Raw genomic sequence first — 57,671 nt, 5'->3', positions numbered from 1 at the left:
TAAGATATCTTGCTCATATCGTGATGTTTTAATGCAAAAGAACATCGAAGAAAATCAAAAAAATTTCCCCAATGGTCTCTTTCTCTACAAATACAAAAAATCCTCTACGATTCCCATGACCTGCATGGTTTTTGCGAGGATTTAACGCAAATATAGGTAATTTTTGTTCAACTTTGTGGAAGCAGTCCATTGAAAATAGCACTATGAGATACTTCTGGGGCCTTTGCCTTATTTTAACCCTATTCGCCTGTAGTTCAGATAGTACCAATCGAAATCCCTATTTGCAAGAAGTGCGTTTTCGGTTCGACCTGAACCTAAACCTGCCCTTGTACAGCAACCTCAACACCATTGGCAATCCGGTGTATGTGGGAAACAGTGGTGTGGGCACCCGTGGTGCCTTTGTGATCAAATCCAGTTTGGACACCTATTATGCCTTTGAGGCCAGCTGCCCCAACCATACCCCCAACGATTGCTCCACCATGACCATTGACGGACAGAATGTGGTGTGTAGCTGCGAAGGGTACACGTACAGTCTATTTACGGGCCAGCAATTGGACAGACCCAACGATGGGAACAGATATCACGACCTGCTGTACTATAGGGCTACACAAAGTGGGAATGTGGTGGTGATCTCCAACTGATCAGCCATTGCCCAAAATCCGGTCCATGACCCAGCTGGTATGCAATCCTGTTTTTCCGGTAGATGGATGGGTTGCCTTACCAAGCAGGTGTTCCCTGATGTTTTCCACGTGAAATTGTTGCACATGGTCGGGGTGTAAAATTTCGATGGATTGTTGGCCCGATCCATTTTCAAATATCAAAGGAGCCTCGTCCAAAACAGCAAAGCTGATTTTTCCTGCAGAACCCAAAATGTCCACCTTATCTACCCTCAAAAAAGAGCCAAAGTTCCAAAGGCCCGTTCCGGTGATACCGCCTTCGTGCAACCAAGTCCCGGAAACCGTATCGTGTGCAGCATATAGCCCTTGTTGGTTCAAGGCAATCCCGTGGGCGGTTTGGACGTCCCCTAAAAGAAAGGTGAACAAATCCAGTCCGTGGCTCGCCAGATCATCAAAATAGCCTCCGGGCGCCACTTTTCCGTCCGTTCGCCAATTGTACTCCCCGCTCAGATCTATGTCACTTGGCGGTTTTGTCTTTTGCCAATGGATGTGCCGTACGTCCCCGATCAGTCCTTCATCCAGCCATTGCTTCACCTTAAGAAATCTGGGCAGGGAACGGCGGTAGTAGGCCACAAAAAGAGGAATACCCTTTGTGTGGAACGCTTCATAAATGGCAAGACTGTCCGCATAATTGGGAGCCATGGGCTTTTCGATACAGCAGGGTTTCCCGGCAGCGGCCACTTTTAGGGCATATAATTTATGGGAGTCGGGTGGTGTGGCAATATATATGGCATCTATTTCCGGATGGTCTATCACCTCATCCGCATTGGTGGTCCATTGGGCTATTTTGTGCCTTTCGGCATAGTCCCTCGCCTTCTCCGCATCGCGGCGCATGACCATTCGCACTTCAAAACCGGGAGTGTTCACATAGGCCGGAACGCTCTTTTTTTCGGCCACACTGCCACAACCAATGATGCCCCAACGAAGGGGTCTGTTTTCAGGAAAAAGAAAATGGGATTCTGCCATGTCATAAAAGTACAGAATCCCATTCATTACCGTTTAAAAAACAATGGTGGCCCCCAACAAAAAGTTGATTCCTGCCTGGGGATAATACCTTGCTTCCTCGATGGTGGTGATGGTTCCTGGGTTGGAAAAATCATCATCGTAGGTGTAAAAATATCCGTTGGAAACAATATCGGCATCGAAAATGTTGTTCACCAGACCGGACAGGACTATGCTCTTAAAAAAGGAGTTGGCCTTGATGACATATTGCACATTGAAATCGGTCTGGGTATAACTGTCCAAAGTGGAATTTTCCGAATCAATATTGCCCATATATTGCTTGCCCACAAATTTGGACAACAAGGACAATTGCAGGTTTTGATTAGGCTGAAAAGCCAAAATATTACCTGCCACGATCTTGGGGGAATAGGCGATGTTGGTATTTCCCAAGTCCTGTAGTTCCCCGTCCCGCTGAAAATAAAAATCAAGGTTTCGGTTGTCGCTAAGGGCAATGTTTGGCCTAAGCATGAACTTTTGTCCCAGTTTGATGTTGGCATCCATTTCCAGACCCAAGCGATAACTGTCCCCTACATTGGACCTCAAGGGCGCTCCTACATCGTTGAGCTCCCCGGTAAGCACCAATTGGTCCTTGTACCTCATGTAATACACGTTGGTGTTCCATTGGAAATTGGGGGAAACGTAGCGCCATCCCAACTCAAAATCGTTCAGATGCTCAGGTTTTGGGCTTCCACTTTCATAATCGTTACGGTTGGGCTCCCTGCTGGCCCTAGCATAGGAAAGATAGAAATTATTGTTCCGGTCCATGTCAAAAGTGATACCGGCCTTGGGATTGAAAAAGTCAAAGGTATCATCGACCAGTCCGGTATCGTTCCCATTGGCCTCATAGCCAACCCCTCGGTATTGCACATCGCCAAAAATGGACCATTTGCTATTGAGCTGATAGTTGGCCTTGGCATAGACATTAAGATCGGTCTTGGTGGAGTTATCGTCATAATATCGGTCCCGAATATCGCTGTTGCTGGCAAAGCGTGCCCAAATGATCTCACCGAAATGATCCCCCTTGTACTCGTTGTATCCTCCTCCAAAAATCAACCGGAGGTCGTTCTTCTTGTACGTGGCCGAGAAGACGGTCCCGTAAAAATCATTTTCCAGCCAACGCCTACGGATCAAATCTGTGATGTTCACCTCTTCACCGTCCACAGTAATGGGTTCCAATCCATAATCGGCAAAATCGTCCTCATCGCGGTACTGTTCAAAAAAACCTCGCCCACGTGTATAGTGGAAGGCCAGATTGGTGCTCCACTCAGGACTCAAGGTCTCGCTCCAGTGCAGTTGAAAATGATCTTGCTTGTAATTGTCCTCTTCATTGTCATGGAACCGGGTCTGTCCATTGGCATCGGTGTACTCACCCACAGGATTGAAGGTTCGGTCTTCTTCCAACTGCTGTGCGGTGACCCCGTCCCAAGCTTGATAAGTAATCTCGTGCCCCCCAAAGAGCAGGGCCTTTATAAGGGTGTTTTCGTCCTTATAGACCCCTTGCAGGAAATAGGCATCCAGTTCAGAAGCGGCTCTGTCCACATAACCATCGGAAGTGATGCGGGACAACCTGCCCGAAAATTCAAAATGATCGTTCAAGATGCCGGTGCTGAACTTCACATTGTTCCGTAGCGTGTTGAAGCTCCCCACGGATGATGAGACCTTGGCATAAGCTTCCTCGGAAAACGCATCGGTAAGCACGTTGAGGCTTGCCCCGAAAGCACCGGCCCCATTGGTCGAGGTTCCCACCCCTCGTTGCAATTGAAGGCTTTGGGTGGAAGAGGCAAAATCGGGCATGTTCACCCAAAATGTACCCTGCGATTCCGCATCGTTGTAGGGCACACCATTGATGGTCACGTTTACCCGCGTGGCATCACTACCCCGAACGCGAATGCTGGTGTATCCCACTCCGGCACCTGCATCGGAAGTGGTCACTACCGCAGGCATAAAGTTCATCAGAATGGGCACATCCTGCCCCAAGTTCCTGGAGGCCATTTCCTCCTGGTCCAAATTGGTAAAAGTGATGGGAAATTCCTTGGTCACCCTAATGGCCTGTACCAAGACCTCATCCAGCACGACCTTTTTTCCTTCCAAGGAATCGGTCTGCACCTCTTGGGCATTCATGCTAAGCGCCAGTCCGGAAAGGGCCAATGTTGCAAATAAGGTTTTGATGTTGCTCCCGTAGTTCTTTGACGGTCGCGTTGGACCGCATTTCAACCCAGCGGTCATGGGCTTACTGTTTGAATAAAGCAGTTTCATTCGTAAAAAATGTTACGAATAAAAGGGGTCATTATTCTTGTTGATAAATGATTTTTGTTTCAAAAGAAACATAGAAATTCCAAGATGCGCCTAGCGCAATCCCTTGGCGGCATTACCCGCCCAGGTTCATTGGGTATAATCTCAGCCTTTCGTGAAAAAAGCACCCCTTTGAGATGGGGCAAATGTACTGTGCCGAGGCCACTTTTCATAAAAATAAATCGAGAAAATTTAACTTTTACTAACAACCGGGACCCCAATGCCCCTGCGTATATAAGGGTATGCACCCTAAATCCAAAAAAAGGTTTACGTTCAAGATCATCTCCAGTTATGTGGTCCTTGGGGTATTGGCCGTGCTTGCTTCCTTTTTTATCTACAGTGAGTTCAAGACCTATGTCTCTGCCAAGAGCAAAGAGGATGATAATGCCAAATTACTGAAAACCAATAGACTGCTCACTGATCTGTACGAAGCCGAAAACCTTTCCAAGTTGGCGCTCCAGACCAAAAAACCGGACGACCTTCAGGCCTATGCGCAGAAAGTGGATTCCATCAATACCATCATAGACTCCCTCAAACCGCTTTCCAATTCGGATCCAGATGCCCCTATTTCTCAATTGGACAGTGTGCAAGAGCTATTGAAACAAAAGGTATTCAACAGTGCCGAGCTACGCAAGTTGAGGGTACAGAACGAAAACAGGACCTCCTACGATTCCGTGCTGGACGCTTTCCATAAAATGGAAGTGGGCATGGGGCGGATCACCCCAGAGACTTTTGCGCCCAACTTTAAACAGTTGCCTGCATCCACACAAAATTCCATTCGGGAATATGTGGCCCTTCTCAATAAAAACATTCCCAGTTCCAAGGGGGATGTTGATGCGAACAACATCGACTCCATCCTCCAATTGTCCAAGTCCATATTGAACAGGGCCAAAATGGAAACAGCTTCCATTGAGCGTTCCATGATCCAAAAAGAGCTACAGATTTATAGGACCGATCTTGAGCTTTCCCAAAAAATACGGAACATTATCGCTGGCTTTGAGGAAGAAATGGCCCAAAATGCCTATTTCGACAGCCTGAACCAGGAACAGGCATTGGAAAGGACCACCCGATTGGCCGGAGGCGCCATTTTATTGGGACTGATCATCGTTATTTTCTTTACTTTTTTGATTTCCAGGGACTTTTGGAAAGTCCAACGCTATCGGGAGCAACTGGAAAAAGAGAAAAAATATTCTGAATTCCTGTTGAAGAGCAGGGAACAATTGATCTCTACCGTGAGCCACGACCTGAGGACACCCTTGAACACCATCAGCGGATATTCCGAATTGATGGAGCACAGCGGATTGAACAGCAAACAACTGAACTATCTGAAAAATGTGAGGTCCGCATCAGGTTATGTGGAAAACTTGGTGAACGATCTTCTGGACTATTCAAAATTGGAAGCGGGAAGAGTGAACCTTGAACGGGTGCCTTTCATCCTTTCCAACCTTATCCAGGAAACTTCATTGCATTTTAGGGAAGTGAATTCCAAAAAGGAGGTGGAACTCCAATTGGAGATTGATGAAAATCTGGAAAAACCGATTGTGAGCGACCCGTTCCGTCTACGGCAGATATTGACCAACCTTGTGGGCAATGCTTTTAAATTCACCCAAAAAGGCCATGTGAAAATAAGTGCGCTCTTGGAGGAAAAAGGGGATAAACAGTGGGTCAGGATCAGGGTAAAGGATACGGGAATCGGCATACCTGCTGAAAAACAAGAGTTGATATTCCAAGAATTTGCCCAAGCCACTGATTCCACCGAAAAAAAATATGGTGGCTATGGACTGGGGCTTACCATTTCAAAAAAGCTGACCGAACTCCTCAACGGAACAATATATTTGGAAAGCCATGAGAACGAAGGAAGTACGTTTACCATCCGGATTCCTGTAGCGTTGGGCGAAATGCCCATTGAGGAGAACCTCCCACATGAAAAAACTCTTGAAGGACCCCTTACCCTATGCGCAATCGATGATGATGCCAATATGCTGAAACTCTTGGAGGACATTTGTCAGGTCCATGCAATTGACATAAAGACCTATACCAATTTCAAGGAAATTGAAGAAGTGGAGAACATTTCATGTGATGTTGTGCTTACCGATATACAGATGCCCGGAATCGATGGTTTTTCCGTCCTGAAAAAACTGCGGGAGTTGGGCTATGAAAATCCGGTGATCGCGATGACGGGGCAACAAATCACGGACAAGTCCATCTACACCGGGGCAGGCTTTACAGATGTGCTGCAAAAGCCATTTTCCAATACCTCCTTCCTGGACATTTTGGGCAAGGTAGGCCATTCAATCAATGGGACAGGCGCAGCGACCACTTCCGTTCCCGGTTCGCAATCGACACATTTCAGCGTCAATAATATAGCCCCATTTCTGGACAGCCCGCAGGCCGTGCTGGAAGTCCTGGAAGTCTTTTTGGAAAACACGGAAAAAAACATGGAACTGCTCTTTTCACATGTTGGGAGTACTAATTTTTCGGAAATCCGTGCCATTTCACACAAAATGTTGCCCATGTTCAGGCAATTGGAGGTACATAAGGCCATCCCTTTGCTGGAAGAACTGGAACATCTTTCCGATGATGCGAAAGCGAAAAGAGTATTCGGGACATTGACACAACTTCAAAAAGTGGTCCACCACCTGAATGCTGCCATCAAGGATTATCTGATCAGACTTCCAGTTGATATTGATTGATCTTGTTGTAAAGGGTCTTGCGGGTTATCTGTAGTAATTTGGCTGCCTTGCTCTTGTTGAAATTGGTCTGTTTCAGAGCGTCCAAAATCCTTTCCTTTTCATATTCGGACTTGGAAAAGACGGGAGCATTGTTGCCCTTGGTTCCATTGACGACCTCTTCGGCCAATGAACTGGACAGTACGGTGTCGCCCTCTGTAAACAGGACGGCCCGCTTGATCATGTTCTTCATCTCCCTGAGGTTTCCCGGCCATGGATAGTCCATCAAAATCTGTTTGGCCTCCTCTGAAAAATCCAACACCTCTTTCTCCAAATCGGCATTGGCCCTATCCAAAAAATAATTGGCGAACAAAAGAATGTCCTCCCTTCTTTCACGCAATGAAGGAACCTCGATGGAAAATTCGTTCAACCGATGATAAAGGTCTTCCCTGAAACTGCCTTCCTCAACGGCTTCCAATAGGTTTTCGTTGGTAGCGGCAATGATCCGAAGATCCAGTTGGATCTCTTTGGTGCTCCCCACCCGTTTTATCTTTCGTTCCTGAATGGCCCGGAGCAGCTGCACTTGGTGTTCGTAGGACAGGTTGCCCACCTCATCCAAAAACAGGGTGCCGCCATTGGCCGCTTCAAAGTGGCCTTTTTTGTCCTCTATGGCCCCGGTGAAACTTCCCTTGACATGGCCAAAAAATTCACTGGTGGCAATTTCCTTTGGAATGGCGCCACAGTCTACCGCCACAAAGGGCTGTCCTTTTCTTTTGCTGGCATTGTGGATGGAATTGGCCGTGACTTCCTTGCCCGTACCGCTTTCCCCGGTCAACAGGACCGACATGTTGGTGGGCGCCACCAAATCTATGTATTGTTGGAGTTTTTTTGATCTTTCGCTTTCCCCGACCAAGAAGCTGCCCTGCTCCTGCTTTTTGGGGCTGGGTGCCGATTTCTTTGGAGTTTCTTCCTTGGTATGTGCCACATTCAAGGCGTTGTTGATCACCGATAGGATCTCTTCTGGGGTAAAGGGTTTTGAGATATAATCGAAAGCCCCTTTTTTCATGGCATTGACCGCGGTCTTTACCTCTGCATAACCCGTCATCAAGATGACCTGGGTAGTGGGCGATTCCTTCTTGACCTGGGGGAGCAACGTGACCCCGTTCCCTTTGGGAAGCCGTACATCCGATAAGATAATATCAAAAGTGGAAGTGCTGATCTGTTCTTCCGCTTCCTTGATGGAGTAGCTTGTGGAAACGGCAAAACCGTGCTTTGTCAAAAACTTTTGCAGCATTTGACAGAAAGCCGTGTCGTCCTCAATGATCAAGATTTTGGGCATATCTCAGTTGTCTAATATACGATACCACCGTTTGATCACATGCTGGGCAACCTATAAATTTATCACAAAAAAGAAGGGGCCGCTCTCGCGGCCCCTCACTAACCAAACCAACTAACCTAACGTGGTTTCGAAAACTATGATCTACATCTCAATCCAGTTCCCTTCAGCATCGGCATATACTGATCCAGAAGTACCATCTTCAAGGGTAAGGTCCAATTTGTATTGGTCCTGATCGTTTTTATATGCCTTGGCAACTTTGGCAGTGGGGTAATCCTTTGCCACAGCTGCTGTTACTGCTTCAGGGACATCAGAAACACTGATTTCTTCAAAGTCTTGCGCTACAACAACAGTTGTTTCGTCCATATTCAATTCTGTGGTTCCAACATTGGCCATAGCTGTAAGTCCTACAAATGATAGTGCGGTTGCGAAAATTAATTTTTTCATGGTATAAGATTTTAAATGTTATTAATTAAACTTGCTTATCTATATGAAAAACTAGTGCCAATTCTGGAAGTAATCTTGAATTTGACTTAAATCACTGTATATTAAACAGTTATATTTTGTGCCATTTTTGAAGGACTGTGTAAAACTGTGTAATGGGCGGGACAAGCTGTATAGTTTTTACACAAGAAAGGCCGCCGAAGCAGCCTTTCCATTGCGCCAAAATCATAATCCCAAGGAAAAAGACTATGAATGAGATTGGCTGAGATGAACAATACATGGTTAGTGTCTACATAGCATCGTCCTGGTTCTTTCGCTCATTGTTCTTTTTTTTATTCTTCACATAAGAATATATAATGTACATGGCAATCCCGAGGGAGACCAAGTTGAGAAGCAATACTATCTTTAAAAACATCTTTTTTCATTCACATTTGCAGTTTCCGTGCCAAGGTTAAAAGAAAGCCGTACAGAATGCACGGCCCTCTAACCAAATCAACCAACCTAAATCCTTACAATCCAGAAGGACCGAGAATTACTTTACCTTGAGAAGGACATTGTCATCCCAATAGGTCGTACACTTTTTTGACACCTTTTATCGGTACTGGTCACACCAATGGGCAAAAAAAATCCGCCATCTCAAGTGATGGCGGACATACTGTTTTGTTTATGTGTGGTTTAGGCTTGGTGTGTGGGCTTCAAAAGATCGTTCACGGTCTTCACTGGATTAAAGGTCACCAACGGAACCTCCACAAAGATGGTGTTCCAGAATGCCATACCCCCATTCCACAGCCCGGGCAATTCCAAGGCCTTGAGTTCTTTTCCTTCCATGGTCTTGCCTGTGATGAAGCCTTGCTTCTCATCCACAAAATGTAAGAGGTCATACTTTTCCCCTTTATAATTTCGCACTCCGCACACCAGATCCACAGGATTGAAGTGGGTCGAATTCTTAAGAATTCCTGCTTGTTCAGGATTGTCCAAGTCTATTTGGGCGGATTCTATGATCTGAAGTGAAACGTTCCCTTGGGAGTCCTGGATCCAAAATGGGCCACCACCGGGTTCCCCTTCATTCTTGACCATGCCACATATCCGAATGGGCCTGTTTATGCTGTTTTTCAGCACGGTTTGTTGTTGGCTCACATCCAATTCATCATAATCGTTGGGCATGCGCACATTGAGGCTCTTCTCTAAAAACGCCTTTATTTCGTCCGCTTTTTCCACGGAAACATTTCCCTTGTCCAACAGTTCTGCATAGGCAAATGCTTTGTCCTGGACCTTTTTGAGTGCCCCGGCCAACATTTTCTTGCTATTGGCCACTTCCTCCAAATTCTTGTCGATCACCACATTATCAATATTCTTGATGAAGATGATGTCTGCATCTTGGTCGTTCAGGTTTTCGATGAGGGCGCCATGTCCCCCTGGCCTGAAGAGGAGCGATCCATCCCCATTTTTGAAAGGTTTGTTCTCCATGTCCACCGCAATGGTGTCCGTTGATGGTTTCTGGTTGGAGTATGAAATTTCAAACTGGGTATTGGTGCTTTTCGAGATTTTCGGGGCCACCTTGGCCTCTTCTGCCTTGAACATTTCATCATGCTGTTCCGAGACCGTAAAATGGAGATGGGCCTTCCCGTCCGTTTTCGCATAGAGGGCCGCTTCCTTCAAGTGTTCCTCAAAAGGGGTGGCACTGCCAGTTGCATAGCTGTGGAAAGGCAAAAGTCCCTTTGGATAAAATCCGTAATCAAGACCTTCCTCTACCAACATTTCCTTGGCAAAAAGATAGACTTCTTCATCCTTGCTGCCTGCTTTTCCCTTGATTCTTTCCATAATCTTGTCATAGAAAGGAAACTTGTTCATTTGTGCGGCAAAAACCTGCACGTCCTTGTCCTTTGTTCTATCCACATAGTCCGAGAGGCTTTCCTTGGAAGGATCGTAGGCATCCAAAAAATTGAACATGGCCTTGAACATCCGTGAAGCGGCACCCGAAGCGGGAACGAACTTCAACAGGTCCAGATGGCCCCTGTGGTCTTCAAAATACTGGATAAGCTCTTTCTGTTCCTTATCGGAAAACCTCAAGATCCCGTTCCCTACCACTGCGGCCTTTGTGAGTTGCACAAATGGGATCCCTTCTGCAAAGGTGTTGATCTGACGGATGACTTTTTCTTTTGAAATTCCTTTGGAATCCAATTGTTCCAAGTCTTTCGGACTTAATTCTATCATGTTTTGGAGAAGTTTGTCAATATACTTTATGGCCGTTGAGAGCCGTGTTGCCTTATCTCCTCTTAAGGTAATAAAATTTCGGTCATATTTTTCCAATGATTCCTTGAAATACGAAAACATTCGTTCGCGCTCGTCCGGTTTGTCCCGAAGGTCGTCGGCCACCCAAGGGGTGTCGATGTAGGTCAACAAATAAAGGTCGTAGGTGTTCTTGAGGGCATATTCCTCCAAAAGGGGATCGCAGGTGCCAGTATAGTAGGTTTCGGAATAGACCTTGGTCTCCAAAAGATCGGTATCGCAGATCAGGACCTTATGGGCCGTTGTTGCCAATTGGTTTTCCAGGCGCATCTGTCCATAGGCAATGGGCAATAGATCCTTGGGCTCACAGGTCTTTTGTTCCCTGTCCCACTTTTCCTGAAGGTATTCGCGGGCATATTCGGGCACCCATTCGGTGCGGTAATGTTCGGCCAGTTGTTCGGCCAATGTGGTCTTTCCTGTGGATTCCGGTCCAAAAAGGACTACTTTGATGAGGTTTGAGGGCTCTTGCCCAAGTGTTTCTTCCATGTTAGATATCCCTGTATGGACAATACGGTAAAGATGAGGTACTGCAATGAGAACATGCCCCATCCTCTATGAGCGTACAAAGGTACGGTTATTAAATCTCCTATGATCCATAGGGTCCAGCTTTCCAATTTTTTGTTGGCCATGTACCACATTGCCGTAAAAAAGATTCCCGAGGTGACGATGTCCACATAATTGCTCGCCTTTATCTCTGCCCCGAATAGCACGTATACCGCGTAGGTGACCAGCATGGTGAGGACAAAAAGGCCAAGACCCACCCATTTTTCCTTTGTGTCGGTTCTAGTGATGAGCACCACCGGATCCCTGTTCTCCTTTCGTCGGGCCCAGTTCCACCAGCCATAAATGCTCATGATGGAGAAATAGAAGTTCAGCATCATATCTCCAAAAAGACTGTCCACGAAAAAGATGTAACTGGTGATGGCAGTGCCCACCAAACCTGTGGGATAGACCATAATGTCTTCCTTCTTGGCATAGATCACACTGGCTATTCCAAAGAAAAAAGCGGTGGCTTCCAGAATAATGAGTGAAAACTCCCTATCCTCGTACGGGCCTAGGAAGAAATCAAAAATGGGATTCATAACCGCTACTGTCGGATTTTACCATTTTCATGGGAACATTTTTCAGGCGCAAAACTACTAAAAGTTATGGTCAACCGCCCATCATTTTAAGGGCATATACACAGGTGAACCCTTCAAATTCAAAAAACTCGACCTCGTATTGTGATTTTTTGCCCTTGTATAGAATTTCGGCCACGGTGCGCGAATCATCAAACGTAAAATCCATGACATTAATATGTCTTAAAAAGCTAAGGCCCTGCTGCGCGTATATTTTATAGAGGGATTCCTTCGCACCCCACACGATGGTCAGTTTTCGGATAATGGCCTCCGCATTGGCCAAGGTCTTGTACTCCTCAATGGGCGTGAACTTGTGGGCAATGTTCAGGATCTTGTCCCGCTGCATCTCTATGTCGATACCCACCTCATCGCTCTCGCTCACGATGATCCCTGTAAAATTATGGGAATGGGTGATGGAAATATAGTTTCCATCTTTGAGATGGGGCTTGCCAAAATCATCGTAATAAAGGTCGCCGTCCTTGTATCCGGCCTCTGCCATAAGGTGCCTTATGCTCAAGAATGCCCTGCGGTGTGCCTCGGATTTCATGCCGTCCATCCGGTTCTGGCAGTGCGAAGTGAGCTCCACATTCCTAGATAGCTGGGACTCAGGTTCGGTGACCTTCCAGAGATATACCTTGGTGGTGGGTGAAACTGTTATGGTTTTGTAAATGGGCATGACCAAAAGTTAAGCGAATTTGTATCTTTGTCGCACTAATAAAGCGAAGCTACAAAAGTAAATATACATAAAGTATGAGCACAAAGACAATTCCATACATACCCTATAAGGTAAAGGATATCTCCCTTGCAAGTTGGGGAAGAAAAGAGATTGAGCTTGCCGAAGCGGAAATGCCAGGACTTATGGCCTTACGGGAGGAATACGGGAACCAGCAACCCTTGAAAGGCGCCCGAATTGCCGGTTGCCTGCACATGACCATCCAAACAGCGGTCCTTATTGAGACCTTGGTGGCCCTTGGTGCCGAAGTAACCTGGAGCTCCTGTAACATATTTTCCACTCAGGACCATGCCGCTGCCGCCATTGCCGCAGCAGGTGTTCCCGTGTATGCCTGGAAAGGAATGAACGCCGAGGAATTTGATTGGTGCATTGAGCAGACCCTTTTCTTTGGAGAGGACAGAAAACCCCTGAACATGATCTTGGACGATGGGGGCGACCTTACCAATATGGTCTTGGACAAATATCCAGAATTGGCCCCAGGTGTCAAGGGACTTTCCGAAGAGACCACCACAGGGGTGCACCGTTTGTACGAACGAGTGAAGAAGGGAACTTTGCCCATGCCCGCCATCAACGTGAACGATTCCGTGACCAAATCCAAGTTCGACAACAAATATGGCTGCCGTGAAAGTGCTGTGGATGCCATCCGCAGGGCCACGGACACCATGTTGGCCGGAAAACGCGTAGTGGTTGCCGGTTATGGCGATGTTGGCAAAGGTACCGCAGCCTCTTTCCGAGGAGCGGGATCTATTGTAACCGTTACCGAAATAGACCCCATCTGTGCCCTACAGGCCTGTATGGACGGCTATGAGGTGAAAAAATTGGAGACCGTTGTCTCCAATGCCGATATTGTGATCACCACGACCGGAAACAAGGACATTATCCGCGAAGAGCACTTTAGGTCCATGAAGGACAAGGCCATTGTCTGCAACATTGGACATTTTGACAATGAGATCGACATGGCTTGGTTGAACGGCGCCTATGGCGATACCAAGGATGAGATAAAACCACAGGTGGACAAATACACCATCAATGGCAAGGACATCATCATTTTGGCCGAGGGCCGATTGGTCAACTTGGGTTGTGCCACGGGACACCCCAGTTTTGTGATGAGCAACTCGTTCACCAACCAGACCTTAGCACAGATAGAGCTTTGGAACCACAGTGACAAGTATGAGAACGACGTGTACATGCTTCCAAAGCACTTGGACGAAAAAGTGGCCAAACTGCATTTGGCGCGTTTGGGTGCCGAGCTCACCGAACTCAAGGAAGATCAGGCCGAATATATCGGCGTGACTGTTGACGGTCCTTTCAAACCGGATTATTACAGGTATTAAAAACACTACAAGCATAAACAAAAAAACCCCAAGGCAAGCCTTGGGGTTTTTTATTTGCAATTATTTTTGGGTCAGTCTGCCAAAAGACCTTGCTCGTAGTAGCAGGTCTTGTTTTCTTTCAACAAAGCCAAACCTTCTTCCCTTGTATCCATTGGGTCGATTTTGATCTGCTCTCCATTGGGCATATAAACAATGTAAAATCCTTCTTCAAAAGAGGAAAGTTTGATGATCTCCCCATTTGGACGAACGGCGTTCCATGATTTTTCGTCCGGCTTGTACACCAAATCTATTTTCTTTCCTTTCTTGGGGCCCTCCACCACGGTCACTTGGATTCGGTTCTGGGTGGCCACCATTTTGTAGGTGTTACCATCACGTTCCACCATTTGGGTTTCGGATTCCCCTGGCTTCATGGCGATGGGATTGGATCCCGACCAGAACTCGATCACGTTGAAAATCAAAGCATCGCCCAAAAAGAACAGTCCATAGACAGGGACAATGTTCAGTCCCCAAAAAATCAGGTTGTCCAAAAATTTACTGTCGGTCAATCCCTGGTTCCAATCCTTTAGGTTATTGAACGCTTTAAACGAGCCCAAACAACTGGTAAACAGAATAGAGCAGGCCAACAATGAAGAAATAACGGCTTTTTTCATGATATAAGAATTATGGTTAATGGTCTTAAAGCTACGAAAAGATCTACTTGGAACCATTCCAGATTCAATGCCCTCATCAACATTTTTTCCAATTTAAGTATTGGAAAAGCCTCTTTCAATTCTATAGTGATGATTACCTTTACCTATAAAACAGGTAGGTATGGATACGCATTGGTACCAAATAGAAAATGTGGAAACAGTGGATTCCCCCTCAATTGTTCTGTACTTGGAACATCTAAAGTACAATGTGGACCGAATGGTTTCCCTTACCAATGGCCACCTTGAGCGATTGATGCCCCACATCAAGACCAACAAGATGCCCAAGGTGATGCAATTTTTAGTGGAGTCAGGCATTTCCAAGTTCAAGGCCTCCACCATTGCCGAAGCGGAAATGGCCGCCGAGGCCGGTGCATCCTCCATACTGATCGCCCATCAATTGGTAGGACCCAAAGTGGATCGTTTCATCCATTTGGCCAAGCATTTTCCCGATACGGAATTTTCAAGCTTGATCGACAATATCGACAGTGCGGAACTGTTGAACCAAAAAGCCTTGGAACAGGAGCTTATCGTCAATATCCATATCGATATCAACAATGGCATGGACCGTTCGGGAATCAAGATCGGGACGGAGCTGGATGTGCTGTTGGATTATTTGAAAATCTGCAAAAACCTATCTTTCAAAGGGCTGCATGCATACGATGGGCACCTCAGGGATACTGACTTTTCTGTCCGGAACGAAAAGATAGAGGCGGACATAAAAGATGTGGAAACCTATTTTGAAGCTCTAAAGGAAAGTTATCCCCAGGCCCATTTGATCTGTGGTGGTACGCCTTCGTTCACTTCACACGTCCTGCAGGAAAAAAGGATCACCAGCCCGGGTACCTGCGTGCTCTGGGATTGGGGGTATGGCGAAAAATTGACGGAACAGGAGTTTAAATATGCCGCACTTCTGGTCACCCGTATCATTTCCAAACCCGCCGAGGGAATTATCACCGTGGATATGGGCCACAAATCCGTGGCTTCAGAAAACCCGATCGACAAACGCATAAAATTCCTGAACCTTGATTCCTATGAACTGGTTTCACAAAGTGAAGAACATGGGGTAATCAAGGTTCAGGACTGGGACAACTGGAAAGTTGGGGACGTTCTCTACGGAGTTCCCTACCACATTTGCCCCACCATCAATCTCCATGATGAAGTATCGGTGATCCAAAACGGTAGAAAAATGGATACTTGGGAAATCACTGCACGAAAACGAAAGCTTCGTTTTTAGGCATCAATCCAAATCCAGTACCTTTCCCAAATCGTAAAAATAGAAGTCCTTCGCATCGTTCATAGCAGCAAAGAGTCCATTTGGAAAGGTATCGTTCAAGGGCACCGTGACCACATCGCAACCATCGGTCTCGGTCGTGGATAGGTTCACCGCCTTGATAAAGCTGTTGTCCTTTCGGGAGAAAATGTTGAATTGCCCCCTTTGCTGATCGGAAACAATGATATAGCCCTCACCGTTCGGATATTTGGCGATGGCGATTCCTTCAATGTCCTCCAAAAACAGCTCGCCGCCAAAGCAGGCCAGTTCTTCGTTGCCCATGTTGGGTTCGGCATGATACTTTTTCACACATTCACCTTCGTCGGAATAATACACAAAGCCAAGCTCGTTGTCCACGGCAATGGCCTCGATTTCCTTTCCTCCGGTAAAGCTCCCGAACTTCCTTACCAAACGGGCAGAAACTCCTGTGCTGTCGGATTCCAATTTATATTGATAGAGGTAAGAACCGCTGGGGCCAATTTTTCGCCCTACAATGGCGTACATGGCCGAATCCTTTGGTGATTTGTACAGACTGATCCCCATGGCCAAACGCTGTTCCCTATCCGTTTCATCTTCAAAAACAGGGAAACCGCCACCATCCAATGGTTTCATATCCGGCACGGAAAACAATCGGATCTGCTGCTTTTCCCTTTCGGTAAAAGCAATGATGTCCACGGCAACGGAATCGTTCAACTGAAAACCGTATTCCACATCCGCATTATTGGGCCGTTGGATATCCGTTATTGATTTCTCCCTGATGATCTTTCCACTCAGGTCAAAGGCATAGACTCCCCCGTTGGTTTCCTTGTCGGTTCCAAAAACGATGCTCTTTGTGGCATCTTCTGGATGGATCCAAATGGCTGGATCATCGGTATCGTTGGGCGTTTTTTCGGTGATGATGTCCGGGGCGATGGCCGGCAACTTACTTCCCTGCTGCTTGCAGGAAAGCACGGCTAATAGCACACAAAATGAGATATATCTTTTGATCATAATGAATTCTTTTGCATTTTTTCAGGTCGATGAGCATCAGGAATTATTTGGTTTTACCCTTGAGAATTCCTGACGCTGATCAATCTGACTTAGTTTGTTTTCTAAATTTAGGTATGTGCCTTCCTATTTTTTGAAAAGGTCGTACTTCAATCCAAAAGTAAAGCGGATATCATAGAACTCGGCTTGCTGGGTCCTTTCCTTTACGCCTTGGAAATAACGTAATGGCTGGTTGGTGATGTTGTTGACATCGGCATAAAGCCTTAGGTTCTTGTTGATGGCATAACTAGCATTGAAATCCAGAAAGAACTGGGTATCATAATACCTATCTTCAAAGGCGTTGCCCCCGATCTCATCAATATAGGAATCGGAGAAGTTGGCGGACAACCTTGCACTGAACCTTTTATCGGCATAACCCAAAGACCCATTGAACATATTGGGTGCAGTGTTGGGCAGGTCCAGATCGGTTCGCTCGTCACCATCCTCGTTGCGGATACCATCTGCACTTGAGCTCAAATAGGTATAGTTCAAGTAAATGCTAAAATTTCGGGCAAAACCGGGCAAGAAATCCAACTGTCGCTGGAATGAGACCTCCGCACCAAAAATAGAGGCCGCATCACCATTCAAAGGTTGGTACACATCATATCCCGTAGTGCCGGCACCAAAGGTGTCGTCGTCTGTCTGTGTGATGTAGGTATAGATGAAATCGTTGATCCTTTTATAAAAAACGCCTCCGGAGATGATCCCCACGCTTTCAAAATAGTGCTCGGCATTGAAGTCAAAGTTCATGGAAGTAGTAGGATCAAGCTCTGGGTTGCCCACAACGACTTCCCTGTCCTCATTGATTATCTCCGCCCTTGGGATCAGATCTACATAGTTTGGACGGGCCAAGGTATTGGTCCAAGCCAACCTCAAAACAGTATTGTTGTCCAAGTCATATTTAAAATGGATACCTGGCAAAAGGTTGGTATAGGAGTTTTCGTCCGATACCTGTTCCACTTCAATTCCTTCCTCTATTCCGGCATCTTCGTCCTCTTCAATGTAGGTCACCCTATTGCCTTCGGTCTCCAATTTGGTGTTCTCCATTCGAAGACCTGCCAATATGCTCAATTTATCGGACACTTTTTGGTTGATCATGGCATAAGCGGCCCAAACGTTTTCCTTTACCTCAAAATTGCCTGGAAGGTATTCGTCCGGAACGGCCTCCCCGTTGGCACTGTTCAGGTCCAAGGAACCCAACCACTCTTCACTGGCGAAGGTCCCAGCGCGGTACTTTTCCCCTGCCAAGAAATCTGGATTGGTATAGTCCTTGACCGGCATGTCGGCCAAAGTTGGGTACAGGTCCTCAAAATCGTATTCGAAGAAATCGTTGTTTCTTTCCTTGCTCTTAAAGCGTCCCCTTGCCCCAAACTTTATTGTACCTCCATTGCCTAAAAGATCTGCAGGCAATTCAAAATTGGCAAAGAAGTTCATATCCTCTTCCTCTGTGTACTGGTTCTCGTTGGTCAGTTCGTCAAATTCAAATGCTCCCAAATCGTTGAAATCACTGGCATTGGCAGCCGTCATGATCGGATATCTTGGATAGCTGTTGTCATTGTTGACGATGTATTCAGTGGCATAGACCGCATATCTTTCGTTCAAACGCTCCTCGGATGCCTTGGCATAGGATCCCATCCAGTCAAATTTTAGGCTGCCGAACAAGTGGTTCCCACCCAAAGTATAGTTCTGCATGCGCTGGTCTTCCAACCTACGGTTTTGGTTGCGCCCTCCGGCGATACCTCCCTTGGTCTCCCGGACCACCTCGGCCGGAAATCTCGTGGGCACCCCATTGGCAATGGTAAAATCTCCCGCTTCAATATCCTCTCCGTCCAACATCTCCTGGGTCAAGGCAAACCGGTTTTCGCGGTCGTCCCTCCAGTTGTACATGGTCTTCAGGAAAATATTGTTGTCCGCATTGATCTGGTAATCAAAATTGGCGGCAAAACTGCGCCTTACCCGTTGCACCAAATAGGTGCGTTGCTCGGTAACATTGGTATAGGGGTCCACGGCCACTTCTTCCAAAATGGGCTCGCCCTCTTCGTCCTCTACGCCTGTGTTGTATTCAAATTCATCGGTCCATTCGGCCTCGATGTTGTGTGATCCGAAATCATTATCGTTGATGGTGGCCGAGACCATCCATCCAAATTTTCCATCTTTGGTACGGTCTCCTACCAACAATGATCCGTTCCAAATACCTTTATCGGTAATAAAATTGACCCCAGAACCAGCGGTCGCCGAAAGCCTGAATCCTTGTGGTGCAGTTCTGGTGACCAAGTTCACAGATCCACCCAAGGCATCTGCATCCATATCGGGGGTAACGGCCTTGTTCACTTCAATGGTCTGGATCATGTCAGAAGGGATCAAATCCATTTGGATGTTCCTGTTGTCCGCTTCCGCAGATGGGATCCTGCTCCCATTCAGGGTCACGGAGTTCAATTGTGGGGATAGACCCCGTACGATAATGTTCCTGGCTTCCCCTTGGTCCACCTGCATGGTGATTCCGGGAATTCGCTTGACGGCATCTCCAATGTTCGCATCGGGAAATTTCCCAATTTGGTCAGTGGACACCACATTGGTAATGTTCAGGTTTGTTCTTTGTGTGTTCAGTGCCTTTGCCTGGCCGCTGAGCCCGTAGGCACTTACTTGTACTTCATCAAGTTCCACATTGGTCGGGTTCAGGACTATGCCCACAGAAGCGGTCTGTCCGGCCGTGACAGAAACTTGCTGCTCCACATCTGCATAACCCATATAGGTAATGGTCAGGGTATGGTCGCCAGCAGGAATACCCACCAAGGTAAACCTTCCATCAAAATCCGTTATCCCTCCTTTGGAAATGGACTTGATATACACGTTTGCCCCTGGCACATATATACCATTTTCATCGGTAATGGTGCCTTGTATATTTCCTGTTTGGGCCTGTGCATAAGCGAGGCCAAACAGTGAAAAGAGCGTTACAAAAATTAGTTTTTTAAGGTTCATCAGTTTCATTTTGGTTTGAATTATAATGCACTCCAAAACTATGTATATCAGATGATTATGATTTAAATTAAAGGGAAACAAAAAGGAAACAAAAGTGAAAAAGGGCAGAAACAACAAGGCAACAATTACAGTTATTTTACATTGGGCTAACGTTTTCCAAAGAAGCGTTGAAAAATGGGGTCAGAGATCGATCATAAAATTTACCAACTCCTCTTTTTGGTCGATGGGCAACTTTTTTCTTAACCTGTGACGCGCTACACGAACACTGTCCGGGGTGACCCTCAAAATGGAGGCAATTTCCTTGGAGGAAAGGTTCAACCGCAACAACATTCCCAAACGAAGCTCTGCAGGCGACAGGCTATTTTCGGATAAGGACGAAAGTTTTTTGATGAACTCAGGGTGGATCTCTTTGAAAAAGACCATAAACTCGTCCCATTCCTGCTCTTGCTGTAGGTTAAAATCGATTTCTTTCACCAGTTCCTTGATCTTCCGCGAGGTATCCATGTTTTTTCGGGCGGCAATGTTCCTGAGCGTATTAGCCAGATCCAGCAAGATCTTGTTCTTCTGGGACAAATGGAGGCTGTATCGGGACAGGGAGGCTGCTTTCAACTGGACTTCATCCTGCAGGTTCTTCTCCTCGATCGCCTTTTTCTCCAATTCCGCCTTCAACATTCGCTGCTTGTATTCCTGGATCTTTAGCTTGGCTTTTCTTTTTCTTCCCAAAAAATTGTACCCAATCGTCAGAATGGCAACAATGGCGAACAGGGCCACCCACAAGAGATTTTGGTTGGCAACGCTGACCTTGTTCTGTTCCTTGAGCAGTTGGATCTCTGCCTCTTTTTTATTGGTCTCGTATATGGTCTGGAGCACATTGAGCTGGTCCGTGTTCTGTGATCGCAGCATGGCACTGTTGAATTCCTCCGCCTGAAGGAGATGGGCATGCGCCTTTTCGTAGTCCCCCATCAGGGCATAGGTTTTGGACAGGTCTTTGTGGGCACTTTCCAATTGATGGAGATCGTTCAGCTCCTTGGCCGCCGCCAAGGCCCTCCCTGTTTTCTCCAATGCAGAGGGGTAATCGGCTGTTTTTCTGAAAACATCCCCCAGGTTATTGAGCACATTGACCTCCTCGGCTTTTCCCGAACCTTTTAGGTATTCGTAGGCCCGAGCGAAGAATTTATGGGCCAGATCAAATTTCTCCAGATCTTCATAAATGCTACCAATGTTTTCATTGGTCATGGCCACACCATGTTGATCTCCCAACTTTTCAAACAAGGAAAGGCTTTCCTCTTGGTCTTTCAAGGCCTCCTCATACTCTCCCTGTTTTTCATGGCTTGCCCCAAGCAGCCCCAATGAGATGGCAAGGCCCTTGGCATCATTTAATTGTATCGATGATTTTCGGGTTTCTTCAAAATGCTGCTCCGCCAGTTCAAAATTATTGAGTGACAGGTATACCTTTCCGATATTGTTGTTCAGGACGATGAAAAGTTCATCGTTGAAACCAGTTCCCAATTCTTCCAAGGCCTTGTTATATTCTGCCATGGCCTCGGTATACAATCCGAAGGAATGATAGTATTCTCCCAACTGCAGATGGGCCTCTGCTATTTTTATGGGAACATCTGGATGTTTTCTGGATGCTTCGAGCTGTTCTTGAAGGGCAAAAAAAGTGACGTCCGGCCTTCCTTCATTGGCAACCGATGGAGGGGTATGTTGGGCGTGACCTAACGAATGGCCCAGAAAACAGAGCACCACCACATAAACAATCCGAAGTGCCTTTCTCATTGACGCGTTTTGATACAAGCTATCAAGAACGCCAATGATTCTCACCAAAACATCAACTTTAGGTTATGAAACCATTAAAAAAATCCACAAAAAAAGGCCCTCTGCTTATGCAAAGGGCCTTTTCATTTATAGGATTATTCCTTATGCTTGGAATGGCTCAATGGAAACATAAGATTTTCCACTTGCCTTTTTCTCAAACTTAACGACACCGTCCACCTTGGCGTGCAAAGTGTGGTCTTTACCTGCGTATACGTTGTCTCCAGGATTGTGCTTGGTACCACGTTGTCTAACAATGATGTTACCAGCAACAGCTGCCTGGCCACCAAAAATCTTAACGCCCAAGCGTTTCGATTCTGATTCCCTACCGTTTTTTGAACTACCTACACCTTTCTTGTGAGCCATGATATATAAATTTTAGTTCTTTTCTTATTTGCTTAATGCTTCGATCAACTCGGCTTTCTTCATGGAAGAGTAACCAGTAATGTCCTTGTCCTTGGCCAAATCTCTCAATTCGGCAACAGTTTTGGAGTTTAGGTCCTCAGTTGCCTTTGGAGCTTCTTTTTTTGGAGCCTCAGCTTTTTTCTCAGCTGCTTTTGGTGCTTCAGCTGGTTTTTCATCAGCTTTGGCCTTGGCAGGAGCCGCTTTCTTGGCACCTTTGGCCACGATTCCTTCAACCACGATTTCGGTCAAATATTGTCTGTGACCGTTTTTCTTTTGGTAACCTTTACGTCTTTTCTTTTTGAAAACGATCACCTTGTCACCTTTTAGGTGCTTAACGATTTTGGCCTCTACAGCCGCTCCTTCTATGACTGGGGCGCCAATGGTTACGTCACCTCCGTCTTCCAAAAGAAGGACTTTGTCAAAAGTGACTTTTTCGCCTTCTTCTTCCTGCAAACGGTGAACGTACACTTTCTGGTCTTTTGCAACTTTGAATTGCTGCCCTGCCATCTCTACAATTGCGTACATAATACGTTGATTAGATTAAAATTACTTCGCTTTATCAAAATAAGCGGGTGCAAATATACTGCTAAATCCTTAATCCACAAGTATTATTCCCCTATTTGCCCATTATTTTTTGGAGTTGTTGGAGGTTTTGAAGAGCTGCATAAAGGAAAGGGTCAGCACAAGGGAGGTGGCAAATCCCATAATGGCGACCGTAAAGAAAACGATTCCTTCAAAATTTTTATAGTCCTTGGACCAAACCGTGGAAAGTTCCTCCAGAAATCCACCGTCCAGTTCCGTGGCGTAGAGGGCAAAAAAAATGGTGAACAACAGGGTGGCAATGAAGCCGGTGGTAACCCCTGCAGTGAACCCATTCCCGTAGCTGAATCCCTTGCCCTGGCGGAGTTTGGTATATTTTATGGTCTCATAGATTCCAAAACCTGTGATGACCCCGTTAAAAAGACTATAGAACACATTGGTGTGCTTTCCGATGAGGGAAAGTATCAGGAAATAGGCAATCAATACAGCACTGGTAACAATTCCAAAACGGATGGGAAGGGTCATTTTTTTCATCACGTGGCTTTTTATGAATGTGATGTTTAAATTACTGAATGTTTGTGAATTATGCCACTATTTATTCCAAAAGGGTTTCATGCCCATCCCTGCCTTCCAATATTTGTGCTATATTTAATGTAACATCCATCAAAAAACCAATACCAACCTCTGTACTGATCTATCACTATAAAATGAAAACTTTATGAGAAAACATTTGCTTTCAGCATTTTCCATGCTATTTGCAAGCTCCCTCCTTTTCGCACAGGAAGTGGTTTTTGAAGAGTATGACCTGGACAATGGACTCCATGTGATCCTGCATCAGGACAACTCGGCACCTGTGGTCACCACCTCGGTCATGTACCATGTGGGATCCAAGGACGAAGATCCACAAAAAACAGGCTTTGCGCATTTCTTTGAACACCTGTTGTTCGAGGGCACCAAAAACATTGAGCGCGGGGAATGGGACAAGATTGTTTCTGCCAATGGAGGCAGCGGCAATGCCAATACGTTTCTGGACCGGACCTATTATTATGAAACCTTTCCGTCCAACAGCTTGGAGGTCGGCCTATGGCTGGAATCCGAAAGGTTGATGCACCCCATCATCGGACAGGTAGGGGTGGACACCCAAAAAGAGGTGGTGCAGGAAGAACGAAGGTTGCGTGTGGACAATTCTCCTTACGGCGCATTTTTTGAAGAGCTCCTCAAAAACCTTTACTCCAAGCATCCGTACCGTTGGGGCGTTATCGGTTCCTTGGACCACTTGGCCAGTGCTACTTTGGATGACTTTAAAAAGTTCAACAAAACCTATTATGTGCCCAACAATGCCGTGCTGGTCATTGCAGGGGATTTTGATACCGCAAAGACCAAAAAGATGGTCGCCGATTATTTTGGACCCATTCCCAAAGGTGCTGATATCATAAGGACAGATGCCAAGGAAGAACCCATCACCCAAACCATATATGCGTCCTATCAAGACCCGAACATCCAGATTCCGGCCATTCTTCTGGCCTACCGGACACCGGGACAGGGACAACGCGATGCCTATGTGATCAACATGATCTCCACCTACCTGAGCGACGGGGAAAGCTCCAAACTCTATAAAAAACTGGTGGATGAGAAAAAAATGGCCCTGCAGATCCTTTCCGTACCCATCGACGCGGAGGACTATAGCTCCTACATTGTGGGAGGGCTTCCCGTGGGGGACAACTCCATCCAAGAGATCAAAAAGGAAATCGATGAGGAAATCCTGAAACTGCAGATGGAATTGATTTCCGAAAAGGATTACCAAAAACTCCAGAACAAGTTCGAGAACCAATTTGTGAACGCCAACAGCAGTGTTGAGGGCATTGCCAACTCCTTGGCCGAAAACTATATGCTGAAGGACAACACGAACCTCATCAACACAGAAATTGATATTTATAGGTCCATCACCCGTGAAGAGATCATGGAAGTGGCCAAAAAATATCTGAAAGTGAACCAACGTGTGGAACTGGAATATCTACCTGAACAAAAAGCAGCCAATTAAGATGAAAAGATATATTGTACTTACTGTGCTGTCCCTTTTGATGACAGCATCCTACGCACAGATAGACCGGAGCAAACAACCCAAACCAGGGCCCGCTCCAGAGATCAATTTAAAGGAACCCGCCCGTTTTGAGCTGAGCAATGGCCTGAAGGTATTGGTGGTGGAAAACCATAAACTGCCAAGGGTGCGCATGCAATTGTCCATCGACAATCCCCCCATTTTGGAAGGGAACAAGGCAGGGGTTTCGGACCTCACCTCCAGCATGCTCGGCAAGGGATCCAAGAACATTTCCAAGGACGATTTTTACGAGGAGGTGGACTTTTTGGGCGCCAGTGTGTATGTGGGCGACCAGAGTGCCTTTGCAAGCTCCCTCTCCAAATATTTCCCAAGGATATTGGAGTTGTTGGCCGATGCTTCCCTCAACCCCAACTTTACCCAAGAGGAGTTTGAAAAGGAAAAAGAAAAACTCCTAACCGGCCTAAAGTCTGAGGAAAAAGACGTTTCTGCCATTTCCGACAGGGTACAACTGGCACTGGCCTATGGAAAAAACCATCCCTTTGGTGAAATCACTACGGAGGAGACCGTGAACAACGTGACCTTGACAGATGTAGAACAGTTTTACAGGTCGTACTTTGTTCCGGCCAATGCCTATTTGGTAGTGATCGGCGATGTGGATTTTGACAATGTCAAAGAATTGGTGACCCAATATTTCACCCCTTGGACCAAGGCGGTGCCACCATCTTTTGCCTATTCCGACCCTACCGATGCCCAATACACGCAGATCAATTTTGTGGATGTGCCCAACGCGGTGCAATCCGAAGTGGCCGTGCAGAACATCACCCATCTGAAAATGAAGGACGATGATTATCTGGATGCGCTCTTGGCCAACCGTATTTTGGGCGGGGGATCCCAAGCCCGTTTGTTCAAGAACCTAAGGGAGGACAAGGGCTATACCTACGGCTCCTATTCCGGTGTTCGGGACAACAAGTACAGCCCCATGCGCTTTAGCGCATATGCACAGGTGCGCAACGCCGTTACCGATAGCTCCGTGGTCCAGATCCTTCAGGAAATAGACAAAATTACATCAGAACCCGTTTCCCAAGAGGAACTGGACAATGCCAAGGCCATATACGCCGGCAGCTTTGTCATGGCTTTGGAAAGACCCGAGACCGTGGCCAACTATGCCCTGAACATCGAAACCGAAGGACTCCCCAAGGATTTCTACAAAACCTATCTGGAACGTCTCGATGCAGTGACCGTGGATGATGTACAGAAAGCAGCCCAAAAACACTTTTCCACCTCCAATGCCAGGGTAGTGGTCACGGGAAAAGGCAGTGACGTTCTCGAAAATTTGGAAAAAATTTCCTTTAAAGGAAAAACCGTTCCCGTGCTTTTCTATGACAAATATGCCACCAAAGCAGAAAAGCCCAACTACACTGCCGAAATACCTGAAGGTATGACGGTGGACTCCGTATTGGAAAAATATATAGAAGCCATTGGAGGAAAAAGCAAACTGGAAGGTGTGGAATCCTATTCCATGGTCGCAGAGGCAGAAATGCAGGGCATGAAATTGGAACTTGAAATGAAAAAAACCACCAAGGACCAGTTTCTACAGGATGTGAAGGTGATGGGCAACTCCATGCAAAAACAAGTGTTGGATGGCGACAAGGGATACATGGTCATCCAAGGGCAACGCAAGGACCTATCACCCGAGGAGGTGAACAGCATCAAGGAGGAAGCCGCTGCCTTCCCAGAACTGAACTATCTGGCCGCTGGCGACATTACTTTGGAAGGCATTGAATCCGTTGATGGCATGAAGGCCTACAAACTCAAGATCAGCGAGAAGAAAACTGCTTTTTACGATATGGAAACCGGCCTAAAGGTGCAGGAGGTGACCACTGAAGAGGCACAGGGACAGCAAATGACGAGCACTGTGGGCCTTGGTGACTATCAGGAAGTTTCCGGCATCATGTTCCCGTTCAAGATCACCCAGAGCATGGGACCACAAAGTTTTGAATTTCTGGTAAAGGAAATCAAGGTGAACGAAGGGGTCGATGCTGCCGATTTCAAATAAAAACAAACACGATCCTCATACAAAAGGGCACTTTTCAAGTGCCCTTTTTCTTTCCCTATTCTTCAATCCAAATAGCAGTTGCTTTAGAACAATGTGTTATTTTTGAAAAAACTTTACCATGAGAATATTCCTTTCAACACTTGCCTGCACCCTTTTGGTTTTCTTTTCTTCATGCAAAGAAGTGAAAAAAGCTCCCGAAGGGCCCTCCCAAATGGAACAGGTGATGGCCATCCATGACGAAGTGATGCCCAAAATGGGAAAACTGGGAAAACTGGTCGGGGAACTCAAAACCAAGGTGGACACTACCGCAGTGGGGCAAGAATATGAAACGGCCATGCGAGACCTACAGTCCGCCCACAAGTCCATGATGGACTGGATGAGGGATTTTGGCGACAGATTTGATTCCGATGAAATCCTGAACGGGAAGGAACTCAGCGAGCAAAAACAACTATGGCTGGACGAGGAAGAAGCCAAGGTAAAGGCCCTCAAGGAACAAATCAACGGAAGCATTGAAAGAGCCGAGGCCCTACTTACCGAGGAAAAAGGAGAAGAATGATCATTCTTTCCACCGCAAACTTTCCATGATATTGCGAATATCGTTCTGCAGGTACATCGCCGCAGGCAGAATGGAGTCGTAATTGGGTTTTGCATAGAAATACAGGGAACCCGTCACAAAATGATTAATGCTGTCCGTGACATAGAACTGCGACTGTGAGGCCGCATTCCCGGTCACTTCAAAAAACTTTCCATATACTTTTTCCTCCGGATGCAGATAATCCACGGGAGCAATCTGGTCGGCCTTGACCACATGTTCGTAGGTCAATTTTTCCGCATCGATCATCAACTCCCTGATATTGCCATCCACCTTTTTATAGGTAAGGAAAATGGCCCCTTTCATTTGAGGATAGTCCAAAACAAGCGAACAGTCTTTGTTCTCTTTGATGTTCGATGACATGTTCCGGCCAAAAATATAGGCACAGTCCACATCGGTTTCCACATATTCGGCAGTAGGATAATCCAACCGCAACATGGCCTTGGGCTTGGGCAGCACATCTTCCTTGCAGGCCATGGTAAGGAGCGATAGGGCCATGGAAACGAAAATCAATCTGCTATACTTCATGTGGCAAGGTTACTTTTATGCGTTTCAATCTTTTTTTGTCCATACTTTCCACAATGAACTGGTATTCCTTGAACAATACTTTTTCTCCCTGCTTGGGGAAACTGCCCGAAATTTCCAGTACAAACCCGGCTATGGTCTCCGATTCCCCTTTCTTGGACTCAAATTCCTCCTCGTTCTCAATTTTCACGACCCGATAAAAATCTTTCAACGTGGTTTTACCGTCAAATACATAATTGTGGTCATCCAATTTGGAGAAGACCAGGTCCTCATCGTCGAACTCATCGCTGATGTCCCCCACAATTTCCTCGATGATGTCCTCCAAGGTCACGATACCCGAGGTGCCGCCGTATTCGTCAACCACAACGGCCAAATGGTTCTTCTTGTCCTGGAACTCCAGCAACAGATCGTCCAATTTCTTGTTCTCCGGCACAAAATAGGGTTCCCGAATTAGGGACATCCAATTGAAGGTCTTCCTATCTATATAAGGTAATAGGTCCTTCACATAGAGCACGCCCAACACATTGTCCATATTCTCGGAAAAAACGGGAATCCTGGAATATCCATTCTTTTTGATCTCTTGGAGCACTTCGGGGAACTTCATTTTCTCGTTGACCGCAAAAATATCGATACGGGGCCGCATCACCTGCTTGGTATCCGTGTTGCCAAAACTGACGATGCCCTCCAATATCTTTTGTTCTTCCTTGGTGGTATCACCCTCGGAGGCGAGTTCCAATGCCTGGGACAGGTGGTCCACGCTCAGGCTCGATTTTTGTTTGCCCAGTTTGTCCTCCAAAAACAACGTGGCCGACCTCATCGGGGAGCTCAGGGGCGTAAAAAGAAAGCTAAGACCATTGATGGGCATGGCCATAAAATGGGAAAATTGCACACGGTTCCTATTCGCATATATCTTGGGAAGGATTTCCCCGAACATCAAGATCAGAAAGGTGGCCACGACCACTTCCAATAAAAAGCGAAGGGTTCCGTCAATCTCGGAAAAAAGGGTGTCTCCAATGGAACTGAACAACAATACGATACCTATATTGATGGCATTGTTGGTGATGAGAATGGTGGCCAATAGCTTTTTGGGCTTTTCCAACAACTTCACGATGAGTCTTTCACGGGAAGATCCATTTTCCTCCATTTCGTTCACATCGGTCTGCGACAGTCCAAAAAGTGCCACTTCGGCACCCGAAATCATGGCCGACCCGATCAGGAGCAATATAAGCACGATCACCTTGATAGTGAATAGGCCACTAAAAGCTGTAAAGAAAAAGACCAAACAATGGGGCTCGGGATCCAAATGGTGTTGCTTTAAACTTTGGTTTTAAAATGGCAGGTCGTCATCTTCTTCGGTATCGTCCATTGGTACGGCCGGCCCTTGGTTCCTAATAGGTTCTCTTTGCTCTGGGGCCGATGTGGTCTGTGCATTGGTCATACTTTCGTTCTTCGTGGTCAAAAAGGTAAAATCCTGGACATGCACTTCTGTGGTGTACCGCATATTACCGTCCTCACCTTGCCACTGCCTGTTCTTCAGCCTACCTTCCACATACACCTTATCGCCTTTGCTCAGGTATTTTTCACAGACTTCGGCGGCCTTGTTCCTCACTACGATGTTGTGCCAATCCGTGTTGGTCACCTTCTCACCTGTTTGCCTGTTGGTATAGGTCTCATTGGTGGCCAAGGGGAATCTGGCAACGCAATTTCCACCTTCAAAATAGTGGATTTTCACTTCGTCTCCCAAATGCCCGATCAGCATTACTTTATTTAATGTTCCGCTCATAACTCTTTAATTAATCAAAAGTACTAAATTTTAAATGTCTGGATGAAATCCGCGATCAAAACAGGGACGGGAAAAGCTGCTATTTTGTCCCAATGGATCCCTTCCTTCAAGATCTTGGGCGATTTTGCCATCCAGAACTTGGTGTACAAGTGCTGATGGGACAGTTTATGGACTATGGGCCCATTGGTATTATATAAGGTAAGGGACTCTACTTCGGGAACGCCATTTTTGTCCTCCAATTGCTGTTGAAGGGACTGGTGGTCCAACTCCCGATCAGATTCTACCAAGGGAAACTGATAAAGGTTCTGCCAAATTCCCTTTCCCCGTCGTTGTTCCATCAACGTATGGCCTTCCTCATCCAAGAACACCAAATAGTTGAAATGACGCTCCTTCACCTTGGTCTTGTTCAATTTGACGGGCAAGTGGGCCACCTTGTTCTCTTTGAGGGCAACACAGCTTTCATTCAACGGACACAGCAGGCAATAGGGTTTCTTCGGCGCACATTGAATAGCACCAAACTCCATGATCCCCTGATTATAATCCCTGATATTTGGGGCATCCATGACCTCCTGGGCCAATTCCTTGAAATATTTGATGCCTTCGGTACTGTTTATGGGTAGCTCCACGCCAAAATACCTGGCCAGTACCCGGTACACATTCCCGTCCACCACGGGTTCCGGGACATCAAAACAGAAAGAGGCTATGGCACTGGCAGTATAATCCCCCACTCCTTTCAACGATTTGAGCCCCTCGTAGGTCCGGGGAAATTTGCCGTGATGGTCGCTGACCACCATTTTTGCCGTCGCATGGAGGTTGCGCGCACGGGAATAATATCCCAAGCCCTGCCAGAGCTTCAGCACTTTTTCCTCGGGTGCCGCGGCGAGGTCCCGAACCGTCGGGAAAGCCTCCAAGAACCTGTGGTAATAGGGCATTCCCTGCGCCACGCGGGTCTGCTGGAGCATGATCTCGGACAGCCAGATCTTATAGGGGTCCCGTGTTTTTCTCCACGGAAGGTCACGTTGGTGCTCGCCGTACCAGGCCAGAATTTTATGGGAAAAAGACATGCGTAAAAATACTATGGACCAAATGTATCAGTTTATATACTTAAAATTAAAGGCTTTAAACGAAAGATTAATTTTAATGTTTATATTTGCAAGCCTAAAAAAATAAGAAAAATAATCAAGAGAAATGACGAAAGCAGATATTGTAACTAAAATCTCAGAAAAGCTAGGAATTGAGAAAGGTGACGTACAAGCAACAGTGGAATCTTTTATGGAAGAAGTAAAATCTTCCTTGGAAAATGGAGATAATGTTTATTTAAGAGGTTTTGGGAGCTTTATCATAAAGACCCGCGCCGAAAAGACAGGTAGGAACATTTCAAAGAACACTACCATTAAAATCCCCGCACACAATATCCCCGCCTTCAAGCCCGCCAAAGTTTTCGTGGAGGGAGTAAAGAGCAACGTACAAGTAAAATAATATAATTAACAACACTTAAAGGAAGAGCCATATGCCGAGTGGAAAGAAAAGAAAAAGACATAAGGTAGCTACCCACAAGCGTAAAAAACGCAGAAGAGCTAACCGACACAAGAAAAAGTAGTTGTAGCGACTACTTTTTCATTTTACATCCATACGTTCTTTGACATAGAGATTCAAGAAACGAATTTCAATCGGTTCGAAAAATGACCGATTCCATATATTGTTTAATCATTTGTCCCAAAACCTATTCCTTGGGATGAATATAAATCGATTCAGGTGAATAGAGAATTAATCGTTAGATCTAGTCCCGAAGCAGTCGATTTTGCCTTGTTAAAGGATGGAAAACTCATCGAATTACACAAAGAGGAGGACAACAACAACTTTTCCGTAGGGGATATCTTCCTGGCCAAGATCAGAAAACCCGTTACTGGCCTAAATGCGGCCTTCGTGAACGTAGGTTATGAAAAAGATGCGTTCCTGCATTACCATGACCTTGGTCCGCAATTGTCCTCCATGCTTAAATTCATCAAAAAAGCTAGAACAGGGAAGTTGAAAGACTATACCCTGAAGGATTTTCCATTTGAAAAAGACATTGACAAGAATGGCAGCATCAATGATGTGATCAAAGCCAATCAGTCATTATTGGTACAAATTGTAAAAGAACCCATCTCCACCAAGGGCCCAAGAATCAGCTCCGAGCTTTCCATTGCCGGGCGCTACTTGGTCATGGTCCCTTTTTCCGATCGGGTCTCGGTATCGCAGAAGATAGCGAGCAAAGAGGAAAAGGACAGGCTCATCAGACTTGTGAAGAGCATCAAGCCCAAAGGATTTGGAGTCATTATCCGTACCGTTGCAGAAGGCAAAAAAGTTGCAGAACTGGACAAAGATCTTCAGAACCTGCTATCCAAATGGATAGCCATGTGCAAGAAATTGCAGAGAGCCTCGCATCCATCCAAAGTATTGGTGGAGCTCAATAGGGCCTCGTCCATCCTGAGGGATGTTTTCAACGATTCCTTTTACGGAATACATGTTGATGAAGAAACGCTTTACAACCAGATCAAGGACTATGTGCATGAAATTGCACCCGAAAAAGAATCCATTGTAAAGCAATATTCAGGCCCAGCCCCCATTTTTGAAAAATTTGGGATCGAGCGTCAGATCAAGACCTCATTTGGCAAAACTGCTTCCATGAGCAGGGGCGCTTACCTTGTCATTGAGCATACCGAAGCACTTCACGTTATCGACGTGAACAGTGGTAACCGCTCCAACAAGGCCAAAAACCAAGAAGACACCGCTTTGGAAGTCAATATGTTGGCAGCGACCGAAATTGCAAGACAATTACGACTGCGCGACATGGGCGGTATCATCGTGGTGGATTTTATAGATATGACCCGGGGCGATCACAGGAGAAAACTGTTCGATCACCTTAGGAACGAAATGAAGGACGATCGTGCAAAACACAAGATTTTGCCCCCCAGTAAATTTGGACTGGTACAGATCACCAGACAAAGGGTACGTCCCGAAATGAACATCAAGACCAGTGAGGAAAACCCCAACGGCACAGGTGCCGAAGTGGAGGCCCCCATTGTATTGATCGATAAGATCCAAGCAGATCTGGAACGAATCCTGAAAAGTGACCAAAAGAACAATGGGATTGTACTCAACATACACCCGTTCATTGCGGCCTACCTTACCAAAGGATTCCCTTCCATCCGTTCCAAATGGTTCAAAGCCTATAAAAAATGGATAAAGGTCCAGCCTAGGGATGCCTATACCTATCTTGAATACCACTTCAAGGACAAAGACGGCAAAACAATCGGAATATAATAATCAAAGAGCGACTCCAGCAATGGGGTCGCTTTTTTGTTTTATGTACATTTGAACATGCCGTATACCAAAAGCTATACCTTGGCCGAAGCCACTCGAATACTGGAAGGTTATTGCGCCTATCAGGAACGTTGCCACTACGAAGTGGTGGAAAAACTCAAGGGGATGAACATGATCCCAGAGGCCATTGACCAAATTGTGGGACACCTCATCCAAGAAAATTACTTGAACGAGGAACGGTTTGCCAAGAGTTATGCCCGGGGCAAGTTCAATATTAAAAAATGGGGCAGGAACCGGATTGTACGGGAACTTCAACTGCGACAAATCTCCGCTTACAACATCAAAAGTGCCCTAAAAGAAATCCATGATGGGGATTACCTCGATACCTTGGACGAATTGGCCCAAAAACGATTGGAACAGATCAAGGAAACCAACCTCCAAAAACGCAAGAAAAAATTGGCCGATTATCTGTTGTACCGCGGCTGGGAAAGTCATTTGGTCTTTGATAAAATCAATGACCTGATCAAATAGTACCAGTTACTTTTGTACTATCAATCTTTGAGTACGCAGAATTGCTTGTTCGTTTTTCCAATCGATCCATTGCTGGCCTTTCATCCTTCGCATTACATTATCGAAATGGCGCATGACAAAAATATTGTACACCGCCCTACCCAAATTTTTGGGTTTTTTGGCAATAGACCGTAAACTCATGGAGAATCCCGGGGTCACGTATTTCATGTAGTGCCAATATCCTTCTGGGATGTAGAGCACATTTCCATGTTCCAAATTGGCGATATGTCCCTTGGCCCGTTGCAGGGCAGGCCATTTGTCCAGATCGGGATTGTCAAAATCGATATCTTCCCTAGTGATCAGCGAATGGGGCACCTTATAGAGATATTTGGTCTCCTCCTGCGAAAAAAGGATGCATTGCTTTTTCCCTTCAAAATGGAAATGGAAAATATTGGCGAGATCGATATCGTAGTGCATGAAGGTATAGGAATCTTCCCCACCGAAGAACAGCATGGGCAAGCCTTTCATCAGTTTCAATCCAAAATCGGGATAGGTGAAATCCTTTTGCAGCTCGGGAACTTCTTTCAAAATGTTCCAAAGGAAAATTCGGTATTTGGTAGGTCCGCTCTTCAACAAGTCCACATATTCCGACATTTTCATTTTGGCGTGCGGCTGGTTGAAACCTTCATCATGTTTTACAGGGCGATCATCGTACAGAGGCACTTCCTTTTCCCCTGCCGCTTGTTTCATATAATCCAAGCTCCACTTGGAATGTGCAGGCCAATCCTCAATAAAGCTTTCGATCACTACTGGCTTTTGGGGCTTGAAATAGTTTTGGATAAACTCCTTCTTGGTAAGAGTTTTTTCCCTGGGAATTTGTTCAAGGTTCAGCTTCAAGATTTCAAGGAATTTGAAACCACTAAATTACTAAAACGTTTTTAAATAGTTACCAAACCTTAATCCCCGGAAACCAAACTTCCTTTGTGTTTGGCAGCTTCGTTCCGCTCAATGGTATGTCCTGGTCTGGACCATTTAGGCTTTTCCCCCATGGCCGCATATTCAGAGTCAATGGCTTCTACGGTCTGGGGCTGGGGCGCTTTCACAAAGGCTTTTTGGGGATTCAGTCCCAATTGCCTGAACATTTCCATATCCTCGTTCACATCGGGATTGGGGGTGGTCAACAATTTATCGCCTGCAAAAATGGAGTTGGCACCGGCGAAAAAGCACATGGCCTGTCCTTCCCTGCTCATTCCTGTTCTTCCTGCGGACAACCTCACCTGGGTCTGCGGCATCACAATTCGGGTAGTGGCCACCATACGGATCATTTCCCATATTTCCACCGGTTTTTGGTCTTCCATCGGAGTGCCATCCACCGCCACCAAAGCATTAATGGGAACAGATTCGGGTTGTGGGTTCAAAGTGGATAGGGCCACCAACATTCCGGCCCTGTCCTCAATATATTCCCCCATGCCTATGATTCCGCCGCTACAGACCGTAACGTTCGTCTTGCGCACATTTTCTATGGTCTGCAAACGATCTTCATATCCACGTGTGGAAATGACTTCCTTATAGTATTCCTCCGAAGTATCGAGGTTGTGGTTGTAGGCATAAAGACCGGCTTCGGCCAAGCGTTTGGCCTGGTTTTCGGTCACCATGCCCAAGGTACAGCACACTTCCATATCCAACTTGTTGATGGTACGGACCATCTCCAACACTTGGTCAAATTCGGGGCCGTCCTTAACGTTTCGCCATGCGGCACCCATACAGACACGGGAACTTCCGGATGACTTGGCACGTAATGCCTGTGCCTTTACCTGTTGCACGGACATCAGGTCATTGCCCTCCACATTGGTGTGGTAACGGGCCGCCTGAGGGCAGTACCCACAGTCCTCCGGGCATCCACCTGTTTTGATGGAAAGCAAGGTGGAAACCTGCACGGTATTAGGGTCGTGGTGTTGCCTGTGGATGGTGGCCGCTTCATACAGCAACTCCATAAAAGGCTTGTTATATATTTCGAGGATTTCTTCCTTGGTCCAGTTGTGTCTTGTAGTCATATTTTTTGGTATGTCTAGTTCAAAAGTAAGGCATTCTTCCAAAAAGAACTGCCAAAGTCTGTGTTTTTAGGACAAGCTTGTTCATTGGTCATCGGGTCGCTTCAACAAAATACTGACGGCATTCCCTCCAAAGCCAACGGCATTCACCAATACTTTCGCTATTGGTTTTGATTGATTTTTATTGTTATAAAATGGACTGGCGATGTACGCCTGGTTTTGCATCATGAGCACAGCCATTTCCATACTCAACAAACCTGAAGCACCAAAGGTGTGCCCCAATTTCCATTTGTTCGTCGTCAAAAAAGGCACTGTTTGCCCGAATACTTTTTGGATGGCATTGAACTCGGTCTGGTCTCCCTTTATCGTCCCTGGAGCGTGCATCACCACGGCATCCACTTCGGATGGATCCAAATCCCCCAAGGCCATTTTCATAGAGTCCTGGAAACATTGGGCATCTGTACTGATGGAAACACTGTGCTCCAAGGGTTCGGTGGCGTATCCTATCCCTTCAATCACTGCCAAGGCATTGGCTTTTTGACCTTTTTCCAAACAAGCGAGTCCTGCCGCTTCACCCAACACCATGGTGTTCTGGTTCTTGTCCAAGTCCATGGCCAAACAGGGAAATACCTCTCTCGACTGCCTGCCAGTCCGGTTGGCGGGCGCTCGAGATGACATCTTGGAATACACTTTAAGGGCCTGCATCTGGGCAATGGTAAAAGAAGTCAATGGTGCTTCGCTCCCCCCAACCAAAAATTGATCGGTCATTCCACTTTGGATCCATGCGACGGCATTCAATACCGCATGCAAGGCGGTGGAACAAGTGATGGAATGTGAAATTTCCGGACCCTTGCTTTTAAGGTCATGGGCCACCCATGAGGAAATGTTCCCCAACGTGGTCGTAGGTGAGGATAGGGTCGCAGATTTGCCATCCCTCAGAAATTCTTCATGGTATTTTTCAAAAAGGGAAGTGGCCCCGCGTGAAGACCCTATATTGATCCCAAAATTGCACCCTTTCTCCCATTCGGCGCTTTCTATGGCCTTTCGGGCAGCATGGATGGCAAACAGCACAGAATCGTCCAAATGCTTGTACTTGGCATCGGACTGGCGTAGATCTTCAATTTTTAGTTTGATGGATTCCGGCAATTGTGATACCCACACCTTTTGCTCCCCAATAAGTGCTTCGGAGAGAAAATGTTCGTTCCGGTTATAGGATTGCCAAACCTCTTCGGGGGATTCCCCCAAGGCGGAAATGGAGGATAGGGCCGTTATGGAAATGGGTTCCTTCAACATAACAATAGCTTATACCAATTCAAGAGCCGACCGGATGGCACCGTAAATCCGCTCCATTTGGTCTTTTGTGGTCACGTAGGGCGCCAAGATATAGATGGTGCTGCCCAAAGGCCTCAAAAACACCCCTTGGCCCATAAAATGGGCAAACAGCTTGTTGCGCAAATTACCATAACGCTCCATTTTCACGTTCAGGTCGAGGGCAAAGATGACGCCGAGCTGACGGATGCTCCCTACTTTGGGATGGTCCTTGATCTCTTCGCCAAACTGTTGGTGCCACTGCGAAATGGCCTTGATGGATTGTTGGATTTCTTCGCTCTGGAGAAGTTCCAAAGCGGCCAGTGCCGTTGCGCAGGCCAGGGGATTTGCCGAATAGGTGTGCCCATGGAAGAGCCCCTTGGCAATATCATCGCTGTAAAAGGCCATATACACCTCTTCGGTGCAAGTGGTCAGCCCCATGGGAATCAGTCCGGCCGTCAATGCCTTGGACAGGCAAACGATATCGGGCTTGGTGTCCAGATAATCCGAAGCAAATGGTCGTCCCGTTTTTCCAAAACCCGTCATCACCTCATCCGCTACGAGCAGTACCCCATGCTTCTTCAAAAGGGCAAGTATCTTGTCCAGACCTTCGGCATCGTGCATCTTCATGGCCGCCGCCCCTTGCACCAAAGGTTCGTAGATAAACCCTGCCAAGTTGTTATTTTTCAAACGTTGTTCCAATTGGGCCAAAACGGAACCGATATTTTCTTTGGTGGGCAGAGGGATTCGTTCCACCTCAATGAAGAAATCTTCAAAAGGTCCGTTGTAAACCGAGAGCCCTGAGACCGACATGGCCCCAAAGGTGTCACCATGAAAGCCTTCTTCAAAAGCCAAAAGCACATTGCGTTTTTGTCCTTGGTTAAAATGGTACTGCAACGCCATTTTGATCCCGATTTCCGTCGCCGTGGAGCCATTGTCCGAAAAAAACAGTTTTTGTTGGCCTTGTGGCAATATCTTGACGAGTTCTTCGGACAATCGTACGGCAGGTTCGTGGGTGAATCCGCTAAAGACCACTTGGTCCAACCGTTGCATCTGGTCCATCACCTTGTCCAAAATAAAGGGGTTGCAATGCCCGTACATACAGGTGTACCACGATGCGATGCCGTCCACGTACTCCTTGCCGTCCTCATCATAGAGCAGCGCGCCGCTCGCCCGGGATATAGCCAACACGTCCGGGCTTACCTTGTGTTGGGTAAGGGGATGCCACAGGTGTTTTTTGTCCCTGTCCGATAATTTTTCCAGTGCTACAGAATCTCTCAAAACATTCAATTTATCTATATTGCAAAGATGATAATTAATAGCCAATAAACCCGACGCCGACCGTGCTTAATACATTCCAGCTTCGTGACTACAACGACCTCGATTGGAAGAAGGTCCTGACCCTATTGATCATAGTGGCCCTTTTTATCCGTTTTCCCTTTTTTTTTAGGGACTATGTGGACAGGGACGAAAGCACGTTCATCCTTATGGGGCAATCTTGGGCGGATGGGCACCTGCCCTACACCCAGCTTTGGGACCTGAAACCACCCATTACTTTTCTATATTTTGCCATCATCATCAAGCTATTTGGGAAGAGTTTCTTCGCCATCCGGTTTTTTGGGGCCATCATGGTGGCCGTGACCGCCTTGTTCACCTATGGCATCACCCGAAAGATTGCCTCCAAAAAAATTGCTTTTTGGGTAGCGGTTTTCTGTGTGTTCTTTCAAAGTCTGTTCGGGAGCCTACAGGGTGTGATGTCGGAACATATCTGCACCTTCTTCTTTGTGATCGGCATATATCTGGTTGTGTACAAGAGGCAATGGGGCTGGTATTTGGTGGCCGGTCTTCTTTTTGGGTGCGCCATCATGTCCAAATTGAACATGGCCTACCCTGTACTCACCTTGGGGATCTATTTCTTGTCCGAAGGGTTTGCCAAGAACACCTTGTCCCGTAGCATCCGGAATTTATTCTTTATGGGAATCGGGATCGGTCTCACTGTGCTGGTCACTGCACTGCCCTATTACCTACAGGACAACCTGTACGTTTGGTGGGAGTCCATTTTTGAAGCCCCTTTGGCCTATTCGGGCGGAAAATACCATTCCCCCGTAAAAACACTGCCGTTCGTGTTCATTGTGCTCGGGCTTTTGATTGCCGGATTTGCGTATAAGGTCATCGATTTCAAGTCCAGGGAATCCCAATTGCTGACCGTGGTGATTCTTGGGATACTGCTTTCCTTCATGCAAACAGGGAAGGTAAACGGCCACTATCTCATCCAACTCTATCCGTTTATCCTTATTCCTTTGGGCGTGGCCTTTGGCAAACTACCAAAATTGAAAAAATCGTATCGCCCCTTGGTGATTGCGCTGCTGTTCCTGATCCCGATGGAGTCGTATCTGGAGTATGTGAACATCGTTTCCAACAAAATAAAGAAAGGATCTTTTTACAACGGTGAGGGCATTGACGTTCCCAACTATATTTCAAAGCACCAATTGGACACGAAGAACATCTTTTTCACCGAGTACCATATCGGCTATTGGGTGCTGGGTGAAACACCGCCTACAAAGGTGTCCATCCATCCGAGCAACATTACCCGCGACGAGCTATTCTCCGATCTGGACAATCCGAGGAACAGTGGCATGGAAGAACTCCGGTATATTATGGAAACCATTCGGCCCAACATCGTGGTGGCCCGAAAAGGAAAAAAAATCTTTTACGAAAAACTGGTGAGCTACAACACCTATATCGATGCTTACCTTGAGGAACATTACCAACTTACGGCGACCGTTGGGCGAGGGCTTATTTATCAGCGACTAGAATGACAGCAGGGCCGTACGGAACTTATCCGCATATGCCCTCACTTTCTTTTTATCGAATTTTGGCTCCTCATGGATCCGCCCCAAAAAAACGGCCCCTGTTTTTTTCAAGATGATCGCTTCGGTAGTGGGATGCTCATCCCCACTGAAAATAATCCCGACCCGAACTTCTTTTTGCTGCAATTTTTCGATGGTCAGTAGGGTATGGTTGATGCTGCCCAAGTAATGCCTGGACACCACGATCACTTTGTGATCGGGCTGAATCAGGTCAAAAATGGTATCCACATCGTTCAAAGGCACCAACAAACCACCCGCACCCTCGATCACCAAATGGTTTTCGGTGACAGGCGGTGCAATGGCATCCAAATCTATCATGACACCATCTATTTCCGCGGCGGCATGTGGGCTCATCGGGGTATTGAGGGCATAGCTGTTGGGGTGGATAACGGTCTTGTCATTGGAAATAAGCGATTCCACCTTATGGCTGTCCGAGTTGTCCAAGTCTCCGGCCTGAATGGGTTTCCAGTAATCGGCCTGAAGGGCTTCCACCACAATGGCGGATGCAACAGTTTTTCCCACTTCGGTCGAAATTCCGGTAATAAATAGCTTCATTTGGCAGGTCTTGTAACAAAATTGCACTGCATGCACTGATATTTTCTGGGTTCAAAGAAAGGAAAGAGCTTATAAAAAACATTCTTTCTGGAATAATAAATTTCAGATTTGGCGGCCTTGCAATTGGGGCAGACAATAGGGTTGCCCTGATCATCAGTGGCATAGTTCCTGATCTCATCAAAGATTTGCTTGGCCAGTTCCTTGTCGCTCGAATACACTTGGAGCTTTACCCCGCCTATGGCGGCACTGATCAGGGGGTCGGAATTGATGGTCGCTTCGTCCCTAAGGAACACGGCTATGCCCTCTGCTTCCAGTTTACCTTTGATGATGACCGCATCGGCTGGGAACTCAAAGGTTCCCAAAGTGTAGAATTCCGTTTTCATGGGTTGATGAGATTGTTCAACAATGTCAAAACTTTCGTTATTTCTTCTTTTGTATTGAATGCGTGCAAGCAAAATCTCAGGCGTTCCTCCCCTTCCTTCACCGTAGGGGAAAGAATGGGTTTTACATCAAATCCTGCTGTCTGCAATTGTTTGGCAATGGCCTTTACCTTGCCATTCCCGGGAACCAGGGCGCATTGTATGGCCGAATCGCTATTGATGAACCTGTCCGTCATTTGCAATCGTTCCATTTCCTGCTTGAAATGCCCAATGTTGGCCTGGAGCTGCTTGGAAATAGCTGCGCCTTCATCCCCAAGATATTGATACGCCGCCAAAATGGTGGCCACGGTATGTGGTGGAAGTGCAGTCGTATAAATAAAGCTCCTCGAAAAATTCACCAGATATTCCTTCAAGGATTCGCTTCCAAGAATGGCCGCGCCATGGCAGCCCATCGCCTTCCCAAAAGTGATGATGCGGGCAAACACTTCCTGTTCCAGTCCCTGTTCCGCAACCAAATCCCGACCATTTCCATAAATTCCGGTGGCATGCGCCTCATCCACCACCAAAAAACAGCCGTTGTCCCTGCAAAAATTCGCCAGACGCTTTAGATCTAGGGAATCTCCGTCCATGGAAAAAATGGATTCGGTCACAATATAGATTTCCGCCAAGCCGTCCATATTTCGACTGCGCTCAACATGACGGGCCAAATCATCAATATCATTATGGGCAAATTTGTAGCTTTTGGCATTCCCCATCTGGATTCCGTCCCGGATACTGGCATGGACCAATTCATCATACAAGACCATATCGCCCCGTTGTGGAACAGATGAAAAAAAACCAATGTTGGCATCATAGCCCGAGTTGAACACCAAAGCGGCCATGGAGTTATGATGGCCGGCCAAAAAATCTTCCAATCGTGCATAAAGTTGATGGTTGCCCGAGAGCAACCGGGACCCCGAGGAACCGTTTTTTTGGGGTGCCTTTTTCAAAAAATCAAGGGCCATTTGGGCAATTTTTTCACTCTTGGCCAGGCCCAGATAATCGTTGGATGAAAAATCAATGGAGTTGCCCTGCCATGGCAAATGGCGCAAGGAACCATTTTCCTTACGTGCCGAAAGTTTGGACTGCAATTTTTTGGGCAATTTCTCCATGGGGCAAATGTAGTACTTCCTGTTTTTAAACAGTATCTTAGTCCTTCATAAACCGTATTGAGAATGAAGTTTTCCTTTTCTTTTTTGGTGTTGTTTTCCTGCTTTTTAGGGATGGCACAGACCAATTCGTACACCATTTCCTTTGAGAATGCGGCACACCACGAAGCTGTGGTACAGGCCACTTTTCCCGAACTGAAGACGGACAAGGTTTCCTTTCGGATGAGCAGGACCTCGCCAGGGAGATATGCCCTGCACGAGTTTGCCAAAAACGTGTACGGGTTCAAGGCCATGGACAGTAAGGGAAAACTGTTGAAAGTGAATCGCCCCAATCCTTATGAGTGGGAGGTTTCCGGACATGATGGCACCATAAAAATCGAATATACGCTGTTTGCCAATAGGGGGGATGGGACCTATTCCCAAGTCGATGAGACCCATGCCCACCTGAACATTCCCGCTACCTTTATGTTCTCTTCGGAACTGAGCGAGCGCAAGATCGAGGTGACCTTTGCTGTGAGGGAAGATCTCAATTGGAAGGTGGCCACCCAATTGCCCTTGGTTTCCGGCACTACCTATTCCGCGCCCGATCTGTACTATTTTATGGACAGTCCCACGGAGATCAGCGATTTTATGCTGCGTTCTTTTGAGGTGGACGGAAAGACCATCAACCTCGCCCTGCACCATAACGGCACAGAGGCCGAAGCGGACACTTATTTTGAAAAGGTCAAAAAGGTGGTCCTCGCCGAAAAGGACGTCTATGGGGAACTCCCCGATTTTGATCATGGTTCCTATACTTTTCTGGCGTGTTACATCCCAAATGCATCCGGGGACGGAATGGAGCACAGAAATTCGACCATTGTGACCAGTACCCGCAGTTTGGGCAATGGGGGCATGGAGCGAAACATCGGAACCGTTTCCCATGAGTTTTTCCACGCTTGGAACGTGGAACGCATCCGTCCTAAATCTTTGGAACCTTTTGATTTTGAGGCCGCGGACATGAGTGGGGAACTGTGGTTCGCCGAAGGATTCACTAGCTACTACACCAATCTCATCCTCTGCCGTGCAGGGTTGATGTCTCCAAAAGAATATGTGGAGGGCTTGGCGGGCACCTTCAATTATGTTTGGAACTCCCCTGCGCTTCAATTTTTCAACCCGATTGAAATGAGCTATCAGGCCCCGTTTGTGGATGCTGCTACCTCGGTGGAGCCCGTGAACCGTGAAAATACCTTTATTTCCTATTATTCCTACGGCAGTGTCCTAGGTCTGGCATTGGACCTTTCCCTAAGGGAAAAAGGGTTGAATCTGGATGATTTTATGAAATCGGTCTGGAAAACTTACGGCAAGCCCGAAGTGCCCTACACCATTGAAAATCTTCATACTGCCTTGAATGACTATGCAGGAAAGGACTTTGGGGATTCCTTTTTTAATCAGTACATCTACCAAAGTGAAATGCCCGATTATGCTTCCTTGTTGACATCTGTGGGCGTTTTGTTGGAACAACCTAAGGATACACCCTATTTGGGTACCTATGTGTCCATGAATGCCGATGGTCTGGGAGCAAGCCTGTTGAGGAACACCCAAATGGGAAGCCCTGCCTACAAAGCGGGTCTGGACAATGGTGACATTATCCTGAACATCAATGACGTTCCTTTTTCCGAGGGACAAAAATTCGAGGACTACCTGAAGCAATTCCAAGTGGGGACACCGCTGCAAGTGAACTATACAAGATTTGGGGAACGCAAGACCACGACCATGACATTGTCCCCCAGCCCAGATTATTCGTTCAGTTTGATGGAGGACAGAAAGCAATCCCCATCTTCCAAAGTGCTGAAACAACGAAAAGATTGGCTCAAAGCGGAGTGATGGTTTCCTATAAACAGGCATCGACCTTGGAGGAGTTGGAACAGATTCTGGCCCTCCAGCAAGAAAATTTACCCAAAAACATTTCCGCGGAGGAAAGCGCAAAGGAGGGCTTTGTCACTGTGGAACATACCTTGGAACAGCTAAAGGCCATGAACGATGAATGTGGCCATATCATTGCTGTGGAGAATGATGCCGTTGTCGCTTATGCACTGTGCATGCATCCCAAATTTGGCGATACTGTCGAGGTATTGCGGTCCATGTTCGTCGAAATTGATGAAATCCGGGGAAACCGGATGGATTACATGGCGATGGGACAGATCTGTGTGGCCAAAAGCCATCGTGGAAAAGGAATATTCCGAAACCTGTACCTTACCATGAAAGAAAAACTGCCGACAGGTTTTGACACCATCATCACCGAGGTGGATGGACAGAACAAAAGGTCGCTGGCCGCCCATTCGGCCATTGGTTTTGAGACCTTAAAAGTGTATTGGTCGGGCGGCAGGGAATGGTATTTGATCGGATTGAAATAAAAAAGGCCGCCCAAAAAGGGCGGCCTTTTTTTGTGTACATGGTTGCACTCGTCAATCAGCAAGTACAATCACTTTGTTGTCCTTCATTTCAACCGTTCCGCTGGTGATGTGCAAAACAGTTTCTCCGTTGCTTCCTTTGGAAAACTTGTCCTGAAAGGCTTCGTCAATGACAATGTTGCCTTTTACCTTCACCTTGCCTTCCTGCAACAGGGAGACAATGGGTGCGTGGTTTTCCAACATCTGGAACTCACCATCTACTCCGGGAACGGTGACCGAGGTCACTTCTCCAGCGAACAATGTGGCTTCAGGGGATACGATTTCTAAATACATATTTTCTAGTATTGAGATTTGAGATTTGAGTATTTAGATTATTCTAACATCTAAATACTGGCGTCTCAATTCTGTTCTACGCTTCTGCCAACATTTTCTCCCCGGCCTCAATGGCTTCCTCGATGGTACCTTTAAGGTTGAACGCGGATTCTGGCAAGTGGTCCAATTCACCATTCATGATCATGTTGAAACCTTTGATGGTGTCCTTGATATCCACCAAAACTCCTGGGATACCTGTAAACTGCTCCGCTACGTGGAACGGTTGTGACAAGAAACGTTGTACACGTCTTGCCCTACCTACGGCCAACTTATCTTCTTCGGAAAGTTCTTCCATACCCAAGATGGCGATAATGTCCTGTAGCTCTTTATAGCGCTGCAACAACTCTTTTACACGTTGTGCGCAACCGTAGTGCTCTTTGCCCAAAATGTCCGGGGTCAAGATCCTCGAAGTGGAATCCAATGGATCCACAGCAGGGTATATCCCCAACTCGGCAATTTTACGGGAAAGTACGGTGGTGGCATCCAAGTGGGCAAATGTGGTCGCTGGCGCTGGATCCGTCAAGTCATCCGCAGGTACGTATACCGCCTGTACAGAGGTAATAGATCCTCTTTTGGTTGAAGTGATCCGTTCCTGCATGGCCCCCATTTCAGTGGCCAAGGTTGGCTGGTAACCTACCGCAGAGGGCATACGGCCCAATAGTGCGGATACCTCGGAACCTGCTTGGGTGAAACGGAAAATGTTGTCCACAAAGAAAAGTACGTCCTTTCCTTGTCCATCCCCTGCTCCATCACGGAAATACTCGGCAATGGTCAGTCCGGACAATGCCACACGGGCACGGGCACCTGGAGGTTCGTTCATCTGTCCGAACACGAAGGTTGCCTTGGACTCCTTCATCACTTTTTTGTCCACTTTTGACAAATCCCATCCTCCTTCTTCCATGGAGTGCAAGAATTCATCACCATATTTTATAATTCCGGACTCCAACATCTCGCGAAGCAAATCGTTTCCTTCACGGGTACGTTCCCCAACACCTGCAAATACGGATAGACCTCCGTGGCCCTTTGCGATGTTGTTGATCAACTCCTGGATCAATACGGTCTTACCTACACCGGCTCCACCGAACAATCCAATTTTACCTCCTTTTGCATAAGGTTCGATAAGGTCGATCACCTTGATCCCTGTGAAAAGGACTTCTGTTGAAGTGGAAAGGTCTTCAAATTTTGGGGCCTCCCTGTGAATGGGAAGTCCATTGTCTCCAGTTTTTGGCAATTCTTCCAAACCATCGATGGCATCACCGATCACATTGAAAAGCCTTCCATACACCGCCTCACCTATGGGCATCTGTATGGGGTTTCCGGTAGCAACTACCTCAACTCCCCTACTCAAACCATCTGTTGAGTCCATGGAAATGGTCCTTACGGTATTCTCGCCAATATGCGATTGTACCTCCAATACCAATCTGGAGCCATTGGCTTTTGTTATCTCAAGGGAGTCGTAAATTCGTGGAATCACCGTCCCCGATTCAAACTCAACATCAATGACCGGGCCTATAATTTGGGCAACCTTACCTGTAACTTTAGACATTAGTGTGTTTATTTTTAATTGAATACACAGAAAAAAACCGTTTTTTTTCCGGCTGCAAAGATATGCTTTTCCCTTTTTATTAAGAAACCGATTTTTTGTTTTTTTAAAAAGAAAAAAGGCACTGAAAAATTCAGTGCCTTTTTATGTGTTTTAGGGTTCATCTTTACGGGTTTATGGCCCAAGAAACATAGTAGATGGAACCGATGTTACCTGTACCGATCGCGGTAAAGTATTCATCTCCCAACAAGTTGGAGCCGCCCACCTTGAACACTGATTTGATGCTCGGCACGGAATAGTTGACCTGTGCGTCCAATACGGTAAAGGCAGGAATATCCCCATCGGCGAAGGATGCTTCCCAATAGTAGCTGTCGCTCCATCTGTAGTTTACATTGAAGCCAAAGTTTTTGAAGAGCGCTGCATTCCCGAAAGAAGCTTTCACCTTATGTTTTGGCGTGTTGAAATTGGTCCTCAAGTCTGGGTATTTCCCTTCATCGATGTCCAATTCGGCATAGGTATAGTTGATCCCAAAATCAAAGTTTCCGATCTTGGTGTCCACACCCACTGTTCCCCCATAGGAATTGATATCCGCATCAGAGTTGGTATAGGTCTGGTAGATTTGATAATCCCCATTTTGAAGTGCCAATAGGGATAGTCCACCGTCACCGGCCTGTCCATAAAACGGAACAGCGGTGGTTGTGTTGGCCAAGAAATCGGAATAGCTGTTGTAATATCCACTCAAGTCTATGGTAAATCTACCCACTTGGCCTCTATACCCTACCTCAAAAGCTGTGATCTCTTCTGGTTTGATCAATGGCGTATTCACTGCTTGAGGAGCCCCAGCTTGTAATGAACTGGTAGAATACGCATTTTCATAGGCGGCTCGGCCCACAATCTGAACGGTTGCCGGTACCCCAAGATTATCCTGTGCACTTTGGCTTACATTGAATGTTCTTACGTCCCTATCCAAGTTGGCAGGAGCCGACCCCACCAAAATGGCGCGACCTGCATTCAGACCAATAAAAAGATCCTGGGTGGTCGGGTTCCTGAAACCTTGCTGTACAGATACCCTCAAGTTGTGGTTTCTATTTTCCCCAGCGGTGTAGGCAAGCGATAACCTCGGTGAAACAAACCCATCGAAGAACTCGTTTTTATCGTAACGGGCTGAACCGGTAAACTTCAACCGATCATCCAAGAGTTTCTTTTGAAGCTGTACATAGGCACCATATTCATTATAGGAAATGGGTCCATCAATATCGGTAAAAATGGTACCGTTGGAGTTCAACACATATTCCCTGAAAGAGCCTCCTACTTGCAGATCGGCCCAGTTGTCTATCAAATGGGCAAAATTGTAATTTCCATTGACATGACGGAATTTGGTCTTATCGATAAATTTAGCCCCTGTGGTCAAATCCCCATCGTTGGTCACTTGGTTGAACGCACTTTCAAAGGCTGCCGTACCAGGAACCAATCTACCTGTATCTGCGGACTGTCTACCAGCAATATGCGCTTGTGTCGAGGCTTGTTCCGGAGTCAATCCCCCTTGTTGGATCCCTCCGAGATAGGTAGGGATATAGGCGGAAGCATAATCCGTAAACCATTGTACATCAGATTTCCACAACCTATTTATATTGATGGCCGCAAAACGGGTATCGTAGGCATCCCCTGAATTTTCGGAAACAATATATCCACGTAGGAAGAAATTCTTGTTCTTGATTTCCAACTTGTGCTGTTGCATGGTAAACCCACTTACCGCATAGCGGTTGGCCCCTTGGTAAATAGTGGTTCCACGACCAATTCTACTGTTCAGGATGATTTCAAAATCGTTGGCAAAAGGACGTATGTGCACTGCAAAATCCGATTTTACACTTTCAGCTCCATAATCGGCCAAATCTGCTTCGTTGTACCCTGTTCTGGAAATTACTGCCGAGCCTACCGTGCCTGTGGGCAATCCAGCAGCCGCATCAAAGTTCAAGTTGGTGGATACTTCATCCCCATAGATGTTCAATCCATCATAGGCAGGATTGGAGCGATCTGCCCCAGGATTGTTCAAATCTATAGTTCTATTGGCATGCCAGTCCTCACCGGTCAACACCGATAGGTTGGCCTTAACGGCGACCTTATCGCTAAAGGCGTGTGCCGCTCTGATGCCAAAGTCCTTATAAAAATTGCTCCCAGCAGCATCCTGTACCGTGACCCCGCCTTTGGCGTAAGCACTGATCCCTTGGAAATCAAATGGGTTTTTACTGTTCATAAAAAGGATACCATTGAAGGCTCCAGCTCCGTACAGGGCAGAAGAGGCTCCGGGTAGGATCTCCACACTCTGCACATCCAGTTCGGACATCCCCACCAAGTTACCCAAAACGAAGTTGAGACCGGGTGCGGTGTTGTCCATCCCATCTACCAACTGCAAGAACCTGTTGTTGGCAAAAGTGGCAAAACCCCTTGTGTTAATGGACTGGAAAGTCAAACTGTTGGTATTGATGTCCACTCCTTTCAAGTTTTGCAAGCCTCCATAAAAGGATTCGGAGGTGGTGTTCTTTATTTCCTTGAGACCAAAACGCTCCACGGAAACCGGGGATTCAAAAATCCGTTCGGGTGTCCTCGATGCCGAGATGACGATTTCATCCAACAAGGTAGAGGCTTCAGCTAGGGTAATGGAAAGGGTCTGGTTATTTGTTGTGACGTTTGCCACAAAATCTGAAAACCCGATACTCGTTATCCGAAGTTGGAACGGTGGGGTCTGTGAGGTATTGAAAGTGAAGTTCCCATCGAAGTCCGTAACGGTCCCTTCGGATTTTCCCACCAAGACCACATTGGCCCCTGGGATGGGCTGGCTATTTACATCAACTACTTTTCCCTGGACGGTTGTCTGTGCATGCGAGACAATACCTATCAGCATAAGGAAAATGAACATTAGTCTTTTCATTGGCTATGAATTTGAGTTAAATTTGGTTTAAGTGTCTGTTAAGCAATGTATGTGGAAGATACATTTTTTTTCATTTGATTTCTACAAATATGGAAAAAATTATGCATGCATAATACTTTTTTGGCAAAATTCCATGTTCAAAAATACGGTATCAATAAAAAAGGCGCCAATATTGGCGCCTTTTCTTTTAAAATATGTCGTAAAATTATTCCACAGTGACCGACTTGGCCAAATTCCTGGGCTGGTCCACATTGCAGCCACGCATCACAGCAATGTGATAGGACAACAACTGCAAGGGTATGGTGGTCAGAAGCGGAGAAAGGCTTTCGGAGGTTTCCGGCACCTCGATCACGTGATCGGCCAACTCCCTAACAGATACGTCCCCTTCGGTGACGATGGCGATGATCCTTCCCTTTCTGGATTTGATTTCCTGTATGTTGCTCACTACTTTTTCATAGTGCCCTTTTCTGGTGGCAATCACCACTACGGGCATTTGCTCATCGATTAAGGCAATGGGTCCGTGCTTCATTTCTGCTGCTGGATACCCCTCGGCATGGATATAGCTGATTTCCTTTAGTTTCAAGGCTCCCTCCAGGGCCACTGGGAAATTGTACCCCCTACCCAAATAAAGGCAGTTGGACGAGTCCTTATATATATCCGAGATTTCCTCAACAATGGGATTGGACAAAAGTGCCTTTTCCACTTTGGAAGGAACACTTTCCAATTCGGCCAAAAATTCGTGGTACTTGGATTGCGACAAAGTCCCTTTTTCATGGGCCAACTTCAGGGCAATAAGGGTCAACACGGTAATCTGGGTTGTGAAGGCCTTGGTAGAGGCCACACCGATCTCAGGTCCTGCGTGGGTATAGGCCCCAGCGTTGGTTTCCCTAGCTATGGATGACCCCACAACGTTGCACACCCCAAAAACGAAGGCGCCTTTTTCCTTTGCCAGTTTGATGGCCGCCAAAGTATCTGCCGTTTCTCCCGACTGCGATATGGCAATGAGCACATCCTTTTCGGTGATGACCGGATTCCTGTACCTGAACTCGGAGGCATATTCCACTTCAACCGGGATACGGGCCAAATCTTCAAAAATGTATTCTGCCACTAGTCCGGCATGCCATGAAGTTCCACAGGCCACGATGATGATCCTGTTGGCATTGAGGAACTTCTCCAGGTTTTGGTCGATACCTGCCATTTTGATAATGCCCTTATCCGCTAACAAACGTCCTCTATAGGTATCCAATATGGCCCTGGGCTGCTCATAGATTTCCTTGAGCATGAAGTGCTCATACCCTCCTTTTTCAATTTCCTCAAGGTTGAGCTGGAGCTCCAGAATGTTCGGGTAGGCTATGGCATCGTCCTTGATTTTGCGAAGTTTGATTTCCTTGCCGATGCGTACAATCGCCATTTCCTCATCTTCAAGATATATCGCATTGTTGGTATATTCGATAAATGGGGAAGCATCCGATGCAATGAAATATTCGTTCTCACCGATGCCAATGGCCAATGGGCTTCCCAGTTTGGCCACCACGATCTCATCGGGCTTGTTCTTGTCAAAAACGGCAATGGCATAGGCTCCCACCACTTGGTTGAGCGCTATCTGCACGGCCTTGCCCAGTTTGACCCCTTCTTTTGTCTTTACTTCTTCAATAAGGTTGACCAACACTTCGGTATCGGTATCGGATTCAAACGTATAGCCCCGCTTGATCAATGCCTGTTTGATGGAATCGTAATTTTCTATGATACCGTTGTGGATGATGACCAAATCCCCTGAATTGGAAAAATGGGGATGCGAGTTCACATCGTTGGGGACCCCGTGGGTGGCCCATCTGGTGTGGCCAAGCCCAAGTTTGCCAGAAATGGAAATGGAGGTCTCGGTCTTTTGTCTGAGGTCTTCCACTTTTCCTTTGGTTTTGGAAAGATGGGTGTTCTCCCCGTCGTAAAGTGCTATTCCAGCACTATCATATCCTCTATACTCGAGCCTTTGCAAGCCCTTCATAATAATGGGATAGGCATCCCGATGGCCAATATAACCTACAATTCCACACATAAGCTTTTTTTTTAGTCAATGTCCACTATTGGGGGATAGTGATCATCAAATTTAAAATCTCTAGTGCAAATTCAATGCATACGTTACGTTAAAACGACGAACGTCCAAAAATCCTCTTTAAGTGGTAGCCATCAATTGGCCTCTGTGTAGAAAATCTCGAGTTTCAGTTTTTTCCCCTCTTCCCCTGAAGCCACATTGCTTCCATAAAGCACTGTGCCCAAAGGACTAATGGCAGACATTACGGGATAATCCACCTCAACGGATCCATTGCCCACTGCTTCTTGCACATTGGGAAAAGAGATATTGGATGTCAATGTAAGCGCCAATTTGGCATTGGAAGAATCCCGAACAATGATGTTGTTGATGTGCTCCGTGATCCTTATGGTGTATTTTATGCCTTTCCCGCTTTCCTTCTGTATGACACCTCCATGATTGGTATAGTAGTCCAATGGGTTTGGCGTGGTATTCGGGGTATTTGCCTCATTGGCCGAATTGTACAATGGGAATCCTGTTTCTGCATTGAAAAGGTACAGTCTGGGAGGTTCCTCCACGGTCCCGCCCGAATTGTCCAAGGTTTCCCTATCCACATAAAACACCAGATTGGCCTCGTTGATGATCCAGTTATTGGCCCTGATCTGATCTATAAGCTGGGAGCCTCCGTTTTCCAATTCGTCAAAAAGCCTGATCTCTGCCAAAGTGGCCCCTCCTTTCACATATATTCTAGGTGCATTTTCCCCATTGTCCATTGCATTCGCAATATCCGTTGGGAAGATCTCATTTTCAAAAACATTCACTGCATTCCCTGTAATGCCAGTGCTGGTGCTCATCATCAACCCAAGCACAAAATCCTTTTCGGCGGTCACTACGGTCTCTTCTTCCGTGTCGTAATCTTGATATTCATAGGTAACTGTAATGGTCGCCTCGGTAACATCCAACAGGAACATGAGCTCCTCCATATTTGTCCCGGAAAGATGGATTCCTTTGAAAAAATTCCTGAAATTAGAGTGGTTCAACAGTTCTGCCCTTCCTTCCATATCCAATAGGTTCGTCTGGAAAAATTCGTTGTTCAACGGGATACGGATTCCTGGGGCCAATTTTGTCTCTATTTGATCAGATTCGTCCACATCTTCGGTCTCTGGGTCGTCATCCTTATAGGAAACAATGATGTCCTCATTGCTGATGGTAACTTCACCACTGCCAATAAGTTCCCCGATAAAACCTGAAAAATCATGGTTGGAATAGTACTCTTGCGCTTCCTGAAAACCAGAATTCGGGTCCAAATCCCTTAGAAAATAGTTGGAGCGGGAAACACTCAAATTAAAGGTTGCCGTCCTATCTCCGTATATACTGTCCAAATCATATCTTTTGACATAGTTGTTGGCCACAAAGTCATCCCCTGTACCATCGTCGTTGGGATCAAAAGGGTTGGACCCGATGACCCTTTCTTGATTGTCCGTGACACCGTCCCCGTCCCAATCAGAATTGGGGTCGTCCACATCCTCTCCATCTTCAAACTCATCATCAACCCCATCTCCATCGCTGTCTCCCGAAGGGGGCAACTGAAAAGGGATATAGAGATAGACCTCCTTTACAGTTTCATTTTCATTGACCGTGGTTGCACTGTCGTCAGAATCGGCATTGTCCTCGGCAGTCTGGGTAAGATCCCCAAAGGTAGGGTTCTGAGTGGACAAGGTGACCTGCGAAATGATGCTTGCCGTCCTTTTCCCATAAACAGGATCGGTAAAGGTTCCCAACTGGTAGAGTGGCAACCTATTGGTCTGCACTGCGGTTATTCCTTTATTATAGGCAAAAACTCCATATTCGACCTTTCCAGTGGTAAAAGGTTCACCACCTACAACACCCTCACCTATGGTGTTCAGTTCGTCTTCACAGGAAGCTATCAGTAGAAACAAAGTCCCAACCAAGGTTGAAACTTTAAGGATTCTGGAAAATCTCATGCAATTTATTTTAAAACCTCCGTTTTATAGAAATTTGTGTATGCCTCTTCTGCTTCCTGAAGCGAAACATAGGGCAGTACGGGTTTGGAAAGATTGGCTATATGGTCCTTCAGATCCTCCGACATATCCTCCGAGGCTAAAATAACGGCATCGGAATAATCTACGGCAACCTTTAACAAATTATTATAGTCGGGGTGGGAAAGGGAAGAAATATCGCTCTTGTCTATCCCATCAAAGGAAACCTTATTGATCATCTCGATGTCCAGTTCGCCCTCATATCCCTTTCCGTAGACCGATGTAACGATCTTGCTGTCAGCGAACAACGGTTCGTCGGCATAGTATTTTCTAAGATATAGGGGCAATAGGGAGGCCATCCATCCGTGTACATGGATGATGTCCGGTGACCAGTTCAACTTTTTGACGGTTTCCACGACGCCTTTGGCAAAAAAAATGGCCCGCTCGTCATTGTCCGGAAATAGATTTCCTTCCGAATCCTTGAAAGTTGCCTTCCTTTTGAAATATTCCTCGTTGTCTATGAAATACACCTGGATACGTTCCCTTGGAATGGAGGCCACTTTGATGATCAGGGGCATGTCCATGTCGTTTATGACCAAGTTCATCCCCGATAAGCGTATGACTTCATGCAATTGATGCCTTCTTTCATTGATGTTTCCATATCTCGGCATGAAGATGCGTATTTGCCCCCCATTGCTGTTCACCATTCTCGGTGCTTCGTACGACATTAAGGAAACTGGATTCTCTGGGAGGTATGGAACTAATTCAGAAGATACAAACAATATCTTTTTACCATTCATAAACACTTTCTTTTGTTTATCCGAAAAACGTAGCTGCAAAAGTACAAAAATTATGCTGATTACCAGTATTTATAGTATTTTTGCACGCTCTTGAATGTCGCCATGCACATATTCGACCGCAAAAAGGAGCTTGTTTCCTTCTTACAGGACGAGAGAAAAAAAAACATCTCCATCGGCCTAGTGCCTACTATGGGGGCACTTCACACAGGGCATGTATCCTTGGTGAAAAAGGCACTTTCCGAAAATGGTTTGGTAGTGGTCAGTATTTTTGTGAACCCTACCCAATTTGACAAAAAGGACGATCTGGAAAAATATCCCAGGAGTTTGGAAAGGGATGTGGAGCTGTTGCAAAGGGAATCCGATCAAATTGTCATTTTTGCCCCATCCATTGATGAGATTTATGGCAAGTCCGTCAAATCCCAATCCTACCAGTTCGATGGTCTGGACAAAGTGATGGAAGGCGAGTTCCGGGCAGGACATTTCAATGGTGTCGGTACCATTGTGGAGCTTTTGTTGCGAACCGTTGCCCCGGACAGGGCCTATTTTGGCGAAAAGGATTTCCAGCAGTTACAGATCATTCGAAAAATGGTGCAGCTCAAAAAACTGCCCTATGCCATCATTGGTTGTCCCATAGAACGGGAAGCCAACGGATTGGCCAAGAGTTCCCGTAATGAACGCCTCTCCCAAACGACCAAGGAAGAAGCCGGCCTGATCCACGAAACACTGTTGGCTGCCAGATCAAAATTTGGCACGGAAAGTGCAAGTAGCATCCGGCATTGGGTAAAATCGGAATTTGAGAAAAATACCGTGTTCAGCTTGGAATATTTTGAGATAGCCGACGAGGACACGCTGACCCCCATGCTGAAAAAACAGGACGGACAAAAATATAGGGCATTCATTGCCGTTTATGCCGATGGCATACGCTTAATTGATAATCTAAGATTGAATTGATATTTTTGCACCATGCAAGTAGAAGTTGTAAAATCGAAAATCCATAGGGTAAAAGTTACTGGGGCCGACCTAAACTACATAGGCAGCATCACCATTGACGAGGACCTTATGGACGCAGCCAACATCATCAGGGGCGAGAAAGTGCAGATCGTCAACAACAACAATGGTGAACGGCTGGAGACCTACGCCATTCCCGGACCTAGGGGGTCTGGTGAACTGACCCTGAACGGTGCCGCCGCCCGGAAAGTGGCCGTGGGCGACGTACTCATCCTCATCACCTACGCTTGGATGGACATTGAGAAAGCAAAGGTGTTCAACCCTGCGTTGGTCTTCCCGAACGAGGCCACCAATCTACTCAACTAGTTTTGGGCAGCTCCCTGAAAAAATTTCTCAAAATAGTAGTTCCCATTGCCTTTGGGCTGTTCTTGGTCTGGTATTCCTACAATTCCACCACACCCGAAGAACGCAAGCAGATCATCCATTACATTTCCAACGCTAGCCCCTTTTGGGTCGCTCTTTCGGTGGTCATGGCCATCTTTAGCCATATCTCCAGGGCCATCCGATGGAAATACCTTTTGGAGCCCCTTGGTTACAGGCCAAAAACAGTGAACAGTATCCTGATTGTCCTCATCTCCTATTTTGCCAATTTGGGGATACCTCGTTCCGGTGAGATTTTAAGGGCCACAGCACTGACCACGTATGAAAAAGTGCCTTTTGAGAAAGGATTTGGCACCATCGTCACCGAAAGGGTCATCGATTTATTGATGCTATTGCTCATCGTAACGGTCACCTTGGTACTGCAAACGGATATCATCCTTGCCTTTTTGGAAGAAAAAGGGGTGAACATCATTGGTGCCATCGGTATTTTGTTGGTGGGGATTGTCGGTCTTTTTATGGCCACATACATCATACGGAAATCCAAATCTCCCTTTGCCAGCAAACTGAAAACCTTTCTGAACGGACTTTTGGAGGGGGTGCTCAGTCTTTTCAAAATGAAGAAAAAGTGGCCGTTCATTTTCCATACCCTCTTCATCTGGGTCGCCTATGTGGGCATGTTCTGGGTGATAAAACATACTGTGGCCGAGACCACACCCCTTTCCTTGAGTGAGCTTTTGGTCGCCTTCGTCGCCGGTGCCTTTGCCATGTCCACCACCAACGGCGGAATTGGACTGTACCCCATTGCCGTGAGCGCAGCCTTGGGCATCTTTGGCATCAGCTCCGTTTCCGGGGATGCCTTTGGGTGGATCATGTGGATCGCACAGACCCTCATGGTGGTCGTTTTCGGCACAATATCCTTCATCGTATTACCGTTATTGAATAGAAATCGGTAACCCCAGCCGCACAAAACTTAACCAATGAACAAAAAACTACAATTCCTATTGTTGGGCTTGGTGTGCTTCAATGTTGGCGCCCAGGTCAAACAGGAGATTTTTGAATCCTTCAAACTGCAGGAGAGAAGGAACGTCTCCTATTATTTTCCCGAGGACTATTCCGAAGAAAAAAAATACCCATTGTTGGTCGTACTGGATGCCGAGTACCTTTTTGACCTCGTGGTGGCCAATGCCAAGTTCCAAAGCCGTTTGGACCGCATGCCCCAAGTGATCGTGGTGGGTGTGGGGCAGGCCGAGAACGATATCCGGTTAGAAGATTGTGCCTACGAGGAATTTTCGGGACTCCCTTCCGATAAAGGAAAAATGTTCTATGAGTTTCTGGGCACGGAACTCATCCCTTATTTGGAGACCAGCTACAACATTGCCCCTTTCAAAATGTTCGTTGGCTATGACATCACCGCCAATTTCGGAAACTACTACCTGTTCAAGGACCGTTCGCTCTTCAATTCCTATGTGAGCATATCGCCCACTCTGGCCACTGAAATGGAGAACCGGGTACCCGAGCGTCTATCGGCTCTGGACCAAGTGATCTTCTATAACCTGATCGTGGAAAAAGAACCTTCGGACGACAGGCAACGTATCCTTCAGATGAACCACAGCATCAATTCCATCACCAAGGAAAGCCTACACTATTTCTTTGATGAATATGAAAATGCCGACCATTCGTCCATTGTGGCCTATGGAATCGGAAAGGCATTTGACAACGTCTTCAAAATATTCCGCCCCATCAGCCCCACCGAATACAAAACAGAAATATTGACCTCCGAAGAACCTGTGTTCAACTATTTGGAAAACCGCTACAACACCATGGAAAAGCTGTTCGGTTTCCGAAAGCAAGTGGAACTCAACGACATTATGGCCATTTATGCCGCTTGCCGAAAGAAGGAAGATTACGAATCGCTGAAACCTTTGTCTGAACTCTGCAAAAAGGAATTTCCCGACACCATGATGGGTTTCTATTTTGAGGGAGAATATTATGAAGAGATCGGGGAGCCCAAAAAAGCATTCAAGACCTTTGAAAAAGCCTTCCAAATGCAAGAAATTGATTTCTTGACCAAAGATATGGCCCTGGAAAAGATAGATGCGCTGAAAGCAGACTTTGGGTACTAAGACTTTGGATCTTTAGATTTTCAGGTGGTTAGATCTTGTGTATTCAACAATTTGAAAAATCCATAAAAAAGGGATGGCCTTGGATAAAGTCCACCCCTTTTCGTGTTTCTCGGAATCGAATAATACGTTGTCAGTGTTCTATTCTGGCCATCATCCTATTTTTTCAATTACCAGACTGTTCTTTTTTCCTTTTACGACAGCAGCCTTCACCAAACTTTTTCCTGAGCCCACATCCATCACTTCGATGGTATGGTCTTCTTTTTGGGCCAACAGGATGTTTTTGGTGATGGAAAACCCTTTCACTCTTGGCATGTCCAAGATGGTTTTTCTATGGTTGTTTTCCACATCAAGTTCGAAAAGGCTGCCCGTAGCCGTATAGATGTAGGCTTTGCTTTTTT

51 protein-coding genes (2 of these 51 cut by a window edge) are annotated in these 57,671 nt (G+C 46.4%); 17 read left to right on the top strand and 34 right to left on the bottom strand.

Going from position 1 to position 57,671, the window contains the following annotated elements; genetic code table 11:
• Positions 1-17, bottom strand: the 5' portion of a protein-coding gene (gene greA / locus DB398_RS01190; RefSeq protein WP_108422567.1) for a transcription elongation factor GreA. It extends 460 nt beyond the left edge of the window; only the first 17 of its 477 coding nucleotides appear in the window; it begins with the start codon at positions 15-17; the stop codon falls past the left edge of the window.
• Positions 18-203: 186 nt separating this feature from the next.
• Between greA and DB398_RS01185 the strand changes: the two genes are divergently transcribed.
• A complete protein-coding gene (locus tag DB398_RS01185) occupies positions 204-641 on the top strand; it encodes a Rieske (2Fe-2S) protein (RefSeq protein WP_108422566.1) in 438 nt (145 codons plus the stop codon).
• On the opposite strand, the gene DB398_RS01180 is transcribed toward DB398_RS01185, so the two are convergent.
• Positions 642-1,670, bottom strand: coding sequence for a Gfo/Idh/MocA family protein (locus DB398_RS01180; protein WP_234415981.1), 1,029 nt, complete (start codon positions 1,668-1,670; stop codon positions 642-644). It abuts the gene before it with no gap.
• 6 nt (positions 1,671-1,676) lie between these two features.
• Positions 1,677-3,935: a TonB-dependent receptor gene (locus DB398_RS01175; RefSeq protein ID WP_470295051.1), complete on the bottom strand. Its 2,259-nt coding sequence runs from the start codon at positions 3,933-3,935 to the stop codon at positions 1,677-1,679.
• A 278-nt stretch (positions 3,936-4,213) separates the two neighbouring features.
• Here DB398_RS01175 and DB398_RS01170 point away from each other — a divergent pair, with 278 nt between their 5' ends.
• Positions 4,214-6,664, top strand: coding sequence for a hybrid sensor histidine kinase/response regulator (locus DB398_RS01170; RefSeq protein WP_108422565.1), 2,451 nt, complete (start codon positions 4,214-4,216; stop codon positions 6,662-6,664).
• On the opposite strand, the gene DB398_RS01165 is transcribed toward DB398_RS01170, so the two are convergent.
• The 5 genes from DB398_RS01165 to DB398_RS01145 all read right to left on the bottom strand — a co-directional run bounded on the left by DB398_RS01165 (position 6,639) and on the right by DB398_RS01145 (position 12,503).
• Complete coding sequence (locus DB398_RS01165) at positions 6,639-7,979, bottom strand: sigma-54-dependent transcriptional regulator (protein ID WP_108422564.1); 1,341 nt, start codon at positions 7,977-7,979, stop codon at positions 6,639-6,641. The genes DB398_RS01170 and DB398_RS01165 overlap by 26 nt on opposite strands.
• A 141-nt stretch (positions 7,980-8,120) precedes the next feature.
• Positions 8,121-8,423, bottom strand: a complete 303-nt coding sequence (locus tag DB398_RS01160) for a hypothetical protein (RefSeq protein WP_108422563.1) — start codon at positions 8,421-8,423, stop codon at positions 8,121-8,123.
• A gap of 672 nt (positions 8,424-9,095) precedes the next feature.
• Complete coding sequence (locus DB398_RS01155) at positions 9,096-11,195, bottom strand: DUF4301 family protein (protein ID WP_108422562.1); 2,100 nt, start codon at positions 11,193-11,195, stop codon at positions 9,096-9,098.
• Positions 11,150-11,791, bottom strand: coding sequence for a nicotinamide riboside transporter PnuC (pnuC, locus tag DB398_RS01150; protein ID WP_108422561.1), 642 nt, complete (start codon positions 11,789-11,791; stop codon positions 11,150-11,152). The genes DB398_RS01155 and pnuC overlap by 46 nt, the downstream gene beginning before the upstream one ends.
• A 70-nt stretch (positions 11,792-11,861) precedes the next feature.
• The gene (locus DB398_RS01145) at positions 11,862-12,503 is read right to left on the bottom strand and encodes a 4'-phosphopantetheinyl transferase family protein (protein WP_108422560.1); all 642 of its coding nucleotides are present in this window, start codon (positions 12,501-12,503) and stop codon (positions 11,862-11,864) included.
• Positions 12,504-12,577: 74 nt separating this feature from the next.
• Here DB398_RS01145 and ahcY point away from each other — a divergent pair, with 74 nt between their 5' ends.
• Positions 12,578-13,894 carry an adenosylhomocysteinase gene (gene ahcY / locus DB398_RS01140; RefSeq protein ID WP_108422559.1) on the top strand — a complete coding sequence of 439 codons (1,317 nt, stop codon included), beginning with the start codon at positions 12,578-12,580 and terminating at the stop codon, positions 13,892-13,894.
• Between the two features lie 71 nt (positions 13,895-13,965).
• On the opposite strand, the gene DB398_RS01135 is transcribed toward ahcY, so the two are convergent.
• Positions 13,966-14,544, bottom strand: a complete 579-nt coding sequence (locus DB398_RS01135) for a DUF3332 domain-containing protein (protein ID WP_108422558.1) — start codon at positions 14,542-14,544, stop codon at positions 13,966-13,968.
• Positions 14,545-14,704: 160 nt separating this feature from the next.
• Here DB398_RS01135 and DB398_RS01130 point away from each other — a divergent pair, with 160 nt between their 5' ends.
• Positions 14,705-15,817 carry an alanine racemase gene (locus DB398_RS01130; RefSeq protein ID WP_108422557.1) on the top strand — a complete coding sequence of 371 codons (1,113 nt, stop codon included), beginning with the start codon at positions 14,705-14,707 and terminating at the stop codon, positions 15,815-15,817.
• Positions 15,818-15,820: 3 nt separating this feature from the next.
• Here DB398_RS01130 and DB398_RS01125 read toward each other — a convergent pair whose 3' ends face one another.
• From DB398_RS01125 to DB398_RS01100, 6 genes are all read right to left on the bottom strand, one after another.
• A complete protein-coding gene (locus DB398_RS01125) occupies positions 15,821-16,843 on the bottom strand; it encodes a phytase (RefSeq protein WP_108422556.1) in 1,023 nt (340 codons plus the stop codon).
• A gap of 123 nt (positions 16,844-16,966) precedes the next feature.
• Complete coding sequence (locus DB398_RS01120) at positions 16,967-19,867, bottom strand: TonB-dependent receptor (RefSeq protein WP_108422555.1); 2,901 nt, start codon at positions 19,865-19,867, stop codon at positions 16,967-16,969.
• Between the two features lie 171 nt (positions 19,868-20,038).
• Positions 20,039-21,637 carry a tetratricopeptide repeat protein gene (locus DB398_RS01115; protein ID WP_108422554.1) on the bottom strand — a complete coding sequence of 533 codons (1,599 nt, stop codon included), beginning with the start codon at positions 21,635-21,637 and terminating at the stop codon, positions 20,039-20,041.
• 141 nt (positions 21,638-21,778) lie between these two features.
• Positions 21,779-22,039: a 50S ribosomal protein L27 gene (rpmA, locus tag DB398_RS01110; protein WP_108422553.1), complete on the bottom strand. Its 261-nt coding sequence runs from the start codon at positions 22,037-22,039 to the stop codon at positions 21,779-21,781.
• Positions 22,040-22,063: 24 nt separating this feature from the next.
• The gene (gene rplU / locus DB398_RS01105) at positions 22,064-22,603 is read right to left on the bottom strand and encodes a 50S ribosomal protein L21 (RefSeq protein ID WP_108422552.1); all 540 of its coding nucleotides are present in this window, start codon (positions 22,601-22,603) and stop codon (positions 22,064-22,066) included.
• Between the two features lie 102 nt (positions 22,604-22,705).
• Entirely contained in the window at positions 22,706-23,152 is a 447-nt protein-coding gene (locus DB398_RS01100) for a DUF4199 domain-containing protein (RefSeq protein WP_108422551.1), read from the bottom strand.
• A 184-nt stretch (positions 23,153-23,336) separates the two neighbouring features.
• Between DB398_RS01100 and DB398_RS01095 the strand changes: the two genes are divergently transcribed.
• From DB398_RS01095 to DB398_RS01085, 3 genes are all read left to right on the top strand, one after another.
• A complete protein-coding gene (locus DB398_RS01095) occupies positions 23,337-24,659 on the top strand; it encodes a M16 family metallopeptidase (RefSeq protein ID WP_108422550.1) in 1,323 nt (440 codons plus the stop codon).
• A 1-nt stretch (position 24,660) separates the two neighbouring features.
• Positions 24,661-26,733, top strand: coding sequence for a M16 family metallopeptidase (locus DB398_RS01090; RefSeq protein WP_108422549.1), 2,073 nt, complete (start codon positions 24,661-24,663; stop codon positions 26,731-26,733).
• Positions 26,734-26,851: 118 nt separating this feature from the next.
• Positions 26,852-27,289 (top strand): hypothetical protein, encoded by a 438-nt coding sequence (locus DB398_RS01085; RefSeq protein ID WP_108422548.1) that lies wholly within the window; start codon positions 26,852-26,854, stop codon positions 27,287-27,289.
• Here DB398_RS01085 and gldD read toward each other — a convergent pair whose 3' ends face one another.
• From gldD to mutY, 4 genes are read right to left on the bottom strand one after another with little or no spacing between them, the layout of a single operon-like run.
• Entirely contained in the window at positions 27,290-27,853 is a 564-nt protein-coding gene (gene gldD / locus DB398_RS01080) for a gliding motility lipoprotein GldD (protein ID WP_108422547.1), read from the bottom strand.
• The gene (locus DB398_RS01075; protein ID WP_108422546.1) at positions 27,843-29,153 is read right to left on the bottom strand and encodes a gliding motility-associated protein GldE; all 1,311 of its coding nucleotides are present in this window, start codon (positions 29,151-29,153) and stop codon (positions 27,843-27,845) included. The genes gldD and DB398_RS01075 overlap by 11 nt, the downstream gene beginning before the upstream one ends.
• A gap of 24 nt (positions 29,154-29,177) precedes the next feature.
• Entirely contained in the window at positions 29,178-29,633 is a 456-nt protein-coding gene (locus tag DB398_RS01070; RefSeq protein WP_108422545.1) for a single-stranded DNA-binding protein, read from the bottom strand.
• Positions 29,634-29,656: 23 nt separating this feature from the next.
• Positions 29,657-30,697, bottom strand: a complete 1,041-nt coding sequence (gene mutY, locus DB398_RS01065; RefSeq protein ID WP_108422544.1) for an A/G-specific adenine glycosylase — start codon at positions 30,695-30,697, stop codon at positions 29,657-29,659.
• 124 nt (positions 30,698-30,821) lie between these two features.
• On the opposite strand from mutY, the gene DB398_RS01060 reads away from it, so the two are divergent.
• The 3 genes from DB398_RS01060 to DB398_RS01050 all read left to right on the top strand — a co-directional run bounded on the left by DB398_RS01060 (position 30,822) and on the right by DB398_RS01050 (position 33,470).
• Positions 30,822-31,112: an HU family DNA-binding protein gene (locus DB398_RS01060; RefSeq protein ID WP_072876044.1), complete on the top strand. Its 291-nt coding sequence runs from the start codon at positions 30,822-30,824 to the stop codon at positions 31,110-31,112.
• Positions 31,113-31,388: 276 nt separating this feature from the next.
• Complete coding sequence (locus DB398_RS01055) at positions 31,389-32,939, top strand: Rne/Rng family ribonuclease (RefSeq protein WP_108422543.1); 1,551 nt, start codon at positions 31,389-31,391, stop codon at positions 32,937-32,939.
• A 57-nt stretch (positions 32,940-32,996) separates the two neighbouring features.
• Positions 32,997-33,470 carry a regulatory protein RecX gene (locus DB398_RS01050; protein WP_108422542.1) on the top strand — a complete coding sequence of 158 codons (474 nt, stop codon included), beginning with the start codon at positions 32,997-32,999 and terminating at the stop codon, positions 33,468-33,470.
• 6 nt (positions 33,471-33,476) lie between these two features.
• Here DB398_RS01050 and DB398_RS01045 read toward each other — a convergent pair whose 3' ends face one another.
• The 4 genes from DB398_RS01045 to bioA all read right to left on the bottom strand — a co-directional run bounded on the left by DB398_RS01045 (position 33,477) and on the right by bioA (position 38,089).
• On the bottom strand, positions 33,477-34,346 hold the full coding sequence (locus DB398_RS01045) for a cupin-like domain-containing protein (protein WP_108422541.1): 870 nt from the start codon (positions 34,344-34,346) through the stop codon (positions 33,477-33,479).
• 59 nt (positions 34,347-34,405) lie between these two features.
• Positions 34,406-35,503, bottom strand: coding sequence for a biotin synthase BioB (bioB, locus tag DB398_RS01040; protein WP_108422540.1), 1,098 nt, complete (start codon positions 35,501-35,503; stop codon positions 34,406-34,408).
• 81 nt (positions 35,504-35,584) lie between these two features.
• Positions 35,585-36,793, bottom strand: coding sequence for a beta-ketoacyl synthase N-terminal-like domain-containing protein (locus DB398_RS01035; RefSeq protein ID WP_199913338.1), 1,209 nt, complete (start codon positions 36,791-36,793; stop codon positions 35,585-35,587).
• Positions 36,794-36,802: 9 nt separating this feature from the next.
• Positions 36,803-38,089: an adenosylmethionine--8-amino-7-oxononanoate transaminase gene (bioA, locus tag DB398_RS01030; RefSeq protein WP_234415976.1), complete on the bottom strand. Its 1,287-nt coding sequence runs from the start codon at positions 38,087-38,089 to the stop codon at positions 36,803-36,805.
• A 62-nt stretch (positions 38,090-38,151) separates the two neighbouring features.
• Between bioA and DB398_RS01025 the strand changes: the two genes are divergently transcribed.
• Positions 38,152-39,627 carry an ArnT family glycosyltransferase gene (locus DB398_RS01025; protein ID WP_234415975.1) on the top strand — a complete coding sequence of 492 codons (1,476 nt, stop codon included), beginning with the start codon at positions 38,152-38,154 and terminating at the stop codon, positions 39,625-39,627.
• Here DB398_RS01025 and bioD read toward each other — a convergent pair.
• The 3 genes from bioD to DB398_RS01010 are packed head-to-tail and all read right to left on the bottom strand — an operon-like array spanning position 39,619 to position 41,764.
• A complete protein-coding gene (gene bioD, locus DB398_RS01020; protein ID WP_108422538.1) occupies positions 39,619-40,233 on the bottom strand; it encodes a dethiobiotin synthase in 615 nt (204 codons plus the stop codon). The two genes, DB398_RS01025 and bioD, sit on opposite strands and share 9 nt — an antisense overlap.
• Positions 40,230-40,616, bottom strand: coding sequence for a putative signal transducing protein (locus tag DB398_RS01015; RefSeq protein WP_108422537.1), 387 nt, complete (start codon positions 40,614-40,616; stop codon positions 40,230-40,232). The genes bioD and DB398_RS01015 overlap by 4 nt, the downstream gene beginning before the upstream one ends.
• Positions 40,613-41,764, bottom strand: coding sequence for an aminotransferase class I/II-fold pyridoxal phosphate-dependent enzyme (locus DB398_RS01010; protein WP_108422536.1), 1,152 nt, complete (start codon positions 41,762-41,764; stop codon positions 40,613-40,615). Before DB398_RS01010 ends, DB398_RS01015 begins: the two co-directional genes overlap by 4 nt.
• Positions 41,765-41,827: 63 nt before the next feature.
• Here DB398_RS01010 and DB398_RS01005 point away from each other — a divergent pair, with 63 nt between their 5' ends.
• The gene (locus DB398_RS01005) at positions 41,828-43,624 is read left to right on the top strand and encodes a M61 family metallopeptidase (RefSeq protein WP_108422535.1); all 1,797 of its coding nucleotides are present in this window, start codon (positions 41,828-41,830) and stop codon (positions 43,622-43,624) included.
• Complete coding sequence (locus DB398_RS01000) at positions 43,624-44,154, top strand: GNAT family N-acetyltransferase (RefSeq protein ID WP_108422534.1); 531 nt, start codon at positions 43,624-43,626, stop codon at positions 44,152-44,154. Before DB398_RS01005 ends, DB398_RS01000 begins: the two co-directional genes overlap by 1 nt.
• Before the next feature lie 51 nt (positions 44,155-44,205).
• Here the strand turns inward: DB398_RS01000 and DB398_RS00995 are convergent, their stop codons facing one another.
• The 7 genes from DB398_RS00995 to DB398_RS00970 form a co-directional block, all read right to left on the bottom strand.
• On the bottom strand, positions 44,206-44,484 hold the full coding sequence (locus tag DB398_RS00995; protein ID WP_108422533.1) for a F0F1 ATP synthase subunit delta/epsilon: 279 nt from the start codon (positions 44,482-44,484) through the stop codon (positions 44,206-44,208).
• Between the two features lie 76 nt (positions 44,485-44,560).
• Positions 44,561-46,069, bottom strand: a complete 1,509-nt coding sequence (atpD, locus tag DB398_RS00990) for a F0F1 ATP synthase subunit beta (protein WP_108422532.1) — start codon at positions 46,067-46,069, stop codon at positions 44,561-44,563.
• A gap of 14 nt (positions 46,070-46,083) precedes the next feature.
• A complete protein-coding gene (locus DB398_RS18280) occupies positions 46,084-46,230 on the bottom strand; it encodes a hypothetical protein (protein ID WP_159076277.1) in 147 nt (48 codons plus the stop codon).
• Between the two features lie 2 nt (positions 46,231-46,232).
• Positions 46,233-48,995 carry a TonB-dependent receptor gene (locus tag DB398_RS00985; protein ID WP_108422531.1) on the bottom strand — a complete coding sequence of 921 codons (2,763 nt, stop codon included), beginning with the start codon at positions 48,993-48,995 and terminating at the stop codon, positions 46,233-46,235.
• A 205-nt stretch (positions 48,996-49,200) separates the two neighbouring features.
• Positions 49,201-51,048, bottom strand: a complete 1,848-nt coding sequence (gene glmS, locus DB398_RS00980; protein WP_108422530.1) for a glutamine--fructose-6-phosphate transaminase (isomerizing) — start codon at positions 51,046-51,048, stop codon at positions 49,201-49,203.
• A 131-nt stretch (positions 51,049-51,179) separates the two neighbouring features.
• Positions 51,180-53,006, bottom strand: coding sequence for a DUF4270 domain-containing protein (locus DB398_RS00975; protein ID WP_108422529.1), 1,827 nt, complete (start codon positions 53,004-53,006; stop codon positions 51,180-51,182).
• Positions 53,007-53,011: 5 nt separating this feature from the next.
• On the bottom strand, positions 53,012-53,821 hold the full coding sequence (locus tag DB398_RS00970) for a glycogen/starch synthase (protein ID WP_108422815.1): 810 nt from the start codon (positions 53,819-53,821) through the stop codon (positions 53,012-53,014).
• 102 nt (positions 53,822-53,923) lie between these two features.
• Between DB398_RS00970 and panC the strand changes: the two genes are divergently transcribed.
• Genes panC through DB398_RS00950 form a run of 4 tightly spaced genes read left to right on the top strand, consistent with a single transcriptional unit; the run spans position 53,924 to position 57,273 of the window.
• Complete coding sequence (panC, locus tag DB398_RS00965; protein WP_108422528.1) at positions 53,924-54,772, top strand: pantoate--beta-alanine ligase; 849 nt, start codon at positions 53,924-53,926, stop codon at positions 54,770-54,772.
• Positions 54,773-54,784: 12 nt separating this feature from the next.
• Positions 54,785-55,135 (top strand): aspartate 1-decarboxylase, encoded by a 351-nt coding sequence (panD, locus tag DB398_RS00960; RefSeq protein ID WP_108422527.1) that lies wholly within the window; start codon positions 54,785-54,787, stop codon positions 55,133-55,135.
• A gap of 2 nt (positions 55,136-55,137) precedes the next feature.
• Positions 55,138-56,103: a lysylphosphatidylglycerol synthase transmembrane domain-containing protein gene (locus tag DB398_RS00955; RefSeq protein WP_108422526.1), complete on the top strand. Its 966-nt coding sequence runs from the start codon at positions 55,138-55,140 to the stop codon at positions 56,101-56,103.
• Positions 56,104-56,127: 24 nt separating this feature from the next.
• Positions 56,128-57,273: an alpha/beta hydrolase gene (locus DB398_RS00950; protein WP_108422525.1), complete on the top strand. Its 1,146-nt coding sequence runs from the start codon at positions 56,128-56,130 to the stop codon at positions 57,271-57,273.
• A gap of 150 nt (positions 57,274-57,423) precedes the next feature.
• On the opposite strand, the gene DB398_RS00945 is transcribed toward DB398_RS00950, so the two are convergent.
• Positions 57,424-57,671, bottom strand: the end of a protein-coding gene (locus tag DB398_RS00945; protein WP_108422524.1) for a WD40 repeat domain-containing protein. The gene runs 1,885 nt beyond the window's last position; only the last 248 of its 2,133 coding nucleotides appear in the window; its start codon lies beyond the right edge, outside the window; the stop codon is at positions 57,424-57,426.

The sequence above is a fragment of the Flagellimonas amoyensis genome, assembly GCF_003058265.1.
Classification (GTDB): domain Bacteria; phylum Bacteroidota; class Bacteroidia; order Flavobacteriales; family Flavobacteriaceae; genus Flagellimonas; species Flagellimonas amoyensis.
Note: the sequence above shows the minus strand (reverse complement) of the source record. Positions and strands in the feature narration are given on the sequence as shown.

What these genes read in the sequence shown, in the direction of transcription:
- DB398_RS01185 (WP_108422566.1), top strand. Translation starts at nt 204, where the DNA reads ATGAGATACTTCTGGGGCCTTTGCCTTATTTTAACCCTATTCGCCTGT.
- DB398_RS01180 (WP_234415981.1), bottom strand. Translation starts at nt 1,670, where the DNA reads ATGAATGGGATTCTGTACTTTTATGACATGGCAGAATCCCATTTTCTT.
- DB398_RS01175 (WP_470295051.1), bottom strand. Translation starts at nt 3,935, where the DNA reads ATGAAACTGCTTTATTCAAACAGTAAGCCCATGACCGCTGGGTTGAAA.
- DB398_RS01170 (WP_108422565.1), top strand. Translation starts at nt 4,214, where the DNA reads ATGCACCCTAAATCCAAAAAAAGGTTTACGTTCAAGATCATCTCCAGT.
- DB398_RS01165 (WP_108422564.1), bottom strand. Translation starts at nt 7,979, where the DNA reads ATGCCCAAAATCTTGATCATTGAGGACGACACGGCTTTCTGTCAAATG.
- DB398_RS01160 (WP_108422563.1), bottom strand. Translation starts at nt 8,423, where the DNA reads ATGAAAAAATTAATTTTCGCAACCGCACTATCATTTGTAGGACTTACA.
- DB398_RS01155 (WP_108422562.1), bottom strand. Translation starts at nt 11,195, where the DNA reads ATGGAAGAAACACTTGGGCAAGAGCCCTCAAACCTCATCAAAGTAGTC.
- pnuC (WP_108422561.1), bottom strand. Translation starts at nt 11,791, where the DNA reads ATGAATCCCATTTTTGATTTCTTCCTAGGCCCGTACGAGGATAGGGAG.
- DB398_RS01145 (WP_108422560.1), bottom strand. Translation starts at nt 12,503, where the DNA reads ATGCCCATTTACAAAACCATAACAGTTTCACCCACCACCAAGGTATAT.
- ahcY (WP_108422559.1), top strand. Translation starts at nt 12,578, where the DNA reads ATGAGCACAAAGACAATTCCATACATACCCTATAAGGTAAAGGATATC.
- DB398_RS01135 (WP_108422558.1), bottom strand. Translation starts at nt 14,544, where the DNA reads ATGAAAAAAGCCGTTATTTCTTCATTGTTGGCCTGCTCTATTCTGTTT.
- DB398_RS01130 (WP_108422557.1), top strand. Translation starts at nt 14,705, where the DNA reads ATGGATACGCATTGGTACCAAATAGAAAATGTGGAAACAGTGGATTCC.
- DB398_RS01125 (WP_108422556.1), bottom strand. Translation starts at nt 16,843, where the DNA reads ATGATCAAAAGATATATCTCATTTTGTGTGCTATTAGCCGTGCTTTCC.
- DB398_RS01120 (WP_108422555.1), bottom strand. Translation starts at nt 19,867, where the DNA reads ATGAAACTGATGAACCTTAAAAAACTAATTTTTGTAACGCTCTTTTCA.
- DB398_RS01115 (WP_108422554.1), bottom strand. Translation starts at nt 21,637, where the DNA reads ATGAGAAAGGCACTTCGGATTGTTTATGTGGTGGTGCTCTGTTTTCTG.
- rpmA (WP_108422553.1), bottom strand. Translation starts at nt 22,039, where the DNA reads ATGGCTCACAAGAAAGGTGTAGGTAGTTCAAAAAACGGTAGGGAATCA.
- rplU (WP_108422552.1), bottom strand. Translation starts at nt 22,603, where the DNA reads ATGTACGCAATTGTAGAGATGGCAGGGCAGCAATTCAAAGTTGCAAAA.
- DB398_RS01100 (WP_108422551.1), bottom strand. Translation starts at nt 23,152, where the DNA reads ATGAAAAAAATGACCCTTCCCATCCGTTTTGGAATTGTTACCAGTGCT.
- DB398_RS01095 (WP_108422550.1), top strand. Translation starts at nt 23,337, where the DNA reads ATGAGAAAACATTTGCTTTCAGCATTTTCCATGCTATTTGCAAGCTCC.
- DB398_RS01090 (WP_108422549.1), top strand. Translation starts at nt 24,661, where the DNA reads ATGAAAAGATATATTGTACTTACTGTGCTGTCCCTTTTGATGACAGCA.
- DB398_RS01085 (WP_108422548.1), top strand. Translation starts at nt 26,852, where the DNA reads ATGAGAATATTCCTTTCAACACTTGCCTGCACCCTTTTGGTTTTCTTT.
- gldD (WP_108422547.1), bottom strand. Translation starts at nt 27,853, where the DNA reads ATGAAGTATAGCAGATTGATTTTCGTTTCCATGGCCCTATCGCTCCTT.
- DB398_RS01070 (WP_108422545.1), bottom strand. Translation starts at nt 29,633, where the DNA reads ATGAGCGGAACATTAAATAAAGTAATGCTGATCGGGCATTTGGGAGAC.
- mutY (WP_108422544.1), bottom strand. Translation starts at nt 30,697, where the DNA reads ATGTCTTTTTCCCATAAAATTCTGGCCTGGTACGGCGAGCACCAACGT.
- DB398_RS01060 (WP_072876044.1), top strand. Translation starts at nt 30,822, where the DNA reads ATGACGAAAGCAGATATTGTAACTAAAATCTCAGAAAAGCTAGGAATT.
- DB398_RS01050 (WP_108422542.1), top strand. Translation starts at nt 32,997, where the DNA reads ATGCCGTATACCAAAAGCTATACCTTGGCCGAAGCCACTCGAATACTG.
- bioB (WP_108422540.1), bottom strand. Translation starts at nt 35,503, where the DNA reads ATGACTACAAGACACAACTGGACCAAGGAAGAAATCCTCGAAATATAT.
- DB398_RS01035 (WP_199913338.1), bottom strand. Translation starts at nt 36,793, where the DNA reads ATGTTGAAGGAACCCATTTCCATAACGGCCCTATCCTCCATTTCCGCC.
- bioD (WP_108422538.1), bottom strand. Translation starts at nt 40,233, where the DNA reads ATGAAGCTATTTATTACCGGAATTTCGACCGAAGTGGGAAAAACTGTT.
- DB398_RS01015 (WP_108422537.1), bottom strand. Translation starts at nt 40,616, where the DNA reads ATGAAAACGGAATTCTACACTTTGGGAACCTTTGAGTTCCCAGCCGAT.
- DB398_RS01010 (WP_108422536.1), bottom strand. Translation starts at nt 41,764, where the DNA reads ATGGAGAAATTGCCCAAAAAATTGCAGTCCAAACTTTCGGCACGTAAG.
- DB398_RS01005 (WP_108422535.1), top strand. Translation starts at nt 41,828, where the DNA reads ATGAAGTTTTCCTTTTCTTTTTTGGTGTTGTTTTCCTGCTTTTTAGGG.
- DB398_RS01000 (WP_108422534.1), top strand. Translation starts at nt 43,624, where the DNA reads ATGGTTTCCTATAAACAGGCATCGACCTTGGAGGAGTTGGAACAGATT.
- DB398_RS00995 (WP_108422533.1), bottom strand. Translation starts at nt 44,484, where the DNA reads ATGTATTTAGAAATCGTATCCCCTGAAGCCACATTGTTCGCTGGAGAA.
- atpD (WP_108422532.1), bottom strand. Translation starts at nt 46,069, where the DNA reads ATGTCTAAAGTTACAGGTAAGGTTGCCCAAATTATAGGCCCGGTCATT.
- DB398_RS18280 (WP_159076277.1), bottom strand. Translation starts at nt 46,230, where the DNA reads ATGAACCCTAAAACACATAAAAAGGCACTGAATTTTTCAGTGCCTTTT.
- DB398_RS00985 (WP_108422531.1), bottom strand. Translation starts at nt 48,995, where the DNA reads ATGAAAAGACTAATGTTCATTTTCCTTATGCTGATAGGTATTGTCTCG.
- glmS (WP_108422530.1), bottom strand. Translation starts at nt 51,048, where the DNA reads ATGTGTGGAATTGTAGGTTATATTGGCCATCGGGATGCCTATCCCATT.
- DB398_RS00975 (WP_108422529.1), bottom strand. Translation starts at nt 53,006, where the DNA reads ATGAGATTTTCCAGAATCCTTAAAGTTTCAACCTTGGTTGGGACTTTG.
- DB398_RS00970 (WP_108422815.1), bottom strand. Translation starts at nt 53,821, where the DNA reads ATGAATGGTAAAAAGATATTGTTTGTATCTTCTGAATTAGTTCCATAC.
- panC (WP_108422528.1), top strand. Translation starts at nt 53,924, where the DNA reads ATGCACATATTCGACCGCAAAAAGGAGCTTGTTTCCTTCTTACAGGAC.
- panD (WP_108422527.1), top strand. Translation starts at nt 54,785, where the DNA reads ATGCAAGTAGAAGTTGTAAAATCGAAAATCCATAGGGTAAAAGTTACT.
- DB398_RS00950 (WP_108422525.1), top strand. Translation starts at nt 56,128, where the DNA reads ATGAACAAAAAACTACAATTCCTATTGTTGGGCTTGGTGTGCTTCAAT.